Source organism: Mariniradius sediminis, assembly GCF_021491425.1.
Taxonomy (GTDB): domain Bacteria; phylum Bacteroidota; class Bacteroidia; order Cytophagales; family Cyclobacteriaceae; genus Mariniradius; species Mariniradius saccharolyticus.
On sequence record NZ_JAKEVZ010000012.1, the window covers coordinates 1 to 57,671 of the forward strand.

47 protein-coding genes and 4 tRNA genes (1 of these 51 running past the window's edge) are annotated in these 57,671 nt (G+C 46.0%); 26 read left to right on the forward strand and 25 right to left on the reverse strand.

The window, feature by feature from the left end; genetic code table 11:
• Window positions 1–221: 221 nt before the first annotated feature.
• From L0U89_RS15010 to L0U89_RS15025, 4 genes are all read right to left on the reverse strand, one after another.
• Window positions 222–294 (reverse strand) — tRNA-Lys (locus tag L0U89_RS15010).
• A gap of 41 nt (window positions 295–335) precedes the next feature.
• Window positions 336–409, reverse strand: a tRNA-Arg gene (locus L0U89_RS15015).
• 27 nt (window positions 410–436) lie between these two features.
• Window positions 437–510, reverse strand: a tRNA-Pro gene (locus L0U89_RS15020).
• 537 nt (window positions 511–1,047) lie between these two features.
• Window positions 1,048–1,120: transfer RNA gene (locus tag L0U89_RS15025), tRNA-Lys, on the reverse strand.
• Window positions 1,121–1,194: 74 nt separating this feature from the next.
• Here L0U89_RS15025 and L0U89_RS15030 point away from each other — a divergent pair.
• Window positions 1,195–1,923 carry a tetratricopeptide repeat protein gene (locus L0U89_RS15030; RefSeq protein ID WP_040481714.1) on the forward strand — a complete coding sequence of 243 codons (729 nt, stop codon included), beginning with the start codon at window positions 1,195–1,197 and terminating at the stop codon, window positions 1,921–1,923.
• On the opposite strand, the gene L0U89_RS15035 is transcribed toward L0U89_RS15030, so the two are convergent.
• The 5 genes from L0U89_RS15035 to L0U89_RS15055 all read right to left on the reverse strand — a co-directional run bounded on the left by L0U89_RS15035 (window position 1,924) and on the right by L0U89_RS15055 (window position 9,417).
• Window positions 1,924–2,550 carry an LON peptidase substrate-binding domain-containing protein gene (locus L0U89_RS15035; protein WP_234862271.1) on the reverse strand — a complete coding sequence of 209 codons (627 nt, stop codon included), beginning with the start codon at window positions 2,548–2,550 and terminating at the stop codon, window positions 1,924–1,926.
• A 99-nt stretch (window positions 2,551–2,649) separates the two neighbouring features.
• Window positions 2,650–3,657: a type I glyceraldehyde-3-phosphate dehydrogenase gene (gene gap / locus L0U89_RS15040; RefSeq protein WP_008631968.1), complete on the reverse strand. Its 1,008-nt coding sequence runs from the start codon at window positions 3,655–3,657 to the stop codon at window positions 2,650–2,652.
• 388 nt (window positions 3,658–4,045) lie between these two features.
• Window positions 4,046–4,924: a YicC/YloC family endoribonuclease gene (locus L0U89_RS15045; RefSeq protein WP_234862272.1), complete on the reverse strand. Its 879-nt coding sequence runs from the start codon at window positions 4,922–4,924 to the stop codon at window positions 4,046–4,048.
• Between the two features lie 15 nt (window positions 4,925–4,939).
• Window positions 4,940–8,320: a biopolymer transporter Tol gene (locus L0U89_RS15050; RefSeq protein ID WP_234862273.1), complete on the reverse strand. Its 3,381-nt coding sequence runs from the start codon at window positions 8,318–8,320 to the stop codon at window positions 4,940–4,942.
• 44 nt (window positions 8,321–8,364) lie between these two features.
• Window positions 8,365–9,417: an NAD(P)/FAD-dependent oxidoreductase gene (locus L0U89_RS15055; RefSeq protein ID WP_234862274.1), complete on the reverse strand. Its 1,053-nt coding sequence runs from the start codon at window positions 9,415–9,417 to the stop codon at window positions 8,365–8,367.
• Window positions 9,418–9,472: 55 nt separating this feature from the next.
• On the opposite strand from L0U89_RS15055, the gene L0U89_RS15060 reads away from it, so the two are divergent.
• The 5 genes from L0U89_RS15060 to L0U89_RS15080 all read left to right on the forward strand — a co-directional run bounded on the left by L0U89_RS15060 (window position 9,473) and on the right by L0U89_RS15080 (window position 16,553).
• A complete protein-coding gene (locus L0U89_RS15060) occupies window positions 9,473–10,129 on the forward strand; it encodes an MBL fold metallo-hydrolase (protein ID WP_234862275.1) in 657 nt (218 codons plus the stop codon).
• Window positions 10,126–10,824, forward strand: coding sequence for a CDP-diacylglycerol--serine O-phosphatidyltransferase (pssA, locus tag L0U89_RS15065; protein WP_234862276.1), 699 nt, complete (start codon window positions 10,126–10,128; stop codon window positions 10,822–10,824). The genes L0U89_RS15060 and pssA overlap by 4 nt, the downstream gene beginning before the upstream one ends.
• 76 nt (window positions 10,825–10,900) lie before the next feature.
• Window positions 10,901–14,074 (forward strand): type IX secretion system sortase PorU, encoded by a 3,174-nt coding sequence (porU, locus tag L0U89_RS15070; RefSeq protein ID WP_234862277.1) that lies wholly within the window; start codon window positions 10,901–10,903, stop codon window positions 14,072–14,074.
• On the forward strand, window positions 14,071–15,285 hold the full coding sequence (gene porV / locus L0U89_RS15075; protein WP_234862278.1) for a type IX secretion system outer membrane channel protein PorV: 1,215 nt from the start codon (window positions 14,071–14,073) through the stop codon (window positions 15,283–15,285). Before porU ends, porV begins: the two co-directional genes overlap by 4 nt.
• A complete protein-coding gene (locus tag L0U89_RS15080; protein ID WP_234862279.1) occupies window positions 15,285–16,553 on the forward strand; it encodes a M16 family metallopeptidase in 1,269 nt (422 codons plus the stop codon). The genes porV and L0U89_RS15080 overlap by 1 nt, the downstream gene beginning before the upstream one ends.
• Before the next feature lies 1 nt (window position 16,554).
• Here L0U89_RS15080 and L0U89_RS15085 read toward each other — a convergent pair whose 3' ends face one another.
• Complete coding sequence (locus tag L0U89_RS15085; protein ID WP_234862280.1) at window positions 16,555–17,511, reverse strand: glycosyltransferase family 2 protein; 957 nt, start codon at window positions 17,509–17,511, stop codon at window positions 16,555–16,557.
• A gap of 260 nt (window positions 17,512–17,771) precedes the next feature.
• On the opposite strand from L0U89_RS15085, the gene L0U89_RS15090 reads away from it, so the two are divergent.
• Entirely contained in the window at window positions 17,772–18,362 is a 591-nt protein-coding gene (locus L0U89_RS15090) for a YigZ family protein (RefSeq protein ID WP_234862281.1), read from the forward strand.
• Here the strand turns inward: L0U89_RS15090 and L0U89_RS15095 are convergent.
• From L0U89_RS15095 to L0U89_RS15105, 3 genes are read right to left on the reverse strand one after another with little or no spacing between them, the layout of a single operon-like run.
• Entirely contained in the window at window positions 18,355–18,954 is a 600-nt protein-coding gene (locus L0U89_RS15095) for a 3'-5' exonuclease (protein ID WP_234862282.1), read from the reverse strand. The genes L0U89_RS15090 and L0U89_RS15095 overlap by 8 nt on opposite strands.
• Complete coding sequence (gene nhaC, locus L0U89_RS15100; protein WP_234862283.1) at window positions 18,951–20,438, reverse strand: Na+/H+ antiporter NhaC; 1,488 nt, start codon at window positions 20,436–20,438, stop codon at window positions 18,951–18,953. Before nhaC ends, L0U89_RS15095 begins: the two co-directional genes overlap by 4 nt.
• Before the next feature lie 49 nt (window positions 20,439–20,487).
• The gene (locus L0U89_RS15105) at window positions 20,488–21,615 is read right to left on the reverse strand and encodes an NAD(P)/FAD-dependent oxidoreductase (RefSeq protein ID WP_234862284.1); all 1,128 of its coding nucleotides are present in this window, start codon (window positions 21,613–21,615) and stop codon (window positions 20,488–20,490) included.
• Window positions 21,616–21,701: 86 nt separating this feature from the next.
• On the opposite strand from L0U89_RS15105, the gene L0U89_RS15110 reads away from it, so the two are divergent.
• From L0U89_RS15110 to L0U89_RS15120, 3 genes are all read left to right on the forward strand, one after another.
• Window positions 21,702–22,181: an Mpo1 family 2-hydroxy fatty acid dioxygenase gene (locus L0U89_RS15110; protein WP_008631992.1), complete on the forward strand. Its 480-nt coding sequence runs from the start codon at window positions 21,702–21,704 to the stop codon at window positions 22,179–22,181.
• Window positions 22,182–22,246: 65 nt separating this feature from the next.
• Entirely contained in the window at window positions 22,247–22,606 is a 360-nt protein-coding gene (locus L0U89_RS15115) for a cupin domain-containing protein (protein ID WP_234862285.1), read from the forward strand.
• A gap of 108 nt (window positions 22,607–22,714) precedes the next feature.
• Entirely contained in the window at window positions 22,715–24,739 is a 2,025-nt protein-coding gene (locus L0U89_RS15120) for a monovalent cation:proton antiporter family protein (RefSeq protein ID WP_234862286.1), read from the forward strand.
• A gap of 49 nt (window positions 24,740–24,788) precedes the next feature.
• Here the strand turns inward: L0U89_RS15120 and L0U89_RS15125 are convergent, their stop codons facing one another.
• The gene (locus tag L0U89_RS15125) at window positions 24,789–27,071 is read right to left on the reverse strand and encodes a patatin-like phospholipase family protein (RefSeq protein WP_234862287.1); all 2,283 of its coding nucleotides are present in this window, start codon (window positions 27,069–27,071) and stop codon (window positions 24,789–24,791) included.
• A 117-nt stretch (window positions 27,072–27,188) separates the two neighbouring features.
• On the opposite strand from L0U89_RS15125, the gene L0U89_RS15130 reads away from it, so the two are divergent.
• Together L0U89_RS15130 and L0U89_RS15135 are read left to right on the forward strand one after the other, a co-directional pair.
• A complete protein-coding gene (locus tag L0U89_RS15130) occupies window positions 27,189–27,707 on the forward strand; it encodes a DUF4494 domain-containing protein (protein WP_234862288.1) in 519 nt (172 codons plus the stop codon).
• A 112-nt stretch (window positions 27,708–27,819) separates the two neighbouring features.
• Window positions 27,820–28,986 (forward strand): hypothetical protein, encoded by a 1,167-nt coding sequence (locus tag L0U89_RS15135; RefSeq protein WP_234862289.1) that lies wholly within the window; start codon window positions 27,820–27,822, stop codon window positions 28,984–28,986.
• 64 nt (window positions 28,987–29,050) lie between these two features.
• Here the strand turns inward: L0U89_RS15135 and L0U89_RS15140 are convergent, their stop codons facing one another.
• Complete coding sequence (locus tag L0U89_RS15140) at window positions 29,051–29,653, reverse strand: hypothetical protein (RefSeq protein ID WP_008626966.1); 603 nt, start codon at window positions 29,651–29,653, stop codon at window positions 29,051–29,053.
• Between the two features lie 233 nt (window positions 29,654–29,886).
• Between L0U89_RS15140 and L0U89_RS15145 the strand changes: the two genes are divergently transcribed.
• Complete coding sequence (locus tag L0U89_RS15145; protein ID WP_234862290.1) at window positions 29,887–30,789, forward strand: PAS domain-containing protein; 903 nt, start codon at window positions 29,887–29,889, stop codon at window positions 30,787–30,789.
• On the opposite strand, the gene L0U89_RS15150 is transcribed toward L0U89_RS15145, so the two are convergent.
• The 5 genes from L0U89_RS15150 to L0U89_RS15170 all read right to left on the reverse strand — a co-directional run bounded on the left by L0U89_RS15150 (window position 30,786) and on the right by L0U89_RS15170 (window position 39,456).
• The gene (locus tag L0U89_RS15150; RefSeq protein WP_234862291.1) at window positions 30,786–32,498 is read right to left on the reverse strand and encodes an efflux RND transporter periplasmic adaptor subunit; all 1,713 of its coding nucleotides are present in this window, start codon (window positions 32,496–32,498) and stop codon (window positions 30,786–30,788) included. The genes L0U89_RS15145 and L0U89_RS15150 overlap by 4 nt on opposite strands.
• 29 nt (window positions 32,499–32,527) lie before the next feature.
• The gene (locus L0U89_RS15155) at window positions 32,528–33,988 is read right to left on the reverse strand and encodes a TolC family protein (RefSeq protein WP_234862292.1); all 1,461 of its coding nucleotides are present in this window, start codon (window positions 33,986–33,988) and stop codon (window positions 32,528–32,530) included.
• Between the two features lie 38 nt (window positions 33,989–34,026).
• A complete protein-coding gene (locus L0U89_RS15160) occupies window positions 34,027–37,914 on the reverse strand; it encodes an efflux RND transporter permease subunit (RefSeq protein WP_234862293.1) in 3,888 nt (1,295 codons plus the stop codon).
• 161 nt (window positions 37,915–38,075) lie between these two features.
• On the reverse strand, window positions 38,076–38,459 hold the full coding sequence (locus tag L0U89_RS15165) for an HYC_CC_PP family protein (protein ID WP_234862294.1): 384 nt from the start codon (window positions 38,457–38,459) through the stop codon (window positions 38,076–38,078).
• 73 nt (window positions 38,460–38,532) lie between these two features.
• Window positions 38,533–39,456, reverse strand: a complete 924-nt coding sequence (locus L0U89_RS15170; protein ID WP_234862295.1) for a LysR family transcriptional regulator — start codon at window positions 39,454–39,456, stop codon at window positions 38,533–38,535.
• Window positions 39,457–39,558: 102 nt separating this feature from the next.
• On the opposite strand from L0U89_RS15170, the gene L0U89_RS15175 reads away from it, so the two are divergent.
• The 3 genes from L0U89_RS15175 to L0U89_RS15185 all read left to right on the forward strand — a co-directional run bounded on the left by L0U89_RS15175 (window position 39,559) and on the right by L0U89_RS15185 (window position 41,622).
• Window positions 39,559–40,059, forward strand: a complete 501-nt coding sequence (locus tag L0U89_RS15175) for a hypothetical protein (RefSeq protein WP_234862296.1) — start codon at window positions 39,559–39,561, stop codon at window positions 40,057–40,059.
• A complete protein-coding gene (locus L0U89_RS15180; RefSeq protein ID WP_234862297.1) occupies window positions 40,056–41,015 on the forward strand; it encodes a sodium-dependent bicarbonate transport family permease in 960 nt (319 codons plus the stop codon). The genes L0U89_RS15175 and L0U89_RS15180 overlap by 4 nt, the downstream gene beginning before the upstream one ends.
• A gap of 82 nt (window positions 41,016–41,097) precedes the next feature.
• Window positions 41,098–41,622: a hypothetical protein gene (locus tag L0U89_RS15185; protein ID WP_234862298.1), complete on the forward strand. Its 525-nt coding sequence runs from the start codon at window positions 41,098–41,100 to the stop codon at window positions 41,620–41,622.
• Between the two features lie 88 nt (window positions 41,623–41,710).
• On the opposite strand, the gene L0U89_RS15190 is transcribed toward L0U89_RS15185, so the two are convergent.
• On the reverse strand, window positions 41,711–42,583 hold the full coding sequence (locus L0U89_RS15190; protein ID WP_234862299.1) for an SDR family oxidoreductase: 873 nt from the start codon (window positions 42,581–42,583) through the stop codon (window positions 41,711–41,713).
• Between the two features lie 126 nt (window positions 42,584–42,709).
• Here L0U89_RS15190 and L0U89_RS15195 point away from each other — a divergent pair, with 126 nt between their 5' ends.
• Window positions 42,710–43,525, forward strand: coding sequence for a hypothetical protein (locus L0U89_RS15195; RefSeq protein WP_234862300.1), 816 nt, complete (start codon window positions 42,710–42,712; stop codon window positions 43,523–43,525).
• Between the two features lie 131 nt (window positions 43,526–43,656).
• Here L0U89_RS15195 and ahcY read toward each other — a convergent pair whose 3' ends face one another.
• Both ahcY and L0U89_RS15205 read right to left on the reverse strand, forming a co-directional pair.
• Window positions 43,657–44,976, reverse strand: a complete 1,320-nt coding sequence (gene ahcY, locus L0U89_RS15200; RefSeq protein ID WP_234862301.1) for an adenosylhomocysteinase — start codon at window positions 44,974–44,976, stop codon at window positions 43,657–43,659.
• 69 nt (window positions 44,977–45,045) lie between these two features.
• On the reverse strand, window positions 45,046–45,801 hold the full coding sequence (locus tag L0U89_RS15205) for a biotin--[acetyl-CoA-carboxylase] ligase (protein WP_234862302.1): 756 nt from the start codon (window positions 45,799–45,801) through the stop codon (window positions 45,046–45,048).
• Window positions 45,802–45,891: 90 nt separating this feature from the next.
• Between L0U89_RS15205 and rsfS the strand changes: the two genes are divergently transcribed.
• From rsfS to L0U89_RS15225, 4 genes are all read left to right on the forward strand, one after another.
• The gene (rsfS, locus tag L0U89_RS15210; RefSeq protein ID WP_234862303.1) at window positions 45,892–46,239 is read left to right on the forward strand and encodes a ribosome silencing factor; all 348 of its coding nucleotides are present in this window, start codon (window positions 45,892–45,894) and stop codon (window positions 46,237–46,239) included.
• Window positions 46,240–46,301: 62 nt separating this feature from the next.
• Window positions 46,302–48,407: an ATP-dependent zinc metalloprotease FtsH gene (gene ftsH, locus L0U89_RS15215; protein ID WP_234862304.1), complete on the forward strand. Its 2,106-nt coding sequence runs from the start codon at window positions 46,302–46,304 to the stop codon at window positions 48,405–48,407.
• A gap of 84 nt (window positions 48,408–48,491) precedes the next feature.
• Window positions 48,492–49,253, forward strand: a complete 762-nt coding sequence (locus L0U89_RS15220) for a UDP-2,3-diacylglucosamine diphosphatase (protein WP_234862305.1) — start codon at window positions 48,492–48,494, stop codon at window positions 49,251–49,253.
• Entirely contained in the window at window positions 49,241–50,074 is an 834-nt protein-coding gene (locus L0U89_RS15225; RefSeq protein WP_234862306.1) for a TolB-like 6-bladed beta-propeller domain-containing protein, read from the forward strand. Before L0U89_RS15220 ends, L0U89_RS15225 begins: the two co-directional genes overlap by 13 nt.
• 25 nt (window positions 50,075–50,099) lie before the next feature.
• Here the strand turns inward: L0U89_RS15225 and L0U89_RS15230 are convergent, their stop codons facing one another.
• Window positions 50,100–50,528: an FKBP-type peptidyl-prolyl cis-trans isomerase gene (locus L0U89_RS15230; RefSeq protein WP_234862307.1), complete on the reverse strand. Its 429-nt coding sequence runs from the start codon at window positions 50,526–50,528 to the stop codon at window positions 50,100–50,102.
• Window positions 50,529–50,740: 212 nt separating this feature from the next.
• Between L0U89_RS15230 and L0U89_RS15235 the strand changes: the two genes are divergently transcribed.
• Complete coding sequence (locus L0U89_RS15235; protein ID WP_008626996.1) at window positions 50,741–52,126, forward strand: sigma-54-dependent transcriptional regulator; 1,386 nt, start codon at window positions 50,741–50,743, stop codon at window positions 52,124–52,126.
• Entirely contained in the window at window positions 52,116–53,459 is a 1,344-nt protein-coding gene (locus L0U89_RS15240; RefSeq protein ID WP_234862308.1) for a sensor histidine kinase, read from the forward strand. Before L0U89_RS15235 ends, L0U89_RS15240 begins: the two co-directional genes overlap by 11 nt.
• Here L0U89_RS15240 and L0U89_RS15245 read toward each other — a convergent pair.
• Entirely contained in the window at window positions 53,449–53,910 is a 462-nt protein-coding gene (locus tag L0U89_RS15245; protein ID WP_234862309.1) for a hypothetical protein, read from the reverse strand. The genes L0U89_RS15240 and L0U89_RS15245 overlap by 11 nt on opposite strands.
• 254 nt (window positions 53,911–54,164) lie before the next feature.
• Here L0U89_RS15245 and L0U89_RS15250 point away from each other — a divergent pair, with 254 nt between their 5' ends.
• The 3 genes from L0U89_RS15250 to L0U89_RS15260 form a co-directional block, all read left to right on the forward strand.
• Entirely contained in the window at window positions 54,165–55,025 is an 861-nt protein-coding gene (locus tag L0U89_RS15250) for a UDP-2,3-diacylglucosamine diphosphatase (RefSeq protein WP_234862310.1), read from the forward strand.
• Window position 55,026: 1 nt separating this feature from the next.
• A complete protein-coding gene (locus L0U89_RS15255) occupies window positions 55,027–56,178 on the forward strand; it encodes a glycosyltransferase family protein (RefSeq protein ID WP_234862311.1) in 1,152 nt (383 codons plus the stop codon).
• A gap of 152 nt (window positions 56,179–56,330) precedes the next feature.
• A protein-coding gene (locus L0U89_RS15260; RefSeq protein ID WP_234862312.1) for an MGH1-like glycoside hydrolase domain-containing protein crosses the window boundary here: on the forward strand, window positions 56,331–57,671 show its 5' portion. The gene runs 1,332 nt beyond the window's last position; the window shows 1,341 of its 2,673 coding nt (coding positions 1–1,341); its start codon is at window positions 56,331–56,333; its stop codon lies beyond the right edge, outside the window.

Below are 57,671 nucleotides of genomic sequence, written 5' to 3' on the forward strand. Positions count from 1 at the left end.
TCCCGCTGGGATTCGTCCCGATAGCCATCGCGGACCAGGACCAATACTACACCACCGAAAAACCCCAAAAACAAAAAAGCAGGCCACCAGCCTGCTCCAAGTGATCAAGTGATCCCGCTGGGATTCGTCCCGATAGCCATCGCGGACCAGGACCAATACTACACCACCGAAAAACCCCAAAAACAAAAAAGCAGGCCACCAGCCTGCTCCAAGTGATCAAGTGATCCCGCTGGGATTCGAACCCAGGACCCATACATTAAAAGTGTATTGCTCTACCAGCTGAGCTACGGAATCAAAACAAAAAGCGGAACTTGATTCCGCTTTGATACCCTAAGTGATCCTGTCAGGACTCGAACCTGAAACCTACTGCTTAGAAGGCAGTTGCTCTATCCAGTTGAGCTACAGGACCCGGATGACTATCACTAGTCAGATTAAGTCGGGGTGGCAGGATTCGAACCTACGACCTCCACATCCCAAATGTGGCGCGATACCGGGCTACGCTACACCCCGAAACTTTTTACTTCAGATAGACTCCTTTTGAATCTTTTTTGCGATCCCGCTGGGATTCGTCCCGATAGCCATCGTGGACCAGGCCCATACATTAAATCAACAAACCCATCCAAGTCAGGTTCAAAATTTATCACCATAGCTTAGATTCCTTTTGAATCTTTTTTGTGATCCCGCTGGGATTCGTCCCGATAGCGATCGTGGACCAGGCCCATACATTAAATCGACAAAACCATCCAAGTCAGATTCAAAATTTATCACCATAGCTTAGATTCCTTTTGAATCTATTTTGTGATCCCGCTGGGATTCGTCCCGATAGCCATCGTGGACCAGACCCATACATTAAATCGACAAAACCATCCAAGTCAGATTCAAAATTTATCACCATAGCTTAGATTCCTTTTGAATCTATTTTGTGATCCCACTGGGATTCGTCCCGATAGCCATCGTGGACCAGACCCATACATTAAATCAACAAAACCATCCAAGTCAGATTCAAAATTTATCACCATAGCTTAGATTCCTTTTGAATCTATTATGTGATCCCGCTGGGATTCGAACCCAGGACCCATACATTAAAAGTGTATTGCTCTACCAGCTGAGCTACGGAATCGAAAACGGTTTTGATTTGGATATTTTTAAATCATTCCCGTAATTGGACTGCAAATTTAGCCCTCTGGATTTAAAATGCCAAACCCTAATCGATTCTTTCTTGCAAAATTTATCATATTTTTAATCCCCTTTTTGCAAAGCTTTAATTGTCAAGCCGATATAATCAAGCTGCAGAAAGCAGATTCTTTGTTTGCCTCCAAAAATTACCAGGAGGCCATGAAAATGTACGAGAACTTGCTGCTTGAGGAAGAGGTTTTTTCACCCGCCATGTTGCTCAAAATGGCATTTGTGTCGGAAGGAAAAGGCGATTATTCCTCCGCCAGTTTTTACCTGGCAAAATATTATGACCAAAATCCCAACCCCCGCGTCATCACTAAAATCAAATCCCTGACGGAGCAGGTTGACCTAGAGGGATACCAAATGGATGACAGCGACCGGCTTTTCAGGTTTCTGACAGACCTCCAAAACGAGATCTCTGCCACACTCGCTTTCCTGCTGGTCATTTCGCTGATTCTATTGATCATATTCCGAAAGAAAGCAGACCAACCGATCCATTTCCTACCGAGCGTGTTTTTGATCATTGCCCTATTCGTAAGCAACAATTTCCTCTCTGAACCCAAGACCGGCATAGTCACGGGCAGCCCGACATTGATCATGGACAGCCCTACTGCGGCAGGGAAACTACTTTATACCGTCGAACCCGGACACCGTGTCATCATCAAATCCAGCAAGGATATCTGGTATGAGGTGATTTGGAAGGATAAAAAATCGTACGTCAAGAAAGACAACGTCACGAGGCTTTGATCAAAAATCCAAGGGATCGAGGTTTTTGAAATGCCCGTTCATCTGGATCTTTTTTTTCGCAGCCTCCATTTCACGCATGACAGGAATCACCTTCATAAGGTGCCTGAGAAGATACGCAATCCTATCGGATTCCTTTTCCATGGTCAAAAGCTCATATTCCTCGGCCAACGTCAGGCCGATCTTGTGTGCAAAAGAAAATGAATTGACCGCAAAAGGGACCAAGTCGACAGGATGGCTCAGTAGCCGCAGCAATTCCTTGAGGTAAAACAAAAACTCCCTATAGATTGCCTCTGGCACTTTTAGGTCATTTTCCTTGAAATTCACCTTCCCTCCTGCATAAAGCTTCCCGGGCATGGGATTATCAAAAGACAATATCTCAAACACGCCCAAGGCCTTTGTCTTGATATCCATGCGGCCATCCTCATACAACTTGCTGACATCCAGCAACTGAACCTCGGTCCCGAAAGGCATCAAGGAATCAATGTACACCGCAATCCCAAAGGTATCCCCTGTCTCCAGGATATCATTGATCAATTGTTTGTAGCGGGGCTCGAAAATATGAAGGTTGATGGGCTCATCGGGAAAAGCGACCAACTTCAAGGGAAACAAGGGAAGGTATCCGTCCATATTGTACAAACAACGAATTTTGGGCTTGGTTTTTTAGCGAAATCAAAAAAGGCTGCCTTTTTTGTGGAAAGCAGCCTTTTCTCGGTTTATAGATTTGAATTAAGATTTTGAAGCGATGTATGTCAACAGATCGACAACCTTGTTGGAATAACCCCATTCGTTGTCGTACCAAGAAACTACTTTCACGAAAGTGTCGCTCAACTGAATGCCCGCATCGGCATCGAAGATCGAAGTGCGTGGATCACCATTGAAATCAGTAGACACCACCGCATCCTCAGTATAGCCCATTATCCCTTTCAAGTGGGTTTCTGAGGCTTCCTTCATTTTTGCACAGATCTCCTTGTAGGTAGCAGGCTTTTTCAACCGCACGGTAAGGTCAACCACAGATACGTTTGGTGTAGGAACCCGAAATGCCATCCCTGTCAATTTACCATTCAATTCAGGGATCACTTTTCCAACCGCTTTGGCAGCTCCAGTGGATGACGGGATGATGTTTTGGTTGGCACCTCTACCGCCTCTCCAATCCTTCGCAGATGGTCCGTCCACGGTTTTCTGTGTAGCAGTCACCGCGTGAACAGTCGTCATCAATCCTTCCTCGATGCCCCAGTTGTCGTTCAAAACCTTCGCCAAAGGCGCAAGGCAGTTGGTGGTACAAGAAGCATTGGAAACGATGTTTAGGTCAGAAGTATACTTATCGTGGTTTACACCCATTACAAACATTGGCGTGTCGTCTTTGGATGGTGCGGATAGTACAACCTTTTTCGCGCCAGCATCCAAGTGCCCCTGTGCTGTTTCTTTGGTCAAAAAGATCCCGGTAGATTCGACGACATAGTCGGCACCGACCTCGCCCCACTTGAGACTTGCAGGACTTTTCTCGGCTGTTACGCGGATAGCGTTGCCATTGACGATCAGCTTGCCATCTTTCACTTCTACCGTACCGTCAAAAATGCCATGGGTGGAATCATACTTCAACATGTAAGCGATATAATCCACGTCGATAAGGTCATTGATCGCGACTACCTGTACATCGCTGCGGGACTGTGCCGCCCTGAATACCAATCTTCCGATCCTTCCAAATCCGTTAATTCCAATTTTGATTTTGCTCATAGTTATTGTTTTTATTGTTGTATTGGTTCAAAAATCAAGGTCGAAAATGTCCGAATTTTTACTCGGCGATTATTCTTTGATGCATTAAAATTACCAAATAAATCCCGGCAACCAAAATATTCAAGGATTTGAAAATGAAGCAATTAAACTGGATAAACGGGCTCAATCGATTGCGAAATAGCGAATAAAAATCAACCTATTGATAATCAGTCAAATACTTTTTTCATTGTTATCAGGGAAAAATCGGGATTCTGACTCATAATTCCTTTGCATCTAAAAGTGATCTGCAAATCCGCGCCAAAACCCAGCTAAGCTATCAGAATCAATCCAGTTTCGGGAAGCGTTTTTCCTTTACAATGCACACTCAACCGGCCGATCAAAACAAGCCCTAAAGGATATTCAGGCTTTGTTCCTTGACCTTCTCAAGTTCGTCTTTCATGATGACCACGCAGCGTTGAACCTGGGCATCGTTGGCCTTAGATCCAATAGTATTGATTTCCCTTCCTATCTCCTGACTGATGAATCCAAGCTTCTTGCCTTGGTTTTCTCCTTCCGAAAGATTCTGCACAAAATAATCCAAATGGGTTTCCAACCGGACAATTTCCTCGGTGATATCGATTTTCTCAAAATAGTATATCAATTCCTGCTCCAGCCTGTTAGGGTCGAAGCTATTGTCTTCCATCCATTCGCGAAAGCTGCCTTTGATCCGATTTCTGATTTTCTCCTTTCTCTCCGGATCTAGGATTTTCACCTTCTCAAGCTCTTTCCTTATCACCTGCACGTTTTCTAGGAACTTCTGCTCCAGCACCTTACCCTCGTCGTTTCGGAATCCATCACAGTTCCTCAGGGCCTTTTCAATCACCTTCTTGGCCATTTCCCATTCAATCGGATCTGAATTTTTGTCAATGTTTCCCGAAACTACATTGGGGGATTGCATCGCAATCTTGAACAACTCAGCTGTGTCAGCCTGTGCATCCTTTGCAAGCTTCAAATACCGCTGATAATATCCGTGAAAAAGCTCCTCATTGATCAAAACGGGAAGCTCCACTTGGGTCTTGTTGGTGAATTCGAGCGTCAAATTTACCTTACCGCGCTCCAAAACCGCACTAACCAAATTCCTGATTTCGTGCTCTTTCTCTGAAAATTGCCTTGGCGAACGGATCGAAAGGTCTAGAAACTTCGAGTTCAAGGTTTTGACTTCTGCGCTGATGACATAATTGTCATCTTCTAGGCTAGCCAAACCATAGCCCGTCATGGATTTGATCATAATGTGTTTTGGAGTTTAGAAGTTATAACCCAAAGTGACGTAGAACTTCAGATCGTCCTGTTGGTAATTCCTAATTGGTCTCGCCACATCAAACTTGAAGTAGTAGTTGAGCAAAACGGTCCTCAATCCCGCTCCGTAACTTTGGAGCCAAGGGTTGTTGAAGTTGTTGATCGTAATCACAAATGGAGAACCGGGCGTTGCGATGACCTCGGTGTTTTGGTCGTTGATACGCTGCCAAGGAGCAGATTCGTTCCAAGCGGAACCTATATCATAGAACGCCACCATCTGGAAATTCTTCACAAAATTGGAGGTAATATTTCCTCGTGATAGGTAAGAAAACAGCGGAATCCTCAATTCGGTGGAGAAGGTAACGACGTTTCTTCCCCTGATTTCATCAAATAAATAGCCCCGCAGGTCCACAAACTCAGCAAACAATATGTTCGAATTTTCCACCCAATTTGGATTCCTTACAGGTGATTCGGAAGGCCTGTTGGAAGGTGGCTGGAAAAACTCGTTGAAAAGCCAGTTATTCATTCCACCCACCATGTAAGTCTGTGGATTTTGGCCGAAGAATGATCCTGCATAAAGGCGGGATGCCCAAATCAAATTTTTGTGAATGCTTTGGTATTTTCTGAAATCCAAATAGAAATTGGTGAACGACCGATCTGAATGGTTCATCCCCTGGTAATGGATTACGCCTGCTTTTCCTTTAATACCCTTCTGGGTGTACAAACCAAGTTGCTGGGTTTTGTCCACAACAAATTCAAATCTTCCGCCCAGATAATTGACGTCAAAATTGTTCTGCTCAGGAAGCTGCCCTCTAATGAGAGAATCCGGGTCGAGATTAAAATACTGGGTTTTGGCAATTATTGGGGACAAAGATACCCGTGAATGCACATTAAATGGATAGGAAAAACCAAGTTCAACCTGATTCAGCACGTATTTCTGTTTGGGAATGGAGCCGTCATCAAATTGAAATGACCTACGGTCATATCTTACCTTTAGGTCTATACGCTGCTTTAGATACTCATATTGGAAATAAATGTCGGAACCGGATCTGAAATTCAATGCAAAACTGAGCCCGCCCCTGAAATTATGGTTGTCTAGGATGTCGGACATTACACCAGAAAGTCCTAGGCTGAATCCCCTGAGCGGATCTACGAGCCAATCCGTACTGAGATTTTGCGTAAAGAACTGCGGCTGCATCGGGTTCGGTCCGGTTATCCGCTTTTGAAGACTCTGCCTGCGGAAATTCTCAAGAATATTGCTTCGAGTCCCAGTAGACGTCTGTGCTAGTCTAGACTGCGGAGTCTCCAATTTTGGAATCGTGTCGAATGTATAGTTATCCGTATCGATGCCGCCTTTTTTCTCAAATCTCAAACGATCGGTATTGATGGCCCCGGTCAGACTTTTTGGTGCGGGTAAACTATCAACTGTGGCTGGCTTCGTTTCTGTCTGGGTCGGTACCTTTCCGAGCATCAAATCCTCCAATCTTACATTCAACGAGCTGTCTCTTTTGACTACGGGTTGTGCAGCCCTTCGCTGAAACTCCTGTTGTTGTGTGCGCTGTTCTTCCGCAGCGGCTTCCGCCCGCCTGGACGATATCCGCTCAGAAAGTACTTTTGCCTGCGATATCTGAATTCTGGGCGTGCTTGGTGTAAACTGGTCAATATTGGAGTAGGTTTCGATCACCAGCCTGCTTTGGTTACCATCTCGGTAAGAATAGGCGATCTTGTTGATCTTGGAAGAGTAGTCAAAGGCCTCCAAGCTTTTGTTGAAAGCTGTCATTTGGCTGGTGATGCCGTTTGCGACAGATAAGCGCATCAGGTTCATGATACCACTTTGGTCACTCAGATAAAGCACATTGGCGCCATTAAGTACCCTTGGGCGAATGTTCCGATTGTTGACGTTTGTGAGTTTTTGGATCGTGACGGTATCGGTCACAGTGGCCATGAACAGGTTGAAATAATCCGGCAACACTTTGACATCAGGCGTTTTTGTCAACACCGAATCGGGTAACTCCGTGAAATTCGAAGCGAAAATTACTGTGGAATCATTTAGGAAAACCGGGTTGATATTGTCAAAGGAGTCATTGGTAATCCGCTTTCCCACTCCCCTGACATTAAGCGAATAAACGTCTGTCTTCCCGTTGGAAATCGCTGAAAGGACCATGTTCTTTCCCGATGAGTTAAAATCCAAGCTCAGGATCTGGGTGATGTTGCGAAGGAAAATCCTGTCCTGACCGGACCCGTCTATTGCTCGAGATCGAAGTGCTGTAGTTCCTCGCCTAAAAGTCGCAATTGCCAGATTCAATGTATCACGCCATGCAATCACCGGCGCCGTGAGGTTTATTGGTTGATCAGGGGAAGAAGCGCCCCCCGAGAAAATCGTGCGTTCGCGCCCATCGGCCAAATCCCGCACCTGTACCCGATACTTCCCACCATTATTGATGACATAGGCGAGGTGCTTGCCGTCCGGGCTGAACTTGATGTCATTGATGATCCCAAGTTCCGAATCGGAAGTCTCCTTGATCTCACTTGCAGGATTGATTGACTTGAAGCTTGTCAGCACCTGTTGGTTTGTATTGAGGTAAAATGTCTTCCATTGGTCTTGAAAGGCCTTATAATTGAGGCCGATCGTATTGGCGATGCTATTTTCCTCATTTCTGTTGATCCTACTCAAATTGAGAATACTGGAAATGTATCGCCTTCCATATTTCTCCACGATAAAATTCCAAATAGACTGCCCCAACAATCCCGCTTCACGGCTTTTAAGCTTGTGCAGTTTGGTGGATCTGTTTTCATTGAAAAAATGACGGACAAAATCATCCATTTCCATACTCCATCCGTGGGCCAGATACATCGCCGCTCCCTCTATGTACCATTCCGGGAAACTGTTGATCAGGTTGGACTGGAAAGCATCGGCTATCGTCGAACCATATAGCATTTCCTCGATGATCACCTTTGATACTGTATAGACAAGTTCACGCTTGAACTGCTCCCAAGTACCCGGAAACGCCACTTCACCGATCATCCTACTAAAAAACGACTGCCCATCAATTGTGAACATGTCCACGTTGAGGTTGACGTTGCTGTGGAGAATTTCTTCGGGTGAATTATAGATGAAAATCTTTGGCTTGGTATACGCTACATACCCGATGAGTTGGGTGAGGCGCTCAAATTCGCTTTCCAAATATTGGATTGCCATGCGGGCATTGTTGCCACCCCCCTCGTAGTAGTAGACCTCAAAATTGTTTGAACTATAGTGATACCACTCTATATTCTTATGCTGGATCCGATTTTTCCCAAATCTTTTATTGTTGAATTGGGCGAAAGAATCGGTCGGAAGCTGAAAAATAAACAGGGCGAGCAGTAAATACAGGTACCTTGATTTCATGCAATCTTTCTCACTTGGGTTTTAAATATACTCAAAAAAATGAATTATGTTTTAGACCAACGCAATAGGTTCACCTCTTTTTCGGGCTCGACCCCGGCTAACATCCAGGCACACATCACTTTGCTGAAATAAGGAATCAACGAAACACCCTTGGCTCCAAAACCATTGAACATATAAACGCCTTCGATATCAGGATGTTTCCCCAAAATAGGTTTTCGGTCCTTGGTAGCCGGCCTAATTCCAAAACGGTGGTGAACAATTTTATCCACGGGTTCGGGAACTAGCTTTTCAAGCTTTTCCATGATTTCATTTTTCGCCCGGTCAGTTGGGCCTTCGTCCAAATCATGCCAGGAATAAGTCGAACCGACCCTTTGCTTCCCTTTTGCCAATGTGATACGGAACACTCCCCTGTTAATGATTTCTTCGGGGGAAAATGATTGTGTAAGGTCAATAATCTCCCCCTTCACCGGCGCAAATGGATAGGCATCGAACAATTTACTTCCCATCGCCCCCAAGCCGTTACAAAGAACAATTGCCTTTGCCTTTATGTCCCGGTATTTCACCGAATATTCATTACCAAACTCCAATTCCTCTTCCACCAGCTTCTCCAAACGCATCGAGTCCCGTTGCAACAGATATTCCTGATAACCATCCAATAATGTGGGAATATCCAGGTACCCTGAGTTCCTAAGCATAATTCCCCCAAATGGATTGTTCACTTCTGCATACACCGGCTGTTGAAATACCTGTTCAAAATATCCTTGGAATTCGGGCTCGGCACTTTTCCCCATCCATTCATTTTGCTCTTCGATCGAAAGAAAGGGGCGGTAGATTTTTTTTTCAACCAAAAAAAGCTTTCCAAGCAATTGCTCAAGCTGTCGATAGGTGGGTACAATTTCCGGGAAAAGGAGATCCGCATTCCAGGTTTTCACCATTTGATTGCCTGTAATCGGATTATACAGACCTGCTGCTACCCTACTGCTTTTGTTCTGCTCCGGCGTATCGAACACCACCACCCTTTGACCCAATTGCATGAGTCGAAAGGACAACACCGTGCCTGCCAATCCTTGACCTACGATCAAAAAATCAGTCTCCATGCCCAAAAATAGCTTCTTTATTCGTTATTTAGAGTCCAACAATTCTTTTTCAAACATGCTCCAGATTAAAGTCTTCACTTTCAATCCCTTTTACGAAAATACCTATATCCTTTATGACGAGACAAACAAGGCGGTCATTGTCGATCCGGGATGCTATGAAAGGGAAGAACGAGAGGAGCTGATGGATTTCATCAGGAAAGAGCACCTTCAGGTCACTGATTTGGTGAATACACATTGCCATATCGACCATGTATTGGGCAATGAGTTTGTGAAAACGACCTTCAAAGTTCCGCTTTCGATCCACCAAAAAGAAGTACCGGTTTTAAAGTCGGTCCAAGCATACGCGCCGAGTTATGGATTTGCCGGGTATCAGGCATCCGAACCCGATCATTTTTTGGAGGAAGGAAAATCCCTCCACGTTGGAAATGAGAAATTGAAAATCCTATTTGTTCCGGGCCATTCTCCGGGCCATGTTGTATTTTACCATGAGGAAAGCAAGACCTGCATCGCTGGTGATACACTCTTCCAAGGGAGTATCGGAAGAACCGACCTACCGGGCGGCGATCATGCGACGTTGCTGAATGCAATCAAAACTGTCATGTTCACTTTGCCGGAAGATACGATCGTGTTTCCGGGCCATGGCCCCGAAACGTGCATTGGAGTAGAAAAAGAACACAACCCCTTTGTGGGCAAACGTACCGGCTTCAGATGATGCGACAAAACATACCCAATTTTCTCACCAGTATAAACCTCGCTTTGGGCATGGTAGGGATTTACCTGGTTTTGGAAGGAAATATCAATGCCGGCGCCTATTGTATTTTTCTCGCCGCTGCCTTTGATTTTCTGGATGGCTTCGTGGCAAGGCTACTGAGGGTTCAGGGAGAAATGGGCAAACAACTTGATTCCCTTGCTGATATGGTCACGTTTGGGGTTTTGCCCGCAATGATCATGTTTACGATGATTGCGTCGGGTTCGGATTCAGGGTATCTACCCTTTGTGGCATTTTTGATCGGGATTTTCTCCGCTTGGAGATTGGCCAAATTCAATATCGACGAAAGACAATCGGACAGGTTTATCGGCGTGCCGACTCCGGCAAATGCGCTTCTGATCAGTACGCTTCCGTTTTTGGCAGAAAGGTCGGCTGCCGCCCAAAACCTACTCTCCAATCCACTTGCCTTGGTAGCCATCACGGTCTTGATGTCCTACCTGCTCGTGGCAGAGATTCCTCTGATTGCTTTGAAATTTAAGGATTACTCCTTCCAGAAAAACGTTTTCAGGTATCTGGTAATTATTGTTTCACTTATATTCCTCATAATCTTAGGGATAGCGGGCATTCCCTTCGCGATAATTTTCTATATTGCGGCCTCAATCATAGAGGCATTAGTCGCCCGCAATGCATCACAGTAATACCATAAGAATCAAAGGACTAGTAGGGTTGGTATTTTTTTGGATAATAATCCTAAACACCCACGGTCAACAATTCTTGAAATTTCCCATTACCCAATCCGGAGTTTACAAACTGGACTTGGTACAGGTGCGCGTTTTTGGATATGAAAATCTGGATCAAATCAGCGTCTATGGTAACCCAGGCATGCTTCCCCAAAAATTGGACAGCATCGATCTGACTCTACGGGAAGTTCCTGCAAAAAGAATCGGCGAGTCCTTGTACTTTTTCCTCGAAGGTCCCAATGTTGTCAGTCACCAAAACGGCAAACTAAACTACGCCCACCACCATTACACCGACACCTTATATTATATGGTCGGACCAAAAGTCAGGGAAAATACGATTGCAACGGAAAAAGTAACAGTAGAGAATCCTGCCTCAGACTTTTTCCTGCAGATCGCACAAGCCCAAAAATGGGAAGAAACCAACCTTATCAACTCCGGACGAAGCTGGTACTCCAAACCGATTTTCAGCGGGCAAACATTCACGTTTGGCTTCGATTTGCAAAACGGCGCCGAAGGACCTTACGATGTTCGGTTCAACCTGGTATCCCAAGCCCTCGCGGAGGGAAGGTTCAGAATCAATGCGAGCGGACAGACCATTGGGGAACAAGCCATTGCGGCTATCCCGAATACCACTTATGGCATCAAGGGCCGAGAGGCGGAGATTGCGTTAAACTTCACCTCCACCAACCCGAATAGGATCAATTTCAACCTACTTTTTCAAACTTCTGATCCAAACGGTACGGGCTACATCGATTATGCCTTGCTATCATCCAGAATTTCGAGCGCTAAGTTGTCTAATGGAATTTATTTCCACCTTGCTGAAAACAAATCCGTGGCTTGGCCAGGTCGATTTATGGCCTGGGAGGTATCTGATTTCTTTCGGGTTACAGATATTTCCGGCCAGACCAATTTGATCAAAGGCAACAAGATTGCCGTTTTTGACCCGCTACAAACGCCGAACATTCAGAATCTCCAAAGCGTCAGTCTCTCGCTGAGGACCATCAACGGAAGCCCGGAGCTTCTGATTTTGACCCACAGAAGTCTGGTATCACAAGCCCAACGCCTCGCCGCCCATAAGATCGCAAGGGGACTGGAAACGGAAGTGTACATACTGGAGGATATTTTCGATGCTTTTGGTTATGGAAACAGGGACATTTCCTCCATTCGGAATTTCATAGCCGCCCACTACCACAAGCACGGGAAACTTAAAAATGTCCTGGTTTTCGGCAAGGGTTCTTTTGATTACAAGGGGAAAATCGGAGGACGCCCCAACCTATTCCCCATTTACACTTCACGCAACAGTCTCAATCCCCTGACCACTTACAGTTCGGATGACTTCTTCGGATTTTTGGAGTGGGGCCAAGGAAACTGGACAGAAGACCAAGCGGGCGACGAGCTTCTCCGAATCGGCGTCGGACGATTGCCTGCACTCAGTCTTAGAGAGGCTACAGAACTGGTCAACAAAATAATTTCCTATGAAACCGCCCTTGCCAATCTGGGCCCATGGAAGCGGAATTTGGCTTTCCTCACCGATGATGGGGACAACAACATCCACTTGCGTGACGCCGAATTACATGCGAATTATCTTTCGGAAAACCATCCTGAATTTGAAATCAAAAAACTCTACTTGGATCGCTTCGAGCAGATTCAGAACGGCAATGGCCAAACCTCTCCCGAAGCGCGGAAAGCGCTGAACGATGCCATCAAAGAAGGCGTGCTCCTGCTGAATTACATCGGCCATGGCAATGAAACAACCCTGACTGCCGAACGCATCTTTTCTACTTTGGACCTCATCGATTGGCCGAGCAATCCTTTGTTGCCCTTGTTTGTGACTGCCACCTGCGAGTTTGGCAGGCATGACAGTCCTCTGTCACGGTCCGGGGCAGAGGAGTTGTTGATAGCGGAGAAAAAAGGTGCAATTGCGCTTCTGACCACAGGTAGGCCAGTTTTTAGCAGTGTCAATTTTGCCCTGAACAAAGCCTTTATCGAAACTGCTTTTGAAAAGGAGAACTTCACCTATAAAGACCTGGGAGCAATATTCCAGATTACGAAAAACAACAGCCTAAACGGAACCTTGAATAGAAATTTCTCCCTCTTGGGAGATCCATCCTTGAAATTGGCCTTACCCGAGCTCGAGGCAAAAGCAGATGGTTTAATCGAGATGGAGTTCGCCGTCGAGGCTGATACTCTAATACCACTTCGGGAGTTCAAGTTGAACGGGTCCGTGATTGACCCTGTGACAGGCGCTACGATGATCCAAGCCAATGGGGAGTATTCTATCAAAATCATGGATCAGCCGAAAACCTTCACCACCAAAGGTGACGAGAGTAATCCTGTCGATTTTGCGGAAGAAACCACGTTCCTGTTTCAGGGAAAAGGCGAAGTCAAGGATGGCCGTTTCGAATCTTCATTTTTGCTTCCGGTAAATGGCAATCTCGGAGAAGGTTTGGCAAGTATTCGGCTTTTTGCGACCATTCCCAGCCTCGAAACAGAAGCGATGGGGATCAAGAAAATCCCCTTCAGCAACCGTCAGACAACCATTGATACAGACAAGCAAGGCCCCGAAATCAAAATTCTCTACGGCCCCGATCTTCAACCTGCCCCAGCCGAATTTGCATTTGCATCGGTCCCCATCCAAATCGAGCTGAAAGACCCAAGCGGCATCAATGCCTCTTCAATTGATCCTGAAAAAGGTATTTTCCTTCGGATCAACGGCCGCGAACCCATTCCTTTGAATCACCTTTATTTTGCAAATAGCAGTTCCTTCCAAAATGGGACCATTTCAAGCATCCTTGATCAGTTGGTCGAGGGCAACAACGAAATCGCCATGGTGGCATGGGACAATGCTGGTAACCGTAGCGAACTCAGGGAAACCATCGAAATCAAAGGGGCGAACAATATCAAAATGTTAGATGTTGTCAGCTATCCCAACCCAGCGAGTGAATTCAGCAAATTCAAGATTTCCCACAATAGACCGGGCGAAAATGTGCGGGTTGAATTAGAAATTTATTCTATATTAGGCAGTAAAATATATGTAGACGGTAAGCGTTATATCAACGCTGATTTTGAACTCGATGCGCCTGAATGGAATTTTTTCCATTCGTCAACCAAATATCCCGTAAAAGGCATTTATATTTACAGGCTATTGCTCATTTCAGAAAAAGACGGTACCACAGATTCTAAGAGCGGAAAAATTACCATCAAATGAAACTAGACAAACATCTTATCACCCCCCTTGCCATTTTTTCATGGATTACCTTGATATCATTCCAAGCGCTTGCCCAAAATGCTCCTATCGTTTCCGGACAGGATCCCAATCGTAGGGTCATCATTACGGCGGTACCCTTCCTTAACTTCGCTCCTGACAGCAGGCACTCAGCCATGGGAGACGTCGGTGTGGCAACCAGCCCTGATAACGCGTCGGCACATTGGAATGCAGGAAAGCTGGCATTTATCGAAGACAAAATGGGATTCCAATTGTCTTATTCCCCGTGGTTGGGACGGCTGGTAAACGACATGTCGTTGAGCTATTTGACCTTTTTCCACAAAATCGACGAAGTGTCAGCTTTTGGTGTGGATCTCAGATACTTCAATATGGGTGACATCCAACTCACTGACGGTCGCGGTAACGAGTTGGGAGAGTTTACGCCAAGGGACATCGCCATTGGCGGAACGTATTCCAGAAAACTTTCGGACAAATTTGGATTGGGTATCTCAGCGAGATTCATCCACTCCAACCTTTCCGGCAACATTTCTTCCGTTTCAGGCCAAGAGAGCCGCCCGGGAATATCCGTAGGCACAGACGTAGGCTTGTACTATGCAACTGAAGTCCTTTCCGGAAACAAGACGGGCGTTTGGTCTTGGGGTGTGACAATCACCAACATCGGACCAAAAATCACCTACAACAGTGCGGATGATCTGGACTTTATTCCCACCAACTTCAGATTGGGAACAGCCTACAAGATCAACCTCAACGAGATGAATTCACTGACGTTCGCCTTGGATTTCAACAAGTTGATGGTTCCATCTCCACCTGTTTTGGAAAGGGATGAAAACGGTAACCTTGTTACCGACGAAAACGGAGACTTTATCATTCAGGCCGGAAGAGACCCTAATAGGCCGCTTATTAACGCGATGTTTACCTCTTTTGCCGATGCGCCGGATGGCTTCAGCGAGGAACTCCAAGAAGTGATGATTTCATTTGGTGCAGAGTACATTTACAATGACATCTTCAAATTGAGAACGGGTTATTTTTACGAAAATCCCAACAAAGGTGGCAGAAGATATTTCACAATGGGTTTTGGTATCAAGTACCAGAAGCTTGTATTCGACTTCTCCTACTTGGTGCCACAAGTACAAAACCACCCCTTGGCCGAGACGCTTAGACTCTCCCTGGCCTACAACATTTCTACCAAATAATGTTGGACAGAAGCCAGGCGCCTGCATTTCAAATTCCAGACTCGATAAAGTTGCTTCATCCCGAGGTCAGGCTTCTGCCAAATGGGATTCCCGTACATTTTATACCCACGCCCGAGATTCAGATTATTCGAATGGAAATCTGTGTCTCCGCGTCTTTGGACAACCTTTTGGTTGAAAAAAGATTGATCCCATTTTTTACCTTGGAAATGCTTGTCGAGGGCACCAAAACTAAAAGTTCGGAGGAAATTGCCGATTTCTTCGATACCTATGCTGCGGAAGTAGATACCTCAATAGGATTTGAATTCCTTCAAATCAACCTGACAAGTACCAAAAAACACTTTCTGAAAGTACTCCCGGTGTTCCGTGAACTACTAACTGAGGCGGTTTTCCCAGGACAGGAATTGGAAAAGAAAAAACGGCAAAAATCCCTACAGCTTTCCGTCAATCGCGGCAAAACAAGCTATTGGGCCTCACAATTGTTCAAGAGGGAAATGTTTGGTGCCGACCATCCCTTCGGCCAAATATCGGTTGCTGAGGATGTCGATTCGGTACAACGGGAGGACTTGATCCGGTATTACGAAAACCACCTCTGGAACAAACCTCAGATTTTCCTTACCGGAAATGTGGGAAATGAAGAAATAGAGGCAATTGACGAACTTTTGGGGGATCTCACGGTGAGGTCTATTTCTCCTGTCGAATCCAAGTTTGTCAACAAGCCCAACCATCGCGTCCACGAGGAGAAAAAGGACTCTGTACAATCCACCATTCGAATCGGATGTCATGTGGTCCCTAATTCCCATCCTGACCATTTGCCCTTTTGGGTAATGAATACCTTGCTGGGAGGGTATTTCGGCAGTCGGCTTTCCAAAAACATCCGTGAGGACAAAGGGCATACATATGGCATCTACAGCGCCGTGGGCAGCTTGAGTAGTTCAGATTATTGGATGGTGGCGGCAGACGTCATCAAGGCGCATAGTGAGGAGGTATTCAGTGAAATATATCGAGAAATCGAGCGTATTAAGCACGAACCAATCCCCACCGATGAACTTGAAACCCTGAGGAACTATATGGCAGGAAAACTTCTGTCCCAATTCAATTCCAGTTTCGAAATGATAAGCAGGTTCAAATCTGTACACTTGTCTGGGTTGGATTTCGGCTACTATCAGCGTCAGCTCGAGTACATCCTGAGTTTTAAGGAAAACGATATCCGCAACGTGGCTAAAAAGTATCTCGATCCAAGCAAGTTTGTGGAGATTTTAGTTGGCTAGGCTATTTGAGCAAAGAATAAATCGGACTGATATTGACCTTAGCTGCCGACCAGGTCTGAAGCAAACGGAATTTGAGCCCATTACCTCCAACCTGTCTTGCCAATTCCAAAAAACCGCCCGCGACTTCAAAATTGCCGGATAAAAGCGCATGTTTGGTTTCGTAATAAATTCGCTTCAACAATGCCTCGTTTTCCCGCGGGCGACGGTTCATTTCCTTGATCTTCCAGCATACCTTGAGCGTAGATGGAAGCATTTTTGATTGTTTGGGCGCATATTGGGCAGCGGAAAAAGATCCGGGATGGACATTTTTTATGACGCCGATATGGTTGGAAAAGACGAAGGAATAATTCCTCGCGAGCCTCACGATGATGTCAAAATCTTCATAGCTGAGGCTTTCATCATACCCCCCCTCCTTTCTAAATATCTCCGTATCAAAAACCAAAGACACGGAAGGGATACAGTAGCGCTCTACGACCTGCCGATAGACGTCTCCTATCTTAACTTTTTGAGCTAAATGGCCTTGACGGTCACGTTTGAAAAAAGTCCTTTTCTTTCCATTTCCGTCCCGTAACCAAACATCGGAAAAGCAACAAGCCGCTCCTATCCCTTCCTTCAATTTGGCGACAGAGCGCGACACATGCTCTGGCATCAGCTCATCGTCCCCTGACAAATCGATCAAATATCGCCCCTTGGCTAATGAAAATGCCTCATTAAATGACTTACAGTAGGGCATGGACTCTTTTCTGAGGATAAGTTTCGAAACCAAGCCTTCCGCATTTTGGTTGGACCATTTCTCGATTTGATCGGCAGACTGATCCCTACTTCCATTGTCTACGATGATCAATTCCAGGTTTGGATATTCTTGCTTTTTTACACTCTCAAGTGCACGCAAAACAAAATCGCTCTGATTGAAAGAAGTCAGAACAACCGTGACCAAGGGTTTGCTTGAAGATTCCATCGCCATTGAATGTCTCAAATATCCAATCCAGTCTTGAATCAAATTATACTCCGCAAAAAAACTCCAAACATGATTCAGAAAACAATATTAAATCTAGCCAATTCAACTTGAAACATAAGGTTTTTAGGGCTTTTTTAAATTATTGGGCGTGTTATGAGATTGTTAAACCTCCATCTTCCATATCCCTGATATGCAAATCTTGAAGCGGATTGAATATTTTCCAGTAATTTCAACTTTGTTTCACACCTCAAATCCTCTTTTTGTTGAAATACAAAACAATCGGAACCCTATCGGAAGGAAACTACAAGGAAAAGGGCAGTAGATTTCTTTCGTATGCATTCCCCGTGAAATCTGAGGAGGAAATCCAGCAGCAATTGACTTTGCTTCGGAAAAAATACCACGACGCACGCCATCATTGCTACGCATACGTGTTGGGAAAGGAAGGAAATATCCATCGGGCAAATGACGATGGCGAACCAAACCATTCCGCAGGAGACCCGATCTTGGGTCAGATCAAGTCACATGGATTGACCAACGTGTTGATTGTGGTGGTCCGGTATTTTGGAGGAATCAAATTGGGTGTCGGAGGACTGATTCAAGCTTACCGCGAGGCTGCGGCAGATGCATTGGCCAACAACGAGATTCTGGAAACGGAGGATTTTCAATTCATGAAAATTGAGTTCGGCTATTTGTCGATGAACGAAGTGATGAAAATCGTCAAAGACTACCAACTCGGTATACTAGAACAACACTTCGACAATTCCTGCGAGATGGAATTGAATGTGGCTGACAGCGTAATGGAACAAGTGAGGAACAAGCTCTCAGAAATCGAGGGGCTTCGGATTACTTGATCAGAGACTCAAGGTAACCTTGATACTCAAGTTTCTTGAAGACCTGCAGACAAGCCCAAGCGTCAGTCGCTGCATAGACCATCTGCTTCTCCGTCAACGTAGATGCCTCCCAATTGGAAACCTGTTCAGATTTTGAAATTCGCATATTGAGAACCATCGCTGCGAGATTCCGCACGCCAACGTTTTGGAATCCAACTTTTTTAAGTTCATCGTTCAAGTCAAAAAAATTGCCCGGCACAAAGCCCCGCTTGATTTTTTGCAAAGCCCGTAAATCGTCAAGGACGGCAGCACCGATTTTGGTGACGCTTCTCGATTGAAGCACCTCCAGCAATTCCTCAGGAACCCCGATTTGGTTGATACGGATCAAAAAAGCGATATCCTCCGTCGCCAATTGCATCAAGGCTACTTTGTGTTGGGTTCCTTTGGTAAAAGATGGTTTGGTCTCCGTATCAAAGCCCAAATGCTTGTGCCGCTCGATTTCGTCGAGGACTTCACGCACCTGATCCATGCGATCGACCAACACGATATCTCCCTCAAACTGCCCCATGGGGAGCTCATTGATTTCTGTTTTAGATATTTTCAACGGAATCATGCTACCAACTCCTTTTTCATTTCCAACATTTCCTCTTCCGTATAAAAATTGATGCCAAGTTTGAGATACCCGAATAGGACCGTCATAAATGGACTGATGATATTGAAGAAGCAATAAGGCGCAAAAGTCAACGTCGCAACTCCCAAGACGGTTGCCTGGGTAGCGCCACATGTATTCCAAGGCACCAGTACAGAAGTAACAGTCGCACTGTCCTCCAAAGTTCGACTTAAGTTTTCGGGCTTCAAACCTCTTTTCTTATAAACGTTCGCATACATCCTTCCAGGCACCAGTATCGCCAAATATTGGTCGGAAGTCGTGACATTGAAGAATACACAAGTAGCGGCTGTAGAGGCTATCAATGAACCCACTGAGTGCACTTTTCTGATCACTGCCTCCGCCAAAACCCGCAACATGCCACTCTCTTCCATGATTCCCCCAAATGCCATTGCGCAAACAATCAGCCAAATCGTGTTCATCATTCCTGCCATCCCTCTTGTGGTCAACAGTTCATTTACCACATCATTGGAGGTCACAATGCTGATTTCCCCATACATGGCCATCATGACGCCTTTGAAAGAAAGATAAGCGAAAGAGAAACTCTCTCCCGGCACGGAAGCAATCATTTTCACCACTTCAGGTTGGAAAATGATCGCAAACACACCCCCAAGCAAAGCTCCAATCAATAATGCCGGAACTGCTGCAACCTTCTTCAGGATTAATATCAAGACAACCAATGGCACAATGAACAGCCATCCTGAAATATTGAACTGTTCCAAAATTACCGCAGATATCTCCTTTACCTGATTGACCGAGCCGTCTCCATCTGCATAAATCCCCATCACCCCAAAGATGATCAACGTAATTGTCATGGATGGCACCGTGGTCTTTGCCATATGCCGGATGTGGGTGAAGAGATCCGTCCCGGCCATGGCTGGTGCCAAATTGGTAGTATCGGAAAGTGGAGACATTTTATCACCAAAATAGGCTCCAGAAATAATTGCCCCCGCAATGACTCCTTCTCCAAAGCCCAATGCCTTTCCTATTCCTAACAAGGCCACCCCTACAGTCGCGACAGTCGTCCAGCTACTTCCGGTGGCGACTGACACAACCCCGCAAACAAAACAAGCCGCAAGTAGAAAGATACTGGGACTGAGTACCTGAAGCCCATAGTATATCATCGCAGGCACAATTCCACTCAACAACCAAGTTCCTGCCAATGCCCCGATGAGCATCAGAATCAATATGCTTGACATGGCTGATGAGATGCTTTTCACCATCCCGTCCAAGAGGTGTTCCCACCGGATTTTAAGGCTGTAAACTGCAATAGCTGCCGCAAAAGCCGAAGATAAGACCAATACAAGCTGATTTGAACCCGAAAGGCCATCAGTACCAAAAATTTTGATGTTCATCGCAAGTAATCCAATCAAAAAAACAATGGGCAAAAGTGCCAAAATAACGGTAGGTTCTTTTCGAGTATGTTGCATCAGGAATCGTTGTGGATTTAAGGTTTTGAAATTAACACTTTTTCCGAATTTAACTGGGATCAAGCAATGCCACGAGCTCTCCTGCGGTGTGCCAGCCGATAGCGACACCCATTCCTCCAAGACGCACCGCAATCCCAACGTGTGGATTTAGAAGTTTTACAATTGGTTTTTTGTTTTGTCCAAAGGCCATCACCCCAGTCCACTCCATATCGATTTCCCAGGATTTCCTGGGAAGGATCACCTTATTGACAAGATCAATCAAATAAGATCGAATTTTTGGGTTGATGGCAGATTCGGTGGTTCGCTCTCCAAGGAAATCTAGATTTCTACCGCCTCCAATTAGAAACCTGCCATCGACCTGCCGGAAATAGACGTAACCTTTGTCATAGTGAAAAGATCCTTTCCATGGCAATCCTCCGGTAATTGGCTTGGTGACCATCACCAATCCTCGCCCCGGTTGGATATCAAGTTCGGGTAAAAATTCCCTTGTAAATGCATTGGTGCAAAACGCTATCTGTCCCGCACGAAATGAAATCGGCAGATTGGAAGCGGTATCCAAAACCGAAATCATTCGTCGGTCAATATCGACTGAGGTCGCTTTCGCGCCTGTCACAATCCTTATGCCCAAAGCTTGGCTTTTCTCCCAAAGCGCTGTGACGAATTTTCCGGTATCCAGCTCTCCCTCAAAGGAATTCCTAACGACTGCTTCAACTTTTTTTCCGAATTGAAACCCCTCAATTGAAAAAGTTTCTTCAAAAACTTCACTGCCAAACAAAGGGAGGAGGAGACTGTTTATTCTGGCCATTTGACCGATATGCGGCAGTTCATTCTTCGTAAAAAGCTCAAATCCACCTGTGGCTTCGTAGCCAAGTGCCATATCGCCAAATTCAGCACGAATGGCATTGAGCCCTTGAAATCTTTTGGAAACAAGTTCCAAAACCTCCTTTTCGGACATGGTATTGAGGTCATCCAGAATTTCCGTAAAGCTTCCAAAACACGCGAACCCGGCATTCTTTGTACTGGCGCCGCTGGGAAAAATCCCCCTTTCCAGCACCAAAACGCTGCTTTCGGGTCGCTTTCGTTTGTATTGGATAGCCGTCGACAAACCAACGATTCCCGCTCCCACCACCACCAAATCGTAGTGTAGGAAATGTTTTCTCTCCCAAAAGCTTAGCATTATTTTGACAATTGCTGGATAATTTCCTAGGCTATTTATTAATTTACCGCCTACATTCCAAACAGGAACCAACCCAAATCAACCCCATGAGAAAAATCGACGAGTTGCTGGAAGAATATGGCCTTAGCCACCAAAATGCCACCAATAAATTTATCCATTGGATATGTGTTCCCGCGATTTTCTTTAGCATCACCGGATTGGTCTACAGTATCCCAGCCCAATTATTAGCTACCTACCTACCATTTTTGGGGAGTTTCGCTAACTGGGCCACTGTGGTGTTGATTGCGATTCTCATTTATTATGTAACGCTATCCCCTCCACTCGCCTTGGGAATGTTTTTGTTTTCGGCTGTTTGCCTTGCACTCGCCAATCTCCTGGACCTGTTGGCGCCGGTACCGCTTTGGGCGATCAGCCTGATGGTTTTCGTTGTCGCTTGGATTTTCCAATTCTATGGACACAAAATCGAAGGAAAGAAACCGTCTTTCTTGAAAGATGTCCAGTTCCTCCTGATCGGCCCGGCCTGGCTGATGCATTTTATCTACAAAAAGCTGGGATTGGCTTATTGAAAAATTGGTCATGTTTGACCAGAAAACTCTCTTTACATGTCTGCCCAACCGCTACACAAAGGCCAATGAAAACCGTCAATATTGCCGAAAAACTTTCACTGTTTTCCGAATATTGGTCTCCAAAGATCGTCGGTGAACTGAACGGACAGCAAGTCAAACTGGCAAAATTGAAAGGCGAGTTTGTCTGGCATAAGCATGACCATGAGGATGAATTGTTTTTTGTAATCAAGGGAAAGCTCCAAATGTTTTTCCGGGATAGGATCGAAATTATTGGGGAAAACGAATTTCTCATTGTGCCAAAAGGTGTAGAACACAAACCTGTCGCCGAAGAGGAGGTCCAAGTGATGCTTTTCGAACCCGCAACAACACTCAATACTGGAGATAAGCTCAACGACCTGACAAAGGAAATCCTGGATAAAATCTGATGTTTCAGGCCGAATCTTAGGTCTGATCGGTTTTTTCTTGCCCGATGTGGGGATCCTCACTTTGTCTTTTGCCTAAAGGCTGTATTTTAGGGAATCCATAATTTTCTGATGTCCACCAATTTCCTCTCGATTCTCGCCAATGTTGAAATTCCGATGCTCGCTGACATCGTGTGGATTTTTGGCTTGGCGACCGTGGTAATATTGCTTTTCATCAGGTTCAAAATACCCACCATTATCGGATTCTTGTTGACGGGTGCGCTTGCGGGTCCGTTTGGATTTTCGTTAGTAAATGCCTCCCAAACCGTAGAAGTCCTTTCAGAAATTGGCGTGATACTTTTGCTTTTCGTGATTGGATTGGAATTTTCATTGAAAAGTCTCTTATCAATCAAAAAGGCTGTATTTATAGGTGGCGCACTCCAAGTAATCCTGACAATTCTGGCAACCTATCTTTTTTCATCCTTTCTTGGATTTGAATGGAATGTAGCTGTATTCATTGGTTTTCTATTCTCCCTGAGCTCTACTGCCATTGTATTAAAGATCTTGCAGGAGGAAGGCCAAGTCGGCTCAATCTCCGGGAGGACGACCCTTGCAATCCTGATTTTCCAGGACATTGCAATAGTTCCTTTGATGTTGCTAACGCCAATGCTCGCCGGCGCCAACGACAATGTCGGTTGGTCGCTGCTGTGGCTAGGTCTCAAGGGTATCGGGGTCGTTATAGTTACCTTGATCAGCGCAAAATATCTGGTACCAAAACTTCTTTACCGCATTGCAGCGTCCAAGAACGAAGAGTTGTTTCTCTTAAGCATCATCGTCATTTGCTTTGCCGTGGCCTATTTGACGTCCTTGCTGGGCCTTTCACTTGGATTGGGAGCATTTTTGGCGGGATTGATCATCAGCGAATCAGAATACAGCCACCATGCGACCGGAAAGATCCTTCCATTCAGGGAAGTGTTCCTCAGTTTCTTTTTTGTATCGATAGGAATGTTGTTTGACGTGGGGTTCTTCATCCAGCACCTGCTACCCATATTTGAGCTGACCCTTGTTACCATTTTGATCAAATTCCTTGCTGCAAGTGTATCGGTCCGCTTAATCGGGCAAAGTCTAAGGGAGTCGCTGATTGTGGGCCTATCTATCTTCCAACTCGGTGAATTTTCACTGCTATTGGCAAAGGAAGGTATGCGCCAAGAGCTCCTTGACCCTGTGAGTTATCAGTATTTTTTGTCCATCACTTTGTTAACCATGGCACTCACTCCTTTTGCAATGGGCAAGAGGGTACAGATCGCATCGAGGATCTGCAATCTTCCCATCCCTGGGACTGAAAAATATTCTTTCAACGCCAAGTCCCGAACGGAGATCCCTGCCGTGCAAAGTGACCTGAAAGACCACTTGGTGATCATTGGGTTTGGGCTAAACGGGCATAACCTGGCCAAGGCTGCCAAGACATCAAAAATCCCATACGCAATCATAGAGTTGAATCCCGCGACGGTCAGAAAGGAACTCGCCAACGGTGAACCGATTACCTTCGGAGATGCTGCAAATGAGACCGTGCTGCAGCATGTTCAGATCAACAAAGCGAGGGTGGCCGTTATCGCAATTTCTAATGCCGATGCCACAAAACGGATAGTGTCGGCAATCAGGCATTTGACTGGAAACCCCTATATCATTGTGCGTACCCGATATGTGAATGAGATTGAAGAAAACCTAAAACTGGGTGCAGATGAGGTGATTCCCGAGGAATTTGAAACTTCGATTGAAATCTTCACAAGAGTCTTGGGCAAATACCTTATCCCCCGGCATCACGTAGAGGATTTTACCGAGGAAGTCCGCTCGCACAATTATGCCATGTTCCGCAAAGTTCCCGGCGCGTCGCCAAGTCGGATCCGAGTTCATTTGCCCGATATCAATCTGGTGGGGGTCTTGGTCGAGAAAGACACGGGAGATTTTATCAACAAACCCATCAAGGAAACGCAAATCCGCCAAAAACTCGGCGTCAACATCGTCGCCATCAAGCGGGACGAGAAAACAATCTACGAGATCACCGGTGATATAAAGCTGAAACTGGGGGATTTGGTATATGTGGTTGGAGGACAGGAGGCGATCGAAAAGTTCCAGATGGAAGTAGAAGTGAGTTGATAAAAATAAAGCTGCCACTAGGGTGTAGTCTCCAAATCAAACAAAGGCGCTACTCCAAAAACCTGATCTCCCTAATTTTTCGAAGCGACTCTTGGTTGAATTTGTTGTTGATGTTGTCCAGGATCGACTTCTTTTCCCTTGCCGTCAGGCGCCAGTTGAGAGAGGCACGCAGGATTTCCTGTTGGTTGGGATTAAATACCCCGTCCTCATCCGCCAAGCCGCGATCTTGCAGGAATTGAAGGGTCGAATATTCGAACTCAATCCTTTGAATAGGAAAAGGCATAAGTTCCTGCACGCGAGTAAAAGCATTTTCGTTGTGTAATGTCTGTACGTTGTCCCAATTGATGTAGATGTTTTTGAGTGGCGTGAAGAGCTTCTCCAAAAATGTAGGCAGCTTTTTGCGCTCCACTGCCTGGAATTTTTCCGAGTCCCTGATCGCTACCAAAACGACACCCGATGTATTTTCCTCGATCCAATCATGAAAAACATAGATAAACCTTAAGGCATCTTGGATTCCGAAATTATCAGAAAGGCCTGCGTCCATGGTCTGCATTATCGGATTTGATGGTAATTGGATGTTGGGTGTGATAAAGGGAAAGGTCGCACCCATCCGTAGCGCACTGATAAACCGAAGATTTCCGGCATCGTGTGCAGCATAAAAACGTTGAAAATCAATAGCTTGGCTTTTTTCCCGGCGCCCTTCCAGCCTTTCATTTGATATTCCCAAAAAGGAAACAGAATACGGCGCAATAATCAGTTTTCTGCCGTCATTGGTGATGAGCGGCGTAATCGGCATCATAGGGATCTTGGACAGCAGTTCGGGCTCAAGGTATGCACTTATTGGCTTATCCATTATGCCTTCGGTGTTCGAGTTGAGCTGCTGCTCGAAGGCATAGCCCCGGTCCTTCAGGTACTTCCGACCGTTGTATTCAAAATGTTGGTTTCTGATGAGCAGGTCATTTACCAAAAGTGTGAAAATAATCGGGTTAAGGTTGTCTGCGGAAATTTGGTCCAAGTATTTGGAATCACTGACATCGAAAGCCGAGTCCAGTTTCGACCGCAGGTAAAGCTCCCTGAAAAAACCCGCTCCTATCAAACCGCCCGAAGCTCCGGTTATCATCTGTGTATGGGCGAAAAGCTGCTGACCGCTCGCCTTTTCTACCTCCTGCATCACGCGTAGCGTCCACAAAGCCGCCCGTTGCCCCCCGCCCGATACGGCATAAAACACCATCTTGGGTTTCGTTCCCGCTGGAAATTTCTTCTTCCAATTTTCCAAAATTCCAAGGGCACGATTTCTATCGCTTTCTACCGAATCCGGATGGAGTATATCCTGCAAATGTGTGGTACTGTATTCGACAGGCTCTTTTTGATAATCCAATCCAAACGCCGCATGCGGCCGGTTCAGGATTTTTGTACCGGATAGGAGATTGAAAAGCAATAATGCCGCAAAAAAAGTCGGAATCGACCAATCCCGTAACCAAAAAACAATCGCGCCAACAGCCATGACCAATATCGCCAAGAGTAACAGGGAACTTGCTGCCGCGGGAATTTGGAGCAATGGAGATTCACGGAAAAAACCCAGAATAAATACCGTGGTGATCAATACTATCTGAATAACCACCATGTTGAGGTGGTTTTGGTCAAAAACCCTGAGTAGCTGATGGGATTCAAATCGCGCTAAATCCTGCCTCACCTCCATAATCCGCATTTCAACCGAGAGATAATCGAGTACCTTATTCTTGGCCTTTTTTGTTTCAGATATCCGCTTGAGCATATTCGCCCGGGGCAATCGGGTTTTGCGCAGTCTTTTCTCCACGCTCCCCGCAAACAACACAAAAAAATCCTTGTTGGTCCACCTGAAGTAGGCATACAAGAGGGTCAGCGTCGTAAGGGTCCCTGCGGTAAAGCCAAAGAAAAAATGTAGGATTATCCACTTGTTTTCATGCTCATTGTCTAGTTGGAAGGACAAAAAGGCAATCACATAAAGCAGGTAAAAGCTGAGGGGAATTATGGAATTGTTGATGCAAAAGGTGATAAACGGTCGTTCGACAATTGCCAAGAATTTAAACTTGGTCCCATCCAAGATATAGGCGGTCATGTGAAACGCCATTGTGAAAATGGCCAATGCCACACCGATAATGAAAAAGCCCTGCCAAGACACGGTATTCAGGTATTCCGGATCAAGGAACAGAAACGGAATACCCAAAACGGTGCCGAAATTTTGGGTGACAATCAGGAAAAGAAGTGCCCAAAATGACAACAACAACAAATTTTTCTTGAGGTGCAGAAAAAAAAGCTGAAGAGGAAAACTGTAAAATATTCGCTCCCACATAGGCTGGATGATTGACAAAATATAAAAGATTTCTCCGGAAAATCTAAATCCAATTTTCCATTGTGGCTTCGCATCCGATCGATTACCTTCGCGCCATCAATTTTAAAAAGTAGCTTGATGAGAACTTGGTTTTTGTGCAGGGTTAAATATGCCAAAGAAAATGAGCAGGGATTGCTCAAAAATGTCTCCGAACAGTACCTCGTGGATGCAGTCTCTTTTACAGAAGCGGAAGCACGGATTTATGATATGCTCGGTTCGACCATCCGGGGCGACTTCCAGGTGACTAATATCAGCAAAAGCAACTTCGTCGACGTGTTCCATTATGAAGACATCGACATTTGGCACAAGTGCAAAATCACCTATGTCATCGCGGATGCTGATAGTGGCAAGGAAAAGAAAGTTACGCAGTACATGCTTGTCACCGCCCATGACGTGAAGGAAGCCTACGAGAGAATCCACGAAAGCCTCAACAATATGCTCGTCACCTTCCGGGTGCCCGACGTGACGGAGAGTCCGATCGTTGAAGTTTTCCCTTATGAAAAGGATGAGGAACTCAATCCGCCGATTCCAGCTAACCTAAAGCCACTGAAGCAGGTGGAGGCAGAATTAAGAGAATATGAAGAAGGGGCCGAATAAGCCCCTTTTTTATTATCATTTCGTTGGCAGATGAAGAATTCAATTTAAAATCGATTTATTTCGTTGAAACTAAGTATATTCGCATCGTTTGGACCAGCACCCTATTACGAATATGAGTACAATATTCCGATTGTCGTTGATTGCCGCCACGGCCTTGGTTTTTTTCTCTTGCAACAAAAACGACGATCCACAACCAGAAAAAGCAAACGAAATATTCCAAAGAGTTCCAAATGGAAACTTTGCCGGAAATTCGATCAACGTCGGAAGAATTGAAGTACTCTCCAATCGGTTGTTTTACTCTGACCGGTCTAATCCAGGGTATATTTCCGATGATCTATCCGTTGAGCAGCTTTGCTGTTACGCATTAAACAATCAAGTTCATCTTCAATCTTTCAGCGAGGATTACGTAGTCGGCGTGAGCAACTATTTGAACTCATTTATTTTGTACTACGTCAACCAACCGAGAAATCCGGAGAGCATCTTCCTGCCAAACGCACTGGGTCAATCCCTTGGCGATGCGTATATGTGGGGAGGAGAAAACCTAGGCCTATTTGAATTGAATGACAATCTGCTCTTGGCTTTTGTTCATGTGAAAAATCAGCGAAATCTATACATTTTTGACGTGGAGAAACATGCGAGCAACTTCGGCCTACCTCAGGACACCACAGGTATCATCAAGGTCGACATTTCGCAACTTGGAGTCAGAAACCCAAATTGTGATATAGATAGCCCGGGAAAAATGGGTCGTTTCGGAGAAGGTTGGTTAGTTTCCTTTGTCCATAATTGCGGGTCAAATGCAGGAACCTACTTTGTAGATAAAACCGGAAAGCTTTCAAAAGTCAATGCAAATTTTGACGGAATCTTCTACCACTTGGGACATACCATTCTCGAAAATGGCAAACTTGTGGCATGGGATGACACCAACTTGTACCTGTCTTTGTCAGGATCGTTAGAAGACCTAAGGCCAATTGCAAAGCTACCATTTAGAATGCAGTTCCGAGCAGTAGGAAACCGACTGGTAACCTTTTTCGGAGGCAACAACCTCTTCGAAGCGATGGAATTCAATGATTACTCCGGTGATCCCATCAACTTTAAGAGAATTGACACCCAAGGTATGGAGTTTGCAGATTTGAACGATGTTCGGCTTTTTGGAGAAAGGGTTTTCGTTGCATCAAATACCGGACTGTTTTTCAAAGCTGAATCAGACTTTTGGACCTATGTAAAAGGGACTGACGACGGCGAATCAAACAGTCTTACGCTTGGGTATACACTAGAGTGATTTCAGCCTTAATTGGGAAATCAGATTTAGATTTATGAAGGCGTATCTCGCCCAAAAAGGCTGTCTAAACTTGTCTCAGCTGATTATCAATTACAAACCTGATCAAGTCCTCTACCGCAATTCCCGCTTTTGCGGCAGCGTCCGCGATGTCCTCCCGGCTGACCTGTGCGGCAAAGGTCTTGTCCTTCAGCCTTTTTTTGACACCGCTGACTTCCATGCCGTCATATCCCTGTGGCCGCATCAGTGAGTAAGCATGGACAAAACCGGAAAGCTCGTCGAAAGCATACAACATCTTATCCATCTCTGACTCGGGCTCTACCCCAAAATATCTCGGTCCATGGCTGGCGATGGCTCTCAAGATACGCGGATCCATTTGCCTGGTTTCCAGTTCCTCTATGATCCTCCGGCAATGCTGCTCGGGCCATTGGTCCCAATCGGCATCGTGCAGCAGCCCCGACAAGTGCCAAAGGTGCTGTATTGCGGGATCATACCCTCTCGATTCCGCATATTTCTTCATCAAGTGCCCCACTTGCTGCATATGAAAGAGTAGTTTTTCGTTTTTGACCCAATCTTTAAGCAGTTCCATCGCATCTTCTAGGCTCATTAGATTGCCGATATGCTCCTGGGATCCAAATTCTTGACGGTTTAATAGATAGGAATGATTCATAACAGTTTCTGTTTTCAAATATTATTTTTTGCTTTTTAAATTAGTATTTGTGCATCTTGTTTTCTTTTTCTACCTTTGACGCTTATAGACGAGACAATTCAGTAGACGCCTCACCAATGGAAGATTTTTTTCAACTTTCTGATTACTACTATTTCCTCATTCTGGACAAAAAAAGCAATATTTCGCTTTGCAACGCCCATTTTGAAAATAGTTGTCCCTTCATAGATAAACCTATGAAGGGGCTTTCCTTTTCTGAATTCCTCTATTTCAAGGACTTTTCAACATATGAATATTATTTGGAAAAATCCTTATCCGAGGGAAACAGAAAATTCACGCTGGACCTTAGAAAGGTAAATCGCACCGGAAACGACCTGGAATGGACTAAATGGGAATTTACGATTTCCTTTGGCAACCAAGGCGAGCCCATTATCACCGCCATAGGTCATATAATGGAGGAAAAGAAAGAGCGATCTGTCGATTTCCCGAGCGACTTGAGCGAGGTACATGCCAAGCACGACTTGATGGAGGGCATTTTGAACGATACGTTGATTGGGTTTTGGATTTGGAATATAGCTGAGAATACCGAACAGCTGAGCCTTTCCCTTACCGAAATGCTCGGCTACCACGTACATTCGGGTGATACCAAGGCTATCAAATGGAAACGACATATTCATCCCGCCGACCGGAATCTTGTTGAGAAATCCCTGCAAGAACATTTTGGGTCAGGGGGGAAAATCCCCTTTCACTGCGAGTTTCGTATAAGGAACCGCCATAAGCAAGACGTTTGGGTACTCGGCTATGGCAAGGTATTAAAATGGGCCGCGGATAACCACCCTGTAACGATGGCTGGATGTTTCTTCGATATTTCTGAAAAGAAAAAAACCGAGCACTTGCTGCTGCACCAACAAAGACTGCTTCACACTGTCACCTTCAACCAGTCCCATTTGATAAGGGCCAAATTGGCCAATATCCTTGGAATCTTGGAGATTGTAGATCCTAAAGCTCCTGCCGCCGAGACCTTGCACTTTCTGAAAATGATCAAAAAGGAAGCAAAAAAGCTCGACGAACAGCTCAAGCGAAGCATTTCGCAATCCAGTGGATTCCAAATCCAGTCCTTGCAGCGAGCATCCGTTTAGATCGGTTTTTTTGGAGAATAGGTCTTCTTCACTTCCCCACAGGTCAACATTTTGTCTCCAAAGTAGGGGTTTCTGATCTCCTTTTGCAGGCTAAGCCAGTTTGCGCCTTTGTCACCAAATGCCATCGGGCAAAACTGTTTGTAGAGTTGCATCTCTCCATTGCCGAAATACTCCACGACAGAAATCAGGGATTCGGAAAGCGTCTCGAATTCCTTCCTTTTCAACTCCAAATCAGTATTTGACTGGATTCCCTTTAAGCTTTTCTGAAGAATTGCTGCACTATTCGTCCATTTCGTGGACTCCTTACCCTGCAGTTCAGCCATATTTGCGCCGTCGATGTGTTTGGCAAGCGGTAAAATCAACGCATCAATCAATCCTGCGTCAGATTTCACAAAGGCATCCTTTAAATCCGAATAAGCTCCGATGATTTTCTCCAAAGATTGCTGAAAACCGAGGGGCGTCGCAGGGGCCTTTTCGGGAAGGGCCATCATGCTGAAATTCCCGGAAAGCTGTGCCGCAGCATCCACCGCGAAAACGCCATTGCTCACCACTTCCTCTCCCAATTCCAACCCACTCGTCACCAAGTAGGCATTTCCTGCTTGTGGTCCAAGTACCACCTCCCTCAACTGAAACTTGGGACTCTCAAACGACCCGACCTGGACGTAAACGACTGATCGTGGTCCTGTCCATAACACAGCTGACTTGGGCACATAGATCCCTGACTTGCCGATCTTTGCGGATTGGATCGTGGCGTTGACAAACATGCCCGGTTTGAGTTGATAACCTGGATTTGGAGCTTCGGCGCGTACGGTTATCGTGCGGCTTTGCTCATTGAGTACGGGATCGACAAAACTTACTTTGGCAGAAAAATCTCTATCGGGATAGGCGGAAACCTTGAATTTGACCAGGTCGCCCATTTTCACCGAAGCAATATCCGACTCGTAGACATCCAACATTACCCACACTTTTCCCAAATCGAGGATCTCAAACATAGACTGACCTCGGCTGATAAAATCGCCCAAAGCAACGTTTCTTTGGCTCACTATTCCTGCCTTGTCTGAGATGATGTCGAATTGGGTTTGGACCTGTCCGTTTTGTTGCAGCGACGCAATTTGTGCATCAGTCAGCTTCCAAGACTTAAGTTTTTGGATCGCGGCCTCGTAAAGCGCAGGCTGCCTATCTTTGATCTTGGCAGCTTCGAGCAGCTCCCGCTGTGCGTTGATCAAATCTGGAGAATACACGGTAGCTAATTTCTGACCTTTCTGTACCACATCCCCGGTGAAGTTGACAAACAACTGATCGATTCTCCCTGAGAAATTGGCGGTAAGGCTTTGGATACCCTGCTCGTTGGGTTGGATTTTACCAACCAACTCGATTGAACGTCCCGCATCCCCACCGTAAACCTGTGTGGTCGAGACATTTGCCAAAGCAACTGCCTCGGGTGTCATTTCCAAAATGTAGGGATCTGTATTGGTGCTTGAGGTAAACTGGCTTAGTGGAACCAGTTCCATGCCACAAATCGGGCAATTTCCCGGTTCATTCTGGCGGATATGGGGATGCATCGGTGAAACCCATATAGTCTCGCCATCCGCTTCGGCTTGGATTGTACCATTTTCCACCTTCCCGTCACCTCTGACCAGCCAACCGATGACGCCACCGAAAAACAGGCAGCCGAGAATGATTATGATGATATTTTTATTCGTCTTCATATTCTTGATTATTGAAATTCAAAATTTGGTCAAATCCCGATCAATGCCTCTAAGCGGGCAAGGGCCGTGTGCGCCTCGACCATTGAATTGGTAAACTCCTGATCGAAAGCAATCAACTCTTTCATGATAGATAGTATATCTTCCAATCGACCCTCTCCCGAAGCATAAGATGTCACTTGGATTTCGAGGATTTGGCGGGTTATTTTTACCTGTTCCTGAAGAATCATTTGTGTTCTTTGGGCATTTTGAAAAGCCACTAGTTCAGCTTCAAATCCAGTTTCCAAGTTTTCCAAGACCGATTGTTTTTGCAGCGTGGCGTTGTCCCTCCAAAGTTCGGCCTCCCGCTGCATAGATTTGTATTTCTTCCTGTAAATGGGAAGTGACAGGGTTACCATCGGCATCACCATGTTGTTACCCATCCCGGATGGCATATACTCCATGCCGTCCATGCCTCCGATCATCCCTGATTCGGGACGCGGAGAAAACACCATATAGTTGAGCCCAAGTCCCATCATTGGCCGCCCTTCCAACTTCGCCATTTCGGCTTGCGCCCTGTAGGCTTGGCCTTCTTTTTCCAACATATTGAGCATGGGATTATTCGCCCAAATACTGTCAGATTTATCCAACATCACGGTAGAGGCTGAAATATCTGGAAAAAGAAGCCTTACATCGGATTGATAGGGCTTGCCAATGAGTTGGTTGAAACGAATCTTCAATGCTCTTAGACTTTCAGAAGCCTGCTTGATTTCGTTTTCCAACGCCATCTTCTGCACCTGAATCCGCATAACATCGGTCATTTTCGCAGAAACGGTCGATTCCATCGAGTTCATCGCTTGGCTTTGGGCGGGCATCGGTGCAGATGCAGCGTTGTCTTGGTTTCCCATCCCCATTCCGTCTTGTCGAGGTGCTGACTTTGGCCCGCTTGGTCCGGAGCGCATTGCATTTTGTAGGGAAGTGGCCGCTGCGGAGACGTCACCTCCTTGATACTTGATCAGGGCAAGCTCTTCCATGATGTGCAGCAGCTCCAGATTTTCGCTTGTGACATCTATGTTGCTTTCAAGCAGCAGCATTTGGTAATAGGCCTCCTTTACCTGAAAGGCCAACCGATTTTTCTCCTCCCTAAATGCATGGAACTTTGCCTCGGCCATCAGCATAGCCTCGTCCTTTTGAACCCTGTTCATGCCAAACCAAGGAAACATCTGCATCAGGGACATCTCTGCCCGCTGATTGCCCATGAGCAGTTCCATCGGCCGTAGAAAAATCCCGGCCGAAAACTGCGGATCGGGCAAGGCTCCTTTCTGGTTGACATTTTCCAAAGCAGCCTCGTATTGCTTGAAACTGGCTTGGATACCGGGGTTGTTTTGCATCGCCATTTCAAGATATTCCGGCAAGCCTTCCTGCGCCTGTACAGTACTCTGTACGCAAATCCAGCCCAAGCCCGCGACAATCATTACTCTGGCGGCAACTTTTCTGATTATATGTCTATCCATCATATCTATGATTTTTTCTGTTTTCTGCCAAAACTCCATCAAACACCTTCATGCTTTGCCTCCCTTTTCAATTCCCATTCCTTGTATTTCCCAAAAAGAACAGGGACGATAAACAGGGAAATCAAGGCCACCGTCATCCCACCAAATGTGGGAATCGCCATCGGAATCATGATATCCGAACCCCGACCTGCGCTCGTCAGCACCGGCAATAATGCCAACAGTGTCGTCGCAGTAGTCATCAAACATGGTCGGACCCGCTTCAATCCTGCCTCCAAAACAGCTGCCTTGACTTCTTCCTTTGACCGGGGTTTGTTTTGGTCAAAACTCTGCTTCAGGTAGGTTCCCATGACCACCCCATCGTCTGTCGCAATCCCAAAAAGCGCAATAAAACCAACCCAGACTGCCACAGATAAATTGAATGTGCGCACTTGGAAGAGTTCCCGCATATTGGTACCAAAAAGGTCGAAATCCAGAAACCAAGCCTGTCCATACAACCAAAGCATCATGAACCCCCCTGCAAACGCCATGGCGATCGCCGAGAAAACCATTATAACCAAGGCCGTGGACCTAAACTGGAAATACAGGATCAGGAAAATCACCGCGAGGCAAAGTGGAATTACAAAAGCGAGGCGCTTCTCTGCCCGAACCTGATTTTCATAAGTACCGGAAAATACAAAGGTGACCCCCGCGGGCACTTGGAGTTCGCCCGTCCTGATTTTCTCATTGATCAGATTTTGGCAGCTTTCGATCACCGCCACTTCGGCAAAACCATCCCGCTTGTCAAACATCACATAGCCGACCAGAAAGGTATTCTCCCCGCGAATCATCATCGGCCCCGGTCGATAGTTGATCGCGGCAAGCTGTCCCAAGGGAATCGGACCTCCAGATGGTGTGTCCACAAGAATTCGTTTCAATGATTCCGAGTTGTCCCTGTATTCCCGAGCATACCTTGCGCGTATCGAATAACGCTCCCTGCCCTCCACAGTCGTGCTCAAGGCCATGCCCCCGACGGCAACCTCAATGGTTTCCTGTACATCCGAGATGTTGAGGCCATACCGCGCCAACGCATTTCTGTCCAAGTCAATTTCCAAATAGGGCTTGCCCAAAGAGCGATCCACGAAAACCGCCTCGGCTTTGACCGAAGGGACTTCCTTCAGCACATTGGCGATTTGAATACTGAAGGATTCTATGCTTTCGAGGTCGGGACCAAAAACCTTCAATCCCATTGGCGCGCGCATACCTGTCTGCAGCATGACCAAGCGCGTTTCGATAGGCTGCAATTTGGGGGCTGCGGTCACGCCGGGGATATTCGAAGTACGGGATTGGATCTCAGTCCAGATGTCATCAGCCGTTTTAATCTCGTCCCTCCATTGTCGGTAGTATTGGCCACGGCTAGGATCAGGTACAAGATGTTGTCTTAGTTTTCCTGAAATCTCCTTCGCCTCTGAATCCGGCAAGTATTGAAAATCCTTGTCCCAAATCAACCCCGAAACGCGATCGTGCCAAAACGATTTCCCGTCAATATTCAATTCAAAAAACCCATCGTTATCTACCCTGAACCTTAGCTTTTGCCCGTTTTCATCCTGAAGGAATTCGGTTTTATAATTGATGATGTTTTCATACATCGACATCGGGGCAGGGTCAAGAGGGCTTTCGGCACGTCCCGCCTTTCCCACGACCATTTCCACTTCGGGAATTGCCTGCACCAGCATGTCAAGTTGCTTGACGATCTGCATATTGGCTTCCACACCTGAGTGGGGCATGGAAGTCGGCATCAGGAGGAATGAGCCCTCATTGAGCGATGGCATGAATTCCTTGCCCAAACCAGGAAAAGTATGTACCAAGCCTGACCAAAGAGTGCTCGTCCTAACGTTCCAGCCGATTTGATCAAAACCCTTTGGAACAAATCCAAAAACGGTACTGAATCCCAGCCAAATATTCAGCCCGAGCAAAACTAGCCCGAATGGTATCAGGAGAAAGGCGCGGGCATGATCGAGACACCAAGTCAAAATCCTTCCATAGTACCTCAAAAACAAACTGAATCCGCCCAAGACCAAGCCTACCGCCAAGCCGATAAAAAGGAAATTGACAAAAAGGGATTGTGTAAATCCAAGTGGTCTCCATTCAATTGCCAACAAGAATGTCACTGCGATAACGGCGATCAACATGTTGATTTGATCTTTCCACCGGCTGTTTTGAAGTTTTTTAGGGAAATAATGATGCACCAACGCGTTTGCCCCGAAGGCAATCAAAACGATCCCGGCCCAAGGAAAAAAGAAAACAAGAAAGATTCCGGCCAACAGCTGTGCCCATTGCAGTGCCAAACGATAGGGAAATGTTTGCCCCTTTCTCCCAAAGACCAAAGATGCAAACATGGGCATAAACACCAAGGTGAAAATAAGGGAGGCAACCAAGGCAAATGTCTTTGTGTAAGCCAGCGGCGCAAACAGCTTCCCTTCGGCAGCCTCCAATGTAAAGACTGGCAAAAAGCTCACGATCGTAGTCATCACTGCAGTGACGATTGCCGAGGCGACCTCAGTAGAAGCCTCATAGATCACCTCCAGCTTCCTCTTGCCTTCCGATGCGGTGTCAAAATGACGGAGGATATTCTCATTGAGGATAATCCCCAAATCCACCATCGTACCGATCGCTATTGCTATCCCAGAAAGTGCCACGATATTGGCATCTACCCCGAAATACTTCATGAAAATGAAGGTCATCAATACTGCCAAGGGTAAAAGTGCGGAGATCAGAAAAGACGCCCTCAGGTTATAAACCATCACCATGATCACGAGTACCGTGATAAGGATCTGGAGAATGATGGCTTCGTTGAGCGTATTCAAGGTTTCTTTGATCAATCCGGATCGATCGTAGAAGGGCACGATCGTCACCTTCGACTCAGTCCCATCAGCAAGCGTCTTGGAAGGCAAACCCGGAGAAATTTCATTGATTTTGGATTTGATCGCGTCAATCACAAGTAGGGGATTTTCACCATAGCGAGCCACTACCACGCCGCCAACCGCCTCGGCCCCACCTTTGTCAAGGACCGCACGCTCCACCCGAGTGGCGGGGCCAATGTTTACTTTGGCGATGTCCCGTATCCGCAGGGGAACGTTGTTGCTGACTGCAACTACAGCGGATTCGATATCTTCGATCGTCTTTACATAGCCCAAGCCGCGGATGATATATTCGACTTGGTTGATCTCCATCGTGTTGGCGCCAATGTCCAAATTGGACTTTCGCACCGCATCCATCACCTGCATCATGCTGATTTGGTGGGATTTCATGGCCACAGGATCCAGATCAACCTGGTATTCCATCACATGACCGCCGATAGTGGCCACTTCCGATACGCCGTCGCTGGCAGCTAGGGCATACTTCACATAATAGTCCTGCACACTGCGCAACTCGTGAAGGTCCCAACCACCAACGGGATTGCCGCTTGGATCCCGACCTTCTAGGGTGTAGAAAAATACCTGCCCCAAACCTGTCGCATCAGGTCCTAACTTTGGTTGGACTCCCTCTGGAAGCAAACTCGCAGGCAGTGAGTTGAGCTTTTCCAATATCCGCGAGCGGCTCCAATAAAACTCGACATCTTCCTCGAAAATGATGTAGATGGATGAAAACCCAAACATAGAAGTGCTCCGGATGGTCTTGACACCGGGCATTCCCAGCAGGGAAGTAGTGAGCGGATAGGTGATTTGGTCCTCGACATCCTGCGGCGAGCGGCCCATCCATTCGGTAAATACAATTTGCTGGTTTTCACCGATATCGGGAATCGCGTCTACAGGTACAGGGTCATTAGGTAGAAAAGGAACCGACCACTTAAACGGCGCGACAACGATGCCCCAAAGAAGGATACCCGCCAACAAAAGGAAGGTGACCAGCCGATTTTCAAGGAAGAATTTTATGATTTGATTTAACATGATCTTGATTGATCCAATGGTAAAATAACACAATTGCTTTTCAGGGAAGGGGGAAGTCCAACATGTTCGATTGGGTGAATTTCAAGATGCTTGTAGTTTTGGTCAAAAAGACCAAAAGCAGTATCAAACCCAACCGGAATGCACTTCCGCTTAGAAATGTATCAAATTAAAAAAATGCAGTGAAGGAGAAAAAGTGGTGTATTCAGTATCGATGGCGGCGACGAATCGGCAAATCCAAAAGTCAATTCTTGCGCAATTTTTGAAACCGCGATCGCGTAGTTTCCAAATTCGGGGCAAATCGCATCAATTGCCATGGGTTCGAAATCCAACAGGTCAGAAATCTGCTGATCGGTATTTGGGAGCTCCAAATTGGAGACGTCGTCACAACATCCCGACATCGGTTCATGGGAAGGACAGCAGGTTTTGGCATCGGCAAAAAGATTGATCCGCTGAAAATCCTCCCCGCAATAATGCAAGGAATAGCTGATCCCTGCATTAAATAGCAGGTAAAAAAAGAGGAGCGATATCTTCAGCAATTGCCTCACGGTAGTATAATAATTTCCAAAAGTACCAATGGAAAACCAAACAAACTTATATCATTCTCGATTTTTTTCAACTTCAAGACTTGACCGCCCAGTCAAAATACTTCTTGATGATACTTGTTTTCTGTTTTTCAATAAAGGTCAAATAGGCATCCGCAACTGGAGAAAACTTCTTGTTTTTCAGATAAATAAGGTTCCAATTGGTCACAATAGGCAACCCTTCGACTGGAATAACCTGAAGATCGCCATTCTTCAACTCATTTTTGATCCCAATCAGAGGCATGATCGAACAACCCAATCCGGCGATGACAGCCTGCTTCACCGCCTCGTTGGAAGTCAGCTCGAGTTTCTTCCTAACCGAAATGTTGTGGTTTTTCAAAAACCGCTCCATTGTCAGCCGCGTCCCTGAGCCATGTTCCCTAAAAATCAGTGTAATCTGTTCTATCAGCTCGGCTCCAGAAAGAGACTTATCGACTTCAAAATCCCTGCCTCCAACCAAAAACAGTCTGTTTTCCATCAACTCGACTTTCTCAAATTGTATCACTTCAGGCAGGATGGATACCAAGGCAAAATCAATCTCATTTTCATCGAGAGCGTTGATAACCATGGCCTTATTGGTCACATCGAGCTTGAGTTCCACGCCGGGATTTTGCTCCAAAAACTGTGAAAGGAAATAAGGCATCACGTACTTCCCGGTAGACACCACCGAGATTTTCAACCGTCCAGTCAATTGTCCTTTGAAGGAAGCAGTCTTGAAATTGATAGCGTTGACCTGCTCGAGGATCTTTTCGGCAGCGACAGCAATCTCCTTCCCGAAATCCGTCACGTAAAGCCTCCTTCCCACCACTTCTGTCAAAGGAAGATCAAACTGCTCCTGAAAATTTTTCAACTGGATCGAGACCGCAGGCTGTGTCAAGTGCAGTTCCTCCGCCGCTTTGGTGATGCTTTGGAGTTGGGTTATCTTCAAAAAAACGTGCAACTGGTGCAATGTGTAATTCATAAATATCGTTTATGTTTTAGATTATAAATATAAATAAAAATATATTAATCTAACTCAAGAATTTTGCACAAGGTTTCATCTAAATAAAAAAAAATTTCAGAAATGGAAAAAACCTTGATCCTCCTCTGTCCTTTCAGCAATTCCCAAAGTTTCCTGGACAGCCGCCTTCCGAAAAAAGACATCCGATTTTTGACGGCTCTGGGCGGTGTTTTCCCCTTCCAGGACCGGCTTTTTGTTGAAATGATGGGCAATTTCCTTATTTCTGAAAATATCAAGGAGGTCTATTTTGTGCAGGACCTGCATTCCAAGTTTTTGAGCGATGGAATGCAGGAGGCCGAGATGGATCCAAATGATACGATAAAGGGAATTTCGGAGGTTTTTGATCGCCATCAAGTCGAAATCTCCGCAGCTTCAAGCCTTTCGCATCAGCTATCAAAACTTTCCCTGTTTGTAATCGAGGACCAACTGCATCAGATGTTGGGACAACCTTGCTTGCACAGGATCATACAGGAAAACAAAATCCAAATTAAGGGCATGCTCACGGACCAATCCCGAGCAAAATCCATCGAGTTTCACGTTCAGCAAGAACTGCAACTTTCATGAACATTCAGCTTCTGTTGGACAATTTCACCAACCCCGCATTCCTCTTTTTCCTTTTAGGTGTCTTGGCAGTCCGGATCAAAAGTGATCTTGAGATTCCCCAAAATTCTTCCAAATTTATTTCACTCTACCTCTTATTCGCCATCGGATTCAAGGGAGGACAAGAGTTGGCACACAGTACATTTTCGTGGAGCATTATTTCCTCAGTTGTCTATGGGATTTTGGTTGCCTGCTTGATCCCATTCTACACGTTTTTTATACTCAAAAGAAGATTTAGCATTGAAAATGCGGGGGCAATCGCAGCTGCATATGGTTCTGTCTCGGCCGTAACATTCGTAACCGCCGTATCATTTTTGGAAATGCAACAACAGGCTTTCCATGGCTATATGGTCGCGATCATGGCCTTGATGGAGGCGCCTGCGATTATTATCGGGGTATTGCTGATCAAGATATTTAGCAAAGAAAGCCAAACAGGTGTAAAGGTAAGAAGCGTAATCCACCATGCTTTTACCAATGGCTCGGTGCTATTGATTCTTGGCAGTTTATTGATCGGATTTTTGGCGAGCGAAAAAGAAGCGGAGGGTATCAAGCCGTTCACTACTGATATTTTCAAGGGTTTCTTGGCGATATTCCTTCTCGATATGGGAATTTCCAGCGGTAGAAAATTGAAGGATTTTCTGGAGTCCGGCAAGTTCACGGCAGCTTTTGCTGTCATTATTCCACTCATCAACGGCACCATAGTCGCCTATACGAGCCAATTCTGCTGCAATTCGGTCGGAGACAGATTTATCATGGCCATATTGGCAGCTTCCGCATCTTACATCGCTGTACCTGCTGCGATGAAAATTGCCGTGCCAAAAGCCAATCCCGGAATCTACCTCCCAATGGCCTTGGCGGTGACCTTCCCGTTTAATATCACATTGGGTTTTCCACTGTACTATATGGTCGCTTCCCTGTGAAAAATAAGGGAAAAATCCGACTAACGCTTTTGGCAAATACATCTTTTGTATATTTTCGCTCATCACCCAAAAAGCGAGTACAATGAAAAAAACAACAATCCGGATGGCGATTCTGGCCATTTTTCTGGGAATCAACCATTTCTCCTATTCACAAAATGAAGTAGACGTGCAGGATGCAGTAGCCGCCTACTTCAATGCCAAGCTTTGTGAAGACTATGAAACGATGCTGGGCTATACTTACCCTGACGTGGTAGAAAAAGCCGGAGGGCTAGACAACGTCCGAAAAGCCTTGATCCAAATTCAGGAAACCCAAAAGAAAAAAGGTTTCATTCTCCAAGAGTACAAAACCAAACCTGCTGTCCAACAGGTCGTCACAGGAGAAGAAACCCACGCAATCGTCCCCGTAACGACTGTTTCCAAAGTCCCTGGCGGAAAGGTGATCACCGAAACGAATGTCATCGCCGTGGGAACCGAAAAAAACACTCGATGGTACATCATTGAGACCACTGCCTTGGATGACGGCAATGTCTCCAAAGTCTTGGCGACCTGGGACAATACCATGTTGCTGCCATTCAAGAAAGCACCTGTTTTCAAGGAAGACAAATAAAAAAGCCCTCCCAATCTGCTGGGAGGGCTTTTTTATAGATTTCTGATTTTCCATTTTGCCTTCAGGTAGCCCCAAATCACTTTGGGGCTCATGGCTTTTTTCCCCTTGAAGCCTCGAGCATGTCCCACATTTCCTGAGGAATGGCCTCAAGGTTATTGAATTCTCCGGCTCCCATCAGCCACTCTCCCCCGTCGATCGTGATGACTTCGCCATTCACATAGGAAGAAAAGTCCGACACGAGGTACGCTGCCAAATTCGCCAATTCCTGATGGTCGCCTACCCTACCCACGGGTACCTTTTTGGCAGGATCGAATTTTTTGACCAAATCCCCCGGCAACAGGCGACTCCAAGCTCCTTCTGTTGGAAATGGGCCCGGTGCAATGGCATTGCTTCTGATTTTATATTTGGCCCACTCCACTGCCAAAGACCGCGTCATTGCCAAGACGCCAGCCTTCGCCGCGGCACTAGGCACCACATATCCCGATCCGGTCCATGCATAAGTGGTCACGATATTGAGAAATGTACCAGGTTGTTTTTCTTTGATCCAATGCTTTCCCGCCGTCAAGGTTACTTGGGAAGTACCCTTTAGCACAATGTCCAAAACCGTGTTGAAGGCGTTGGTTGAGAGACGTTCCGTCGGGCTGATGAAATTTCCTGCAGCATTGTTGAGCACCACGTCGACCCTTCCGGTCAAGGCGACCGCGTCTGCCCACATTTGTTCCACTTGGGTGATATCCCGCACATCGCAAGCAAGGGCGAGAACCTTACCTCCCGTTTGTGTTTCGATCTCTTTAGCCGTTTCGGTCAAGGTATCGAGCTTTCTACTGGTGATGATAAGCGTAGCGCCTAGTTTAGAAAAATAGGTTCCCATGGACCTCCCGAGTCCGGTCCCGCCGCCGGTCACCAATATTGTTTTGCCCCTCAGGGCACCTTCTTTCAACATTCCATCTGCGTAAGACATATGATTTGGGTTTAATTGCCGTTGAAGATAGACAATACGCCATGGAAAAAAAAGTTGGAAACCAGCATCCGACAAAGCGTGGTGCAAATCCCCGAAAGCGTTTAGATTTGTCCTGATTTGAAAAGAATGACAAGACAAAGCCTTCTTTCCTTTGCGATGCTATTGCTGACTGCCTGCCTTGGAGATGCCGAAAAAAACATCAGCACCGACCAACAGGTGGAAGGGATGGAAATCTTTCGCATCACCCAAAGCCTGGAAGAGTCGCTCTTCTTTGCGCTTCAGAGCTTTGATTATTTCAAAACGGTCAATCCCGACATCCTGCCCGGATGTCCTGATATCACGGTCAACGATGCAAATAGAACTGTCAGCTTGGTTTTTTCGGCCAAGTCGACCTGCACCAACAATGCAAATACCCCAAGAACCGGCAGAATCCTACTGCAATACATTACCCGAAGTGTGCTTGAATCCAGTGTGGTGCTTACGTATGACAATTACTCTTTCAAAGGAAATGCCATCGAAGGCCTTCGGGAATTTCGCCGGCTAACGAGCATTGCAAACCCCAACCGTCGTACCGAAATCTTCGAAAATCTCATCATCCGTAACGAGAAAAACTCCAGCTCTCGGCTAAATGGCTCCTTCGTCCACCAAGTGACTTTACAAAATTCCACCTTAACCCAGTTCAGCAGTGGCGGTACCATCGAAGGGAGAAATATTGCCGGTCGGGCTATCAAAATGACTCAGGGAACCCTTAGGAACTATGACGTATCCTGTATTCTATCTGGCACGTTGATGCCCAAGCAAGGCAGCGAAAGCTGGGTAATCACCCATGGCACAGGTCAGCCATTTACACACAGCCTCAGCTATACCGGGGAAAATCCCTGCAAATCGACCGCTACGCTGACGCTACAGGATGGACGGGTGATAGTAGTGCAGTCACCTTGAAATCCTATTTTAGAGTAAATTCGGAGGAAGCCGGAAACAGCAAAATATTCAACTTCAAACCTCACATAAACATTCCAAACAAAAAACCCCGGCCTTTCAGCCAGGGTTTTTCTATTTAATTTAAAACTTGATCAATACCTGTAATACTCCGGCTTGAACGGTCCGCTGACCGATACGCCGATATATTCAGCTTGGTCCGGCCTAAGGGTATCGAGTTCGACGCCCAATTTCGCTAAGTGCAGGGAAGCCACTTTCTCATCCAAGTGTTTAGGCAATACATACACGCCAGGCTCATAATTCTTGGAATTGTTCCACAACTCGATCTGTGCCAAGGTCTGATTGCTGAATGAATTGGACATCACGAAGGATGGGTGGCCTGTAGCACAGCCCAAGTTCACCAAGCGGCCTTCTGCAAGGACGATGATTTCTTTGCCCTCCACATTGTACAGGTCAACCTGTGGCTTGATGACATCTTTGGTATGTCCGTAGTTTTTATTCAACCAAGCCATATCGATCTCGTTGTCAAAGTGGCCAATGTTGCAGACGATCGCCTTGTCTTTCAGTGCCAGGAAATGTTCCTTCACCACGATGTCTTTGTTGCCGGTAGCAGTGACCACGATATCAGCTTCTTTCACTGCATCGACCATTCTCTTAACGGCAAAACCGTCCATTGCGGCCTGAAGCGCGCAGATTGGGTCAATTTCGGTCACGATCACCCTGGCACCCGCACCGCGCAGTGACGCTGCGGAGCCTTTGCCTACATCTCCATAGCCGGCTACGACGGCGACCTTACCTGCCATCATGATATCTGTTGCGCGACGGATAGCGTCAACGAGTGATTCCTTGCAGCCGTATTTGTTGTCGAACTTGGATTTGGTCACGGAGTCGTTGACGTTGATGGCGGGCATCGGAAGCGTGCCATTTTTCATGCGCTCATATAGTCTATGTACACCGGTGGTAGTCTCTTCAGACAAACCTTTGATTCCCGCAATCAACTCAGGGTAGTTGTCAAATACCATGTTGGTAAGGTCTCCCCCATCGTCCAAAATCATATTGAGCGGCTTTCTTTCCTCTCCAAAAAACAGCGTTTGCTCGATGCACCAGTCAAATTCCTCAGCTGTCATTCCTTTCCAAGCGTATACAGATATTCCTGCTGCCGCAATGGCCGCTGCTGCATGGTCCTGGGTCGAGAAAATGTTGCAGGATGACCAAGTCACCTCTGCGCCCAAAGCAGCCAAAGTCTCTATCAAGACTGCAGTTTGGATAGTCATGTGTAGACAGCCAGCGATACGCGCACCTTTGAGTGGCTGCGACGGGCCGTATTCTTCACGGATAGCCATCAAGCCGGGCATTTCCGCTTCGGCCAATTTGATTTCTTTTCTTCCCCATTCGGCCAAGGATATGTCCTTCACCTTGAACTTCACGTATTTTTCAGATTTGATTTCTGACATGATTGTATAATTAAATGATTGATTTTCAATTTGAGCTGGCAAAGTTAAGGCATTTCGTTCAAATAAATATCACAGAAACCTGAGCTCCTTGAATGCATATCTGTGCACCGATCCGCTTTTCTTCTCGATCCGTAGCCGCCCATCGTCCTCAATACCAAGGATTTTTCCTTCAAATTCCTCCCCATCATCGTACCTTGCCCAAGCGCTGGACCTGAACAAGTGCTGCAGGTAGTCCGATTTGATTTGCTGCCTGTTTCCTTTTTTCAACAACAAATATTGGCGCTCCAGGTTTTTGACCAAGAGTTTCAAGATCTCCCATTTGTCAAACTCCTGACCAGCGAGTGTAGCCATCGAGCATGCGTAAGGGAGTGAAAAGTTCCTTTGATTGATGTTGAGGCCTATGCCTATCACAGAATACTCGATTGAGGTATTTTGGATCAGGTTTTCGATCAGGACGCCTCCGATTTTCCCGGATTGATCGTGTACAAGGTCATTGGGCCATTTGACCCAAATACCCGACAGATAGGAAGAAAGGGTTTCCCAAATCGCCAAGCTAACGACCATGTTTAACCAAAACTGCTCGGTAGGCATCAGGTAATCTGGACGTAGCACGATAGAAAAGGTCAGGTTTTTGCCCGGCTCAACCACCCAAACATTGCCCCGCTGCCCACGTCCCTTCGTCTGATTGTCTGTGATGATGATGCTGCCTTCGGCGATTTCCTTTGCCTTCAGCCGCCTCAGTGCTTCATCGTTGGTCGAGTGACACTCTGTCAGGTGAATGATGTCTTTTCCCAAAAAAACCGTGTTGGCAAGGATTTTATACATAAGGGATTGGTTATTTGCTACTCAAAATGGAACTTTGCTTGGCAGGCAATCGGATAAAACCTAACTTGTAAAATTACTTCAAACAAAAACATGACAGCAGAAGAGCTGAGCAAAATTATAGTAAAAGGAATGGAAGATAAAAAAGCTTCCGACATTGTGGTGATGGACTTGCGGGGCGTAAAGAATTCCTTCACCGATTTTTTTGTGATTTGTTCTGGAAACTCGGACACGCAGATTGAGGCGATATCCGATTCGATAGAGGAAACAACATTAAAATTAAAGGAAAAACCCTTTCGCAGTGAGGGAAAGACCAACAAGCAGTGGATCTTGATGGATTACGTCAACGTCGTAGCCCACATCTTTTTGAAAGATAGGAGGAAATTCTACGGCTTGGAGGAGTTGTGGGGAGATGCAAAGATCACCCACATCGAATCCTGACCCGCCTGTTGAACTTTACGACCCAAATAGCGTTTTACAAACAATTGAATCCATAAGGAAGAATGAGCGAGAACAATAAAAATAAAAACTTCATGCCGAAGACACCCCAGAAGCCCAACTTTCAGCTTTGGCTGATCATTGCGGCAGTGATCGTGTTGGTAGGCATCACTTGGTTTAACCAAAGGAATAGCGTAATCGAAAAACAACTAAAGGATTTCGAGGACATGTACTTGGCAAACGACGTGGCCAAGGTCATGGTGATCTACAACCAAAATGTGGTAGAAGTGAGCCTGAAGTCCGAGGCCTTGCAAAACAGCAAGTACAAGAATGAACTTGAAGCGAATAGTCCGTTCTACAATCCCGCTGGTCCACACTATCAGATCAGGATCGCATCGGTAGACAAATTCATCGATTATTTCAATGAATTGGAATCCAAAATGCCCGAGGGATCCCGTATTGGCTACACAGCCAAAACCCAAGAGTCTTGGACAAATTGGTTCTCCAGCTTTGGCTTCTTGATTCTCCTATTCCTATTCTTCTGGATTATGATGCGCCGTATGGCAGGACCTAGCGGTCCGGGTGGGCAGATTTTCAATGTGGGAAAATCCAAAGCCCAGCTCTTTGACGCTGAAAATAAAGTCAAGATCACTTTTGACAATGTGGCAGGCCTTGACGAGGCGAAAGAGGAAATCCAAGAAATCGTGGAGTTCTTGAAAAACCCAGGTAAATTCACCAAACTCGGGGGTAAGATTCCGAAAGGAGCCCTATTGGTAGGCCCTCCGGGAACCGGCAAGACCTTGTTGGCAAAAGCCGTGGCCGGGGAAGCAGGCGTTCCTTTCTTTACCTTGTCCGGCTCCGACTTCGTGGAAATGTTTGTCGGCGTCGGTGCCGCGCGGGTTCGTGACCTGTTCAAACAAGCCAAGGAAAAAGCACCTTGTATCATCTTCATCGATGAGATCGACGCCATCGGACGTTCACGTGGAAAGGGCCAAATGCCCGGTTCCAATGACGAACGTGAAAATACACTGAACTCCTTGTTGGTAGAAATGGACGGATTTGGTACCGACAGCGGTGTAATCGTACTGGCAGCGACCAACAGGCCTGATGTACTGGATTCGGCTCTGTTACGTCCAGGTCGTTTTGATAGACAAATCTCCATCGACAAGCCGGATATCGTGGGTCGGGAAGCGATCTTCAAAGTGCATCTTAAGCCAATCAAAACATCCGATGATGTGGATGCCAAGAAATTGGCGGCACAGACCCCTGGCTTTGCCGGGGCGGAGATCGCCAACGTCTGCAACGAAGCTGCGCTGATTGCAGCGCGAAGAAACAAGACTGCCGTGGATATGCAGGATTTCCAAGATGCCGTTGACAGGGTGATTGGCGGATTGGAGAAGAAAAACAAGATCATTTCTCCTGAGGAAAAGAAAATCGTAGCCTACCACGAAGCAGGTCATGCCGTGGCCGGATGGTTTTTGGAACACGCCGATCCCTTGGTGAAAGTGAGTATCGTGCCCCGCGGCGTAGCGGCGTTGGGTTACGCACAATACCTGCCCAAGGAGCAGTTCCTCTACCAAACCGAACAATTGGTAGACGAGATGTGTATGACCCTTGGCGGTCGTGCCTCCGAGGAAATCATCTTCGGTAAAATCTCCACCGGTGCACTCAGCGACTTGGAAAGGGTTACCAAAATGGCCTATTCGATGGTTTCGGTATACGGTATGAACGACAAGATCGGAAACGTTTCCTTCTACGACAGCAAATCATCTGAATACAGGATGACCAAGCCATACTCTGAGACAACCGCCGAAACCATCGATGAGGAAGTTAGGAAGCTGGTGGCTTTCTCCTATGAGCGCACCAAAGAACTGCTCAACCATAAAAGGGAACAGCTTGAAATTCTGGCCAAGGAGCTGTTGGAAAAAGAAATCCTTTTCCAAACTGACTTGGAAAGATTGATAGGTAAAAGGCCGTTTGCGAAGGAAACCACCTACGAGGCTTTCACCAAGAAAACCCCAAAGGTAGCTGCTAAAGAAGAAGCAGAACCAAAGGCAGAATCTGGGGAAAAAGTCCCTGCTGACAGTTCTACCGTGAGTTTCAGCAGCAATGGCAGCGGCATTTCCCATTCCAATGATCAATCGGAACTGGCGGATCCAACAAAACAATAGCGAATCAATCAGCAATGAATAAATAAGCCTCCTTCATGGAGGCTTTTTTCTTTCCTGTTATCTTTGGCCGATATCACTCAAGGCATGAACTTAAAAATTCACGACAAGAAGGTTTTTTTTGCATCTGACTTCCACCTTGGCGCACCCAACGAAACACTAAGCAAGGCAAGGGAAAAAAAGATCATTGCCTGGCTGGACAGCATCGAAAATGAAGCGGCGGCAATATTTCTGGTGGGGGATATCTTCGATTTTTGGTTTGAATATGAAAAAGTGATCCCAAAAGGCTTTGTAAAGTTCATTGCCAAAGTATCAGCCCTGCGCGACAAAAATGTCCCTATATTCTTTTTCACCGGAAACCATGACCTGTGGATGGATGATTATTTCACCAAAGAGCTTGGAATTCCTGTTTTTGATCATCCTATTGAAGTCAAGATTGAAGATAAGGTGTTCCTCGTCGGACATGGAGACGGCTTGGGTCCCGGAGATACCCAATATAAGATCCTGAAAAAAATCTTTACCAACCCCATTTGCCAATGGCTGTTCAAGTGGCTGCATCCTGACCTGGGGGTACGCATCGCACAAAAATGGTCGAAGAACAGCCGCATTTCGAACAACTCCAAAAACGAGGACACCTTCAAGGGCGACGACGAATGGCTTTGGGCATATTGCAAGCAAGTGGAAGCAAGCAAGCATTTTGATTATTACGTGTTTGGCCACCGACACTTGCCCTTGGAATTGCCTGTAGGAAACAAATCGAGGTACTTCAACCTAGGCGAATGGATCAACAATTTCACCTACGGAGTATTTGACGGAAAAGAATTCAAATTGGAAAAATGGCAAGGATAAAAGCGCTGTTGCTACTTTTTCTCGCTCTTGGTAGTGGAAAAGCGTCCTCCCAGGAATCTGAATGGGGTGATTTTGTCGCCGTGGAATTTCCGCGTTTGGACAAAATCTCTCTTGATAACCAAGATTTTTTGTTTGTCGCCGACCCTGAGGGAAACCTCTACCAATACAATCTCTCTGGGCAGCGCATCAACAACTTCTCCCCTCCCCGTCAGGGTCGACTTACACAATTGGAAGCATTTTGGACAGTCAATATCTTCACTTTTTCCACTGACCTGCAGGAATACCGGATTTTGGACCGTTTTATCAACCCAATCTCCGAAAACAAGATCCCAGCCGAGAATATCGCCTTGGCCAAAGCCGTAACATTGGGAAACAACAATATCATTTGGATCCTTGATGAAACAGATCTCTCGATCAAGCAATTTGATTTTCGCACCCGCCGGATTTTGCAGCAGCAGCCTTTGAACCTTGTGTTGGAAAATACCAGCCTTGACGTCCTCGATATCCGTGAGCATCAAAACCTGCTCTTTCTTAACATTGCCGGCCAGGGCATTTACATTTTTGACAACCAAGGAAATTTTATCAAAAGGCTGCAAGTATTCCCAAATGGCCGTCTAAGCTTCTGGAAGGGCTATTTATTTTTGGTGGAAAAAGACTCCATCCGACTTGTGGACTTCCAATCCGGCGCCGAAGAACAATTTAAGCTGTCGCTAGGTACGGAAGTGACGGGAATTTTGGTGAACCGCAAGGCTGTCATACTCTACAACAACCGTGGATTTAGGATTTATCAAAAAGAAAATACCCCATTGAAGGGGTATTGAATACTCTTTAGGGCTAGCTCAGATTTTATCCGATTGCGACCAAAGTAATGTCAAATATCAAATCCTCGCCTGCCAGTTGGTGATTGGCATCCAAGGTGATTTTTTCCTCATCCACATAGACTACTTTCACCGGCACGGGCTGACCCATTTGGTTTTGAAGCGAAAGCTCCATGCCAACTTCAGGCTTGATCGATGGGGGCACTTGATTCATGGGAATATCCAGCATCATATCCTCGCGCTTTTCGCCATAGGCTTCAATGCATGGAATTGTCACGCTTTTTTGGTCACCCACAGCCATACCGTAAACGGCAGCGTCAAAACCCTTAATCATGTTTCCGTCACCAAGTGTAAAACCAAGTGGCGACCTTCCTTCCGAAGAATCAAAAACGGTTCCGTTGAGCAATCTTCCAGTGTAATGGACCTTCACCGCATCTCCCTTTCCTGCAATAGACATAATTTTCTTTTTTAGTGGAGTACAAAGGTAGGCATTCCGAGACGCAATCAAAACTGACGGACACATCATAGCGGACAGTGTTCGGTAATGATATATTTATGTACGTTTTCGAACATATTTCAATCAATCGGGCTAGATTTAGGCTAAATCAGAGCCCTTTTGAAGGATGGCATCATTTTGTCAATAGAAGTTTCACCAAATAATCGCATACCATGGAAAGCCCCCAACTCGGAAAAATCCTCATCATTGACGACAACGAGGACTTGCTCTTTGCCGCAAAGATGTTTTTGAAAAAACATGCCAAAGAAGTCACCATCGAGAAAGACCCCAGAAGGATTCCTTTTTTGATCAATAACAACAGCTTCGACGTCATTCTCTTGGACATGAACTTCACCGACGACACCACCTCGGGCAAGGAAGGTTTCCATTGGCTGAAGCAAATCAAGGAAATTGATCCAAGCGCCGTAGTCATCCTGATCACGGCATTTGGGGATGTGGAGATGGCAGTACGCGCGCTCAAGGAAGGGGCGACTGATTTCATCCTGAAGCCTTGGCAAAACGAAAAACTTTTGGCCACGCTTACGGCGGCCTCCCGGCTAAAGGAAAGCTACAACCAAGTCGAAAAGCTCTCCACCAAACAGAAACAACTCCAATCCGAACTCAAAAAGCCCTATGCCGACATCATCGGTCAGAGTGCGTCGATGAAGAACATTTTCTCCATCATTGACAAAGTCGCGCAGACAGATGCCAACATCTTGATTTTGGGTGAAAATGGTACAGGTAAGGAATTGATCGCAAGGGCTATCCACGACCGTTCGCACCGCAAGGATGAGATATTCGTAGGCGTGGACATGGGTGCCATTACAGAGACCCTTTTCGAGAGTGAGCTCTTTGGGCATAAAAAGGGATCCTTCACCGATGCCAAGGAAGACCGTCCCGGCAGGTTCGAAATTGCTGACAACGGGACCCTTTTCCTTGATGAAATCGGAAACCTAAGTATGCCATTGCAATCCAAACTGCTTACCGTATTGCAACGCAGGGAAGTTACCAGAATCGGTAGCAACAAGGCTGTCCCGGTGGACATACGTCTGATCTGCGCTACCAACATGCCCGTGCACGAGATGGTCTTGGATAATACCTTCCGCCAAGATTTGCTATATCGGATCAACACTGTCGAGATATTCCTTCCACCACTCCGTGAGCGGCAGGATGATATTCCGATCCTCGCCAACCATTTTCTGAAATCCTATGCGCAGAAGTACAGGAAAGAATTTGAGGGATTTACACCAAATGCCATGCAGATGCTGCAAAAATACCACTGGCCTGGTAACATCCGCGAGCTGCAGCACGCCATCGAGCGGGCGATCATCATGGCTGATGGCAAGCAATTGGACACCAGGGATTTCTTCTTCCTTTCTTCCAAACCGGTCAATGAAAAGGCACCCGCAATGGCCAATACCTACAATCTGGACGAAATGGAAAAAAGCACCATCCAAAGAGCAATCGACAAGAACGGAGGAAACATTTCAAAAGCCGCAAAAGAGCTGGGACTAACCCGCGCTTCTTTGTACAGAAGATTGGAAAAATATGGATTATAAAATTGGACTGCTCGGGCGGATCATACTACTAGCAGTATCACTGTTTGTACTTGCTTATTGCATCCTGAGTAGTGCGGGGGTATTCCTCATAGCGCTGTTTATCATCGTGGTACTGGCACAGGTGGTCTTTTTGATTGGCTATTCCGAAAATTCATTCAAAAAAGTCCGCCAATTTCTCAACAACATCAAACAGGACAATTACAGCAACGTCTATCCGGTCAAATTCGATGGTACGGAGACGGACGATCTGCACATAGAGTTCAATGCGATCCTCGCCAAACTCAAGGAAGACCAAGCCGAAAAAGAAGCCAATTACCAATATTTCCGATCAGTTTTCCAACACCTCAGCATCGGCCTGATTACATTCAACGAAGAGGGGAAAATCCAAATCGTCAATACTGCCGCCAAGCGGATGCTGAACATCTCCAATCTGGCAAACATCTCCGAGGTCGAAAAAATCAACAAAGAACTGCATCATGCGATCCATTCGCTAAGGACCGGCGGAAGCGAATTGATCAAGATCGCGCATCCCGATGGGATTATGCAACTTTCTGTGTATGTCATCGAATTGGTGATGCGGGAATCCAAATTCAAATTGGTATCCCTGCAGAATATCCAAAGTGAGCTTGAGGAAAAAGAAATGGAGGCTTGGCAAAACCTCATCAAGGTGCTGACCCATGAGATCATGAACAGCATCGCACCAATTTCTTCCTTGGCAGCCACCGTCAAGAGTGACATGGAATCCAAAATCAATTCCGCTTCCCAATTGGACGCGCACGACTTGGAGGATTACCTGATGGCGCTTTCCACGATTGAAAAAAGAAGCGAAGGCATGATCAAATTTGTCTCCGACTTCAGAAGTCTAGCCCACATCCCAGCACCTAAGTTCCAGGCAATTCAGCTGCATTCATTGTTTGAGCATTTGGAAGTACTGCTGCAGCATCAGTTTGACCAACACCAAATCCAATTCAGGAAAAAAATCGAACCCGAAGATCTGATCCTTTTTGGCGATCAGAGTTTGATCGAGCAGGTCCTGATTAATCTGATCCAAAATGCCATTCAGGCAGTCGAAGACTCCGTCACGCGGGTGATTAGGCTGGAAGCTTTTATCGACGAGTCCGGCAAAATCATCATCGAAGTAGCCGATTCCGGAAAGGGAATTGACGAGGAGGCGCTTCCAAAAATCTTCATCCCATTTTTCACTACCAAGAAAAAAGGCTCAGGAATCGGACTGAGCCTCTCGAAACAAATCATGCGCCGCCACAAAGGCAACATTCAGGTACGTTCGGAACTTGGTAGCGGCACGGTATTCAAGCTGATTTTCAACGGCTAGCGGACCTTTCGTAAATGAAAATCTCACCATCACAACGCAACCAGGAATCGTTCACAAGCTGGTAATCGGTGTTGATAAAAAGCCTTTCTTCGGTTGTCGAGTTGCAATTGACAATGAGTTCCGGCTTCGTTTCAAACACCAGCCTCAAATTCAACAACTGCTCCTCGCTTGTATTGGGAATAATTGTAAACTTGCCTAATGCCTTTATCGGCTGTCCTGTATCCGTGTCGATACGGGTGGAAGTTTTTGCAAAACCACCTCCCGCAAAAAACTCATACTTTTCCGTAAATCCGATATCCTGACCTACGATTGGATCTCCACCCCTCGCCTCGACGAGCTTCACCAACTCCCAAGGGCCATTCACGCTTGTAGGGACATTTTCCTCTTTGTCGCAGGAAATCATTCCAAACGACGTCATCGCCATGATCAATGCCAATAAAACTTTCTTCATATCGACTTGAAATCTGAACTTTTGCTGTGAAGACGGACAATTTCTCGATTCCGTTTCATGCGGCTGCGAATTTCATGCATTTTCCCCAATTCCAGAAACGGAAAATCACAATTCGAACAAATAAGCGTGGACGGATTCCTTAACGTTTTCTTCACATTCACAGATACTTGGGGCAAAAACTTATTTTAATCATAACACGCTGTTTAAGACTGGATTAAACGAGAGTTTTAACTTTCGAGCAAATCCTAATCCACTTGAAAACCCACTTCAAAACCATCATCATCTCCGACGTGCATCTTGGCACCAAGGGATCAAAGGCCAAGGAGGTTGCAAGGTTTCTCAAACAATACAGTTGCGAAAACCTCATCCTCAACGGCGACATCATCGACGGCTGGCAATTGAAAAAATCCGGCTCCTGGAAGCGCAAGCATACGCGCTTTTTCAACAGAATCCTCAAGATGATCGAGCGTGACCAAACCAAGGTAACCTATCTCCGCGGAAACCACGACGACTTCTTGGATCAAATCCTGCCCATCCAGATCGGAAATCTTTCGATTCAATACGACATGATTTATGAAAGTCATGGGAAAAAATATTTCATCACGCATGGGGATATTTTTGACAGTGTCACGACAAATCTGCGCTGGATCGCCTATTTGGGAGATGTGGGGTACACCTTTCTGCTGTGGCTAAATCGCCTGGTGAACTACCATCGGAGGAAACGTGGCCTCCCCTATTATTCATTGAGCCAATATGTCAAGGGGAAAGTAAAAACTGCTGTATCCTACATTGACCAATACGAAGAGGAATTGGCGAAAATGGCGAAATCCAAAGGCTGTGACGGCATTATTTGCGGCCACATCCACAAAGCCGAAAACAGGATGATTGATGGCATCCTGTACCTCAACTCGGGTGATTGGGTGGAAACGATGAGCGCATTGGCCGAAGACCACGACGGCAATTGGCAGTTGATCTACTACAATGAGATCAACTTCAAGAAATCATACAGCTCTGAAGACGACAAAACCATCTCGATCGAGCAACCGCGGGAACTGAAAACGGTCGCTTTCGAATCGCTTTCAAAGGGCCTGAAAATCCCAAATTTCTTCTTCTAGAATGAAATTTCTGTTCATCGTCCAAGGCGAAGGTCGCGGGCATATGACCCAAGCGATTGCCCTTTCCCAAAAACTGGAATCCTGGGGGCATATCGTATCCGCGGTATGTATCGGAAAAAGTGCAAGGCGGCAAATTCCGGCATTTGTACATCAAAAAATCTCAGCGCCGATTTACCTTTTCGAGAGTCCGAATTTCGTGACCGACGAAAAACAAAAGTCCATTTTACTCTGGAAAACAATTACCTACAATCTCGGTCAGATCAATAAGTATCAAAAGAGCCTTCGGATTATCGACGAACAAGTCAATAAATACCAGCCCGATGTGATTCTGAATTTTTATGATATTCTTGGTGGTCTTTACAAATTGCTTTACAAGCACACGGGCGAGTTCTGGACCATCGGTCACCAATATTTGATCGAGCATCCGGAGTTTCCTTTTGCCCCCAATCAGACTCTCGCCAAGTGGCTTTTCAAACTTAACACGAATCTCACTGCGATCGGCGCATCAAAAAAGTTGGCGCTCTCATTTAGAAATTTTGCATCATCGTCAAACAAAAATCTGTATATACTGCCCCCACTCCTGAGGAGGGAAGTAAAGGATCTCCAACCCAAAAACGATGATTTTTTCCTATGCTATATGGTCAATCCAGGCTATGGACAAGAAGTGATCAACTTTGCGACTGCAAATCCAAACATTGAAATTGTGGCTTTTTGGGACCATAAATCAATGCCTAACGGGAACAAACCAGTCCCAAACTTGATTTTCCACCAAGTGAATGACAGGCTTTTCTTGGAAAAAATGGCTTCCTGCAAGGGCCTTGTAAGCACGGCCGGATTTGAGTCGATTTGCGAAGCGATGTATATGGGAAAGCCTGTCATGATGGTGCCTGTCGCTGGACAGTACGAGCAAGCCTGCAATGCCATGGATGCGGAAATATCAGGCGCAGGAATTCAAAGCACGGATTTTGACTTCCGGAAACTTATAGAATACATAGATCAAAAGGGGACAGAAGCTCTGGATTCTAAAACTTGGTTTGACCAATTTGATTCATTGTTTTTGAAAATTATTGCCGAAAACGATAAGCCACCGCTAAATTCCAGCTCGGTTAGAAGAGTAAAAAAATCGAAGGCTTTCGGAATTTTATCTTCCTGAAAAGAATCAAATAAGTTTCAGTCACCCCTTCATTCAATCTAAAACGATTGCGATAATTTTTTTCCGAATTCGGGTCTTCCTTCTTCCGATCATTTCGATTTACCCTATGCAAAAATCAGTAAATTGGGAAGTCGAATTTTTACAGGTTAGTTATGACAGAAGAGAAAAAACGGCTTCAGGAGACGAAGGATGGCGTTTACAATTGGAAGAAATGGGGCCCATACCTGACCGAACGCCAATGGGGTACCGTACGCGAAGACTATAGTCCAAACGGTGCCGCCTGGGACAACGTCACCCACGACGACGCGCGAAGCAAAGCCTATCGCTGGGGTGAGGAGGGCATCGGCGGAATCTCTGACGACAAACAAACCCTCTGTATAGCTTGGGCCTTTTGGAACGGGAAAGATCCTTTTATCAAAGAAAGGCTTTTTGGGTTGACAGGACCGCAGGGCAACCACGCGGAGGACGTGAAGGAAATCTACTATTATCTCGATTCCACGCCCACGCACAGCTACATGAAGATGCTGTACAAGTACCCCCAAAACGAATTTCCATATACCCAACTTTTGGAGGAAAACCGGAAGCGGACCAAAAACGACCCCGAATTTGAGATCATTGATACAGGTATATTTGACCAAGATGAATACTTCGATATTTTCATCGAGTATGCCAAAAAATCACACGAAGACATCTCTGGATTTGCCACGATCCACAACCGAGGGCTAAAAGATGCAGATATTTGGGTGATGCCGACTTTTTGGTTCCGAAAAACCTGGTTTACCGGCCAAGAAGCTTTCATGCCAAAGCTGACAAAAACCGCCGATCATGTCGTCAAGGCATACACTCCTAATATGGGTAATTATTTCATCAATTTTGATGGAAATCCGGAGATCAGGTTTTGCGATAACGAGACGAACCGCGAGCGTCTTTACAACATCCCCAACGACAAGAAATACCTCAAAGACGCCATCAACGACTTCGTTACCAAGGGCTACCAGCAATATTTGAATCCAAAGGATTTTGGGACCAAAACGGCTGCAATCTATAAACTTACCGTCCCGGCGGGTGGAAGCGCAGTGGTCAAGTTCAGGATGATGCACCAGCAGTCAAAAGACGCCTTGGAACACTGTGACGCAATTTTGGAAGAAAGGAAAAGGGATGCAGATGAATTTTATGGAGAAATCCAAGAGCGCGTAAAGGACCCTGAAATGCGGAATATCCAACGTCAAGCCTATGCCGGGATGATGTGGGGCAAGCAGTTTTACTACTATAATGTAGACCGTTGGCTTGACGGCGACCCTGGACGATACCAACCGCCAAAGGAGAGGAAAAAGGGCCGCAACAGCAGCTGGCGACACATGTACAACCAAGATATCATCTCCATGCCTGACAAGTGGGAGTATCCTTGGTATGCGGTTTGGGATTCGGCCTTCCACTGTGTTCCGATTGCGAGGATAGATCCTGAGTTTGCAAAAGACCAGCTTATCCTGTTT

What these genes read in the sequence shown, in the direction of transcription:
- L0U89_RS15050 (WP_234862273.1), bottom strand. Translation starts at nt 8,320, where the DNA reads ATGAAATCAAGGTACCTGTATTTACTGCTCGCCCTGTTTATTTTTCAG.
- L0U89_RS15045 (WP_234862272.1), bottom strand. Translation starts at nt 4,924, where the DNA reads ATGATCAAATCCATGACGGGCTATGGTTTGGCTAGCCTAGAAGATGAC.
- L0U89_RS15170 (WP_234862295.1), bottom strand. Translation starts at nt 39,456, where the DNA reads ATGAATTACACATTGCACCAGTTGCACGTTTTTTTGAAGATAACCCAA.
- L0U89_RS15240 (WP_234862308.1), top strand. Translation starts at nt 52,116, where the DNA reads ATGGATTATAAAATTGGACTGCTCGGGCGGATCATACTACTAGCAGTA.
- L0U89_RS15115 (WP_234862285.1), top strand. Translation starts at nt 22,247, where the DNA reads ATGAAAACCGTCAATATTGCCGAAAAACTTTCACTGTTTTCCGAATAT.
- porV (WP_234862278.1), top strand. Translation starts at nt 14,071, where the DNA reads ATGAAACTAGACAAACATCTTATCACCCCCCTTGCCATTTTTTCATGG.
- L0U89_RS15055 (WP_234862274.1), bottom strand. Translation starts at nt 9,417, where the DNA reads ATGGAGACTGATTTTTTGATCGTAGGTCAAGGATTGGCAGGCACGGTG.
- ahcY (WP_234862301.1), bottom strand. Translation starts at nt 44,976, where the DNA reads ATGTCAGAAATCAAATCTGAAAAATACGTGAAGTTCAAGGTGAAGGAC.
- L0U89_RS15130 (WP_234862288.1), top strand. Translation starts at nt 27,189, where the DNA reads ATGAGAACTTGGTTTTTGTGCAGGGTTAAATATGCCAAAGAAAATGAG.
- L0U89_RS15175 (WP_234862296.1), top strand. Translation starts at nt 39,559, where the DNA reads ATGGAAAAAACCTTGATCCTCCTCTGTCCTTTCAGCAATTCCCAAAGT.
- L0U89_RS15035 (WP_234862271.1), bottom strand. Translation starts at nt 2,550, where the DNA reads ATGGACGGATACCTTCCCTTGTTTCCCTTGAAGTTGGTCGCTTTTCCC.
- L0U89_RS15195 (WP_234862300.1), top strand. Translation starts at nt 42,710, where the DNA reads ATGACAAGACAAAGCCTTCTTTCCTTTGCGATGCTATTGCTGACTGCC.
- L0U89_RS15245 (WP_234862309.1), bottom strand. Translation starts at nt 53,910, where the DNA reads ATGAAGAAAGTTTTATTGGCATTGATCATGGCGATGACGTCGTTTGGA.
- gap (WP_008631968.1), bottom strand. Translation starts at nt 3,657, where the DNA reads ATGAGCAAAATCAAAATTGGAATTAACGGATTTGGAAGGATCGGAAGA.
- L0U89_RS15190 (WP_234862299.1), bottom strand. Translation starts at nt 42,583, where the DNA reads ATGTCTTACGCAGATGGAATGTTGAAAGAAGGTGCCCTGAGGGGCAAA.
- L0U89_RS15230 (WP_234862307.1), bottom strand. Translation starts at nt 50,528, where the DNA reads ATGTCTATTGCAGGAAAGGGAGATGCGGTGAAGGTCCATTACACTGGA.
- rsfS (WP_234862303.1), top strand. Translation starts at nt 45,892, where the DNA reads ATGACAGCAGAAGAGCTGAGCAAAATTATAGTAAAAGGAATGGAAGAT.
- L0U89_RS15080 (WP_234862279.1), top strand. Translation starts at nt 15,285, where the DNA reads ATGTTGGACAGAAGCCAGGCGCCTGCATTTCAAATTCCAGACTCGATA.
- ftsH (WP_234862304.1), top strand. Translation starts at nt 46,302, where the DNA reads ATGAGCGAGAACAATAAAAATAAAAACTTCATGCCGAAGACACCCCAG.
- L0U89_RS15110 (WP_008631992.1), top strand. Translation starts at nt 21,702, where the DNA reads ATGAGAAAAATCGACGAGTTGCTGGAAGAATATGGCCTTAGCCACCAA.
- L0U89_RS15085 (WP_234862280.1), bottom strand. Translation starts at nt 17,511, where the DNA reads ATGGAATCTTCAAGCAAACCCTTGGTCACGGTTGTTCTGACTTCTTTC.
- L0U89_RS15125 (WP_234862287.1), bottom strand. Translation starts at nt 27,071, where the DNA reads ATGTGGGAGCGAATATTTTACAGTTTTCCTCTTCAGCTTTTTTTTCTG.
- nhaC (WP_234862283.1), bottom strand. Translation starts at nt 20,438, where the DNA reads ATGCAACATACTCGAAAAGAACCTACCGTTATTTTGGCACTTTTGCCC.
- L0U89_RS15225 (WP_234862306.1), top strand. Translation starts at nt 49,241, where the DNA reads ATGGCAAGGATAAAAGCGCTGTTGCTACTTTTTCTCGCTCTTGGTAGT.
- L0U89_RS15155 (WP_234862292.1), bottom strand. Translation starts at nt 33,988, where the DNA reads ATGGATAGACATATAATCAGAAAAGTTGCCGCCAGAGTAATGATTGTC.
- L0U89_RS15235 (WP_008626996.1), top strand. Translation starts at nt 50,741, where the DNA reads ATGGAAAGCCCCCAACTCGGAAAAATCCTCATCATTGACGACAACGAG.
- L0U89_RS15205 (WP_234862302.1), bottom strand. Translation starts at nt 45,801, where the DNA reads ATGTATAAAATCCTTGCCAACACGGTTTTTTTGGGAAAAGACATCATT.
- L0U89_RS15105 (WP_234862284.1), bottom strand. Translation starts at nt 21,615, where the DNA reads ATGCTAAGCTTTTGGGAGAGAAAACATTTCCTACACTACGATTTGGTG.
- L0U89_RS15060 (WP_234862275.1), top strand. Translation starts at nt 9,473, where the DNA reads ATGCTCCAGATTAAAGTCTTCACTTTCAATCCCTTTTACGAAAATACC.
- L0U89_RS15140 (WP_008626966.1), bottom strand. Translation starts at nt 29,653, where the DNA reads ATGAATCATTCCTATCTATTAAACCGTCAAGAATTTGGATCCCAGGAG.
- L0U89_RS15030 (WP_040481714.1), top strand. Translation starts at nt 1,195, where the DNA reads ATGCCAAACCCTAATCGATTCTTTCTTGCAAAATTTATCATATTTTTA.
- L0U89_RS15220 (WP_234862305.1), top strand. Translation starts at nt 48,492, where the DNA reads ATGAACTTAAAAATTCACGACAAGAAGGTTTTTTTTGCATCTGACTTC.
- L0U89_RS15145 (WP_234862290.1), top strand. Translation starts at nt 29,887, where the DNA reads ATGAAGGGGCTTTCCTTTTCTGAATTCCTCTATTTCAAGGACTTTTCA.
- L0U89_RS15120 (WP_234862286.1), top strand. Translation starts at nt 22,715, where the DNA reads ATGTCCACCAATTTCCTCTCGATTCTCGCCAATGTTGAAATTCCGATG.
- L0U89_RS15160 (WP_234862293.1), bottom strand. Translation starts at nt 37,914, where the DNA reads ATGTTAAATCAAATCATAAAATTCTTCCTTGAAAATCGGCTGGTCACC.
- pssA (WP_234862276.1), top strand. Translation starts at nt 10,126, where the DNA reads ATGATGCGACAAAACATACCCAATTTTCTCACCAGTATAAACCTCGCT.
- L0U89_RS15095 (WP_234862282.1), bottom strand. Translation starts at nt 18,954, where the DNA reads ATGATTCCGTTGAAAATATCTAAAACAGAAATCAATGAGCTCCCCATG.
- L0U89_RS15180 (WP_234862297.1), top strand. Translation starts at nt 40,056, where the DNA reads ATGAACATTCAGCTTCTGTTGGACAATTTCACCAACCCCGCATTCCTC.
- L0U89_RS15135 (WP_234862289.1), top strand. Translation starts at nt 27,820, where the DNA reads ATGAGTACAATATTCCGATTGTCGTTGATTGCCGCCACGGCCTTGGTT.
- L0U89_RS15185 (WP_234862298.1), top strand. Translation starts at nt 41,098, where the DNA reads ATGAAAAAAACAACAATCCGGATGGCGATTCTGGCCATTTTTCTGGGA.
- L0U89_RS15255 (WP_234862311.1), top strand. Translation starts at nt 55,027, where the DNA reads ATGAAATTTCTGTTCATCGTCCAAGGCGAAGGTCGCGGGCATATGACC.
- L0U89_RS15150 (WP_234862291.1), bottom strand. Translation starts at nt 32,498, where the DNA reads ATGAAGACGAATAAAAATATCATCATAATCATTCTCGGCTGCCTGTTT.